50 protein-coding genes, 2 tRNA genes and 2 pseudogenes (2 of these 54 only partly in view) are annotated in these 57,671 nt (G+C 72.4%); 39 read left to right on the top strand and 15 right to left on the bottom strand.

Annotated elements, in window-relative coordinates; all coding sequences use genetic code 11:
• The 4 genes in view from ASG94_RS05625 to ASG94_RS05610 are tightly spaced (at most 5 nt apart) and all read right to left on the bottom strand, a layout consistent with a single transcriptional unit that may run on beyond the window.
• On the bottom strand, positions 1-247 hold the start of the coding sequence (locus ASG94_RS05625; RefSeq protein WP_162260788.1) for an ABC transporter permease. 446 nt of this gene lie to the left of the window's left edge; 247 of the gene's 693 nt are visible here — the first part of the coding sequence; it begins with the start codon at positions 245-247; its stop codon lies beyond the left edge, outside the window.
• A gap of 5 nt (positions 248-252) precedes the next feature.
• On the bottom strand, positions 253-1,167 hold the full coding sequence (locus tag ASG94_RS05620) for an ABC transporter ATP-binding protein (protein WP_056925362.1): 915 nt from the start codon (positions 1,165-1,167) through the stop codon (positions 253-255).
• The gene (locus ASG94_RS05615) at positions 1,164-2,042 is read right to left on the bottom strand and encodes a hypothetical protein (RefSeq protein WP_056925361.1); all 879 of its coding nucleotides are present in this window, start codon (positions 2,040-2,042) and stop codon (positions 1,164-1,166) included. The genes ASG94_RS05620 and ASG94_RS05615 overlap by 4 nt, the downstream gene beginning before the upstream one ends.
• On the bottom strand, positions 2,035-2,994 hold the full coding sequence (locus ASG94_RS05610; RefSeq protein WP_235537138.1) for an ABC transporter ATP-binding protein: 960 nt from the start codon (positions 2,992-2,994) through the stop codon (positions 2,035-2,037). The genes ASG94_RS05615 and ASG94_RS05610 overlap by 8 nt, the downstream gene beginning before the upstream one ends.
• A gap of 120 nt (positions 2,995-3,114) precedes the next feature.
• Here ASG94_RS05610 and ASG94_RS05605 point away from each other — a divergent pair.
• The 16 genes and pseudogenes from ASG94_RS05605 to ASG94_RS05530 all read left to right on the top strand — a co-directional run bounded on the left by ASG94_RS05605 (position 3,115) and on the right by ASG94_RS05530 (position 21,133).
• Positions 3,115-3,193 (top strand) — tRNA-Gln (locus tag ASG94_RS05605).
• Positions 3,194-3,303: 110 nt separating this feature from the next.
• Positions 3,304-4,617 (top strand): hypothetical protein, encoded by a 1,314-nt coding sequence (locus ASG94_RS05600; RefSeq protein ID WP_156411433.1) that lies wholly within the window; start codon positions 3,304-3,306, stop codon positions 4,615-4,617.
• Between the two features lie 146 nt (positions 4,618-4,763).
• A complete protein-coding gene (locus tag ASG94_RS05595) occupies positions 4,764-6,032 on the top strand; it encodes a hypothetical protein (RefSeq protein WP_056925358.1) in 1,269 nt (422 codons plus the stop codon).
• Positions 6,033-6,103: 71 nt separating this feature from the next.
• Positions 6,104-7,597, top strand: coding sequence for a bifunctional UDP-N-acetylglucosamine diphosphorylase/glucosamine-1-phosphate N-acetyltransferase GlmU (glmU, locus tag ASG94_RS05590; protein ID WP_056925357.1), 1,494 nt, complete (start codon positions 6,104-6,106; stop codon positions 7,595-7,597).
• Positions 7,598-7,634: 37 nt separating this feature from the next.
• A complete protein-coding gene (locus tag ASG94_RS05585; protein ID WP_056925356.1) occupies positions 7,635-8,615 on the top strand; it encodes a ribose-phosphate diphosphokinase in 981 nt (326 codons plus the stop codon).
• Between the two features lie 194 nt (positions 8,616-8,809).
• Positions 8,810-9,790 carry an ABC transporter ATP-binding protein gene (locus ASG94_RS05580; protein ID WP_235537137.1) on the top strand — a complete coding sequence of 327 codons (981 nt, stop codon included), beginning with the start codon at positions 8,810-8,812 and terminating at the stop codon, positions 9,788-9,790.
• Positions 9,787-10,557, top strand: a complete 771-nt coding sequence (locus ASG94_RS05575; RefSeq protein ID WP_056925355.1) for an ABC transporter permease — start codon at positions 9,787-9,789, stop codon at positions 10,555-10,557. The genes ASG94_RS05580 and ASG94_RS05575 overlap by 4 nt, the downstream gene beginning before the upstream one ends.
• Positions 10,558-10,567: 10 nt before the next feature.
• Positions 10,568-11,353 carry an ABC transporter permease gene (locus tag ASG94_RS05570; protein ID WP_156411432.1) on the top strand — a complete coding sequence of 262 codons (786 nt, stop codon included), beginning with the start codon at positions 10,568-10,570 and terminating at the stop codon, positions 11,351-11,353.
• A gap of 199 nt (positions 11,354-11,552) precedes the next feature.
• Positions 11,553-12,254 carry a 50S ribosomal protein L25/general stress protein Ctc gene (locus tag ASG94_RS05565; RefSeq protein ID WP_056925353.1) on the top strand — a complete coding sequence of 234 codons (702 nt, stop codon included), beginning with the start codon at positions 11,553-11,555 and terminating at the stop codon, positions 12,252-12,254.
• A gap of 173 nt (positions 12,255-12,427) precedes the next feature.
• Positions 12,428-13,018, top strand: a complete 591-nt coding sequence (gene pth, locus ASG94_RS05560; RefSeq protein WP_056925352.1) for an aminoacyl-tRNA hydrolase — start codon at positions 12,428-12,430, stop codon at positions 13,016-13,018.
• Positions 13,019-13,103: 85 nt separating this feature from the next.
• A pseudogene (locus ASG94_RS22635) lies at positions 13,104-15,237 on the top strand (malectin domain-containing carbohydrate-binding protein); the annotation flags it as partial.
• 653 nt (positions 15,238-15,890) lie between these two features.
• Positions 15,891-18,038 (top strand): malectin domain-containing carbohydrate-binding protein, encoded by a 2,148-nt coding sequence (locus tag ASG94_RS05550; RefSeq protein WP_156411431.1) that lies wholly within the window; start codon positions 15,891-15,893, stop codon positions 18,036-18,038.
• Complete coding sequence (locus tag ASG94_RS05545; RefSeq protein ID WP_056925349.1) at positions 17,950-18,159, top strand: hypothetical protein; 210 nt, start codon at positions 17,950-17,952, stop codon at positions 18,157-18,159. The genes ASG94_RS05550 and ASG94_RS05545 overlap by 89 nt, the downstream gene beginning before the upstream one ends.
• 368 nt (positions 18,160-18,527) lie before the next feature.
• Positions 18,528-18,890 (top strand): annotated as a pseudogene (locus ASG94_RS21620) (PKD domain-containing protein); the annotation flags it as partial.
• 101 nt (positions 18,891-18,991) lie between these two features.
• The gene (locus ASG94_RS21615) at positions 18,992-19,912 is read left to right on the top strand and encodes a sulfotransferase domain-containing protein (RefSeq protein ID WP_056925347.1); all 921 of its coding nucleotides are present in this window, start codon (positions 18,992-18,994) and stop codon (positions 19,910-19,912) included.
• Positions 19,913-19,972: 60 nt separating this feature from the next.
• On the top strand, positions 19,973-21,133 hold the full coding sequence (locus tag ASG94_RS05530; protein WP_056925346.1) for a glycosyltransferase: 1,161 nt from the start codon (positions 19,973-19,975) through the stop codon (positions 21,131-21,133).
• Between the two features lie 77 nt (positions 21,134-21,210).
• Here the strand turns inward: ASG94_RS05530 and ASG94_RS05525 are convergent, their stop codons facing one another.
• The 3 genes from ASG94_RS05525 to ASG94_RS05515 all read right to left on the bottom strand — a co-directional run bounded on the left by ASG94_RS05525 (position 21,211) and on the right by ASG94_RS05515 (position 24,651).
• Positions 21,211-22,356 (bottom strand): glycosyltransferase family 4 protein, encoded by a 1,146-nt coding sequence (locus tag ASG94_RS05525; protein WP_056925345.1) that lies wholly within the window; start codon positions 22,354-22,356, stop codon positions 21,211-21,213.
• Between the two features lie 34 nt (positions 22,357-22,390).
• Positions 22,391-23,344, bottom strand: coding sequence for a sulfotransferase family protein (locus ASG94_RS05520; RefSeq protein ID WP_056925344.1), 954 nt, complete (start codon positions 23,342-23,344; stop codon positions 22,391-22,393).
• 137 nt (positions 23,345-23,481) lie between these two features.
• Entirely contained in the window at positions 23,482-24,651 is a 1,170-nt protein-coding gene (locus ASG94_RS05515; protein ID WP_056925343.1) for a hypothetical protein, read from the bottom strand.
• Positions 24,652-24,879: 228 nt separating this feature from the next.
• On the opposite strand from ASG94_RS05515, the gene ASG94_RS05510 reads away from it, so the two are divergent.
• Together ASG94_RS05510 and ASG94_RS05505 are read left to right on the top strand one after the other, a co-directional pair.
• Positions 24,880-25,761: a hypothetical protein gene (locus ASG94_RS05510; RefSeq protein WP_056925342.1), complete on the top strand. Its 882-nt coding sequence runs from the start codon at positions 24,880-24,882 to the stop codon at positions 25,759-25,761.
• A 4-nt stretch (positions 25,762-25,765) separates the two neighbouring features.
• Positions 25,766-26,353 carry an arsenate reductase/protein-tyrosine-phosphatase family protein gene (locus ASG94_RS05505; RefSeq protein WP_056925341.1) on the top strand — a complete coding sequence of 196 codons (588 nt, stop codon included), beginning with the start codon at positions 25,766-25,768 and terminating at the stop codon, positions 26,351-26,353.
• Between the two features lie 10 nt (positions 26,354-26,363).
• On the opposite strand, the gene ASG94_RS05500 is transcribed toward ASG94_RS05505, so the two are convergent.
• A complete protein-coding gene (locus tag ASG94_RS05500) occupies positions 26,364-28,139 on the bottom strand; it encodes a tyrosine-protein kinase family protein (RefSeq protein ID WP_268788563.1) in 1,776 nt (591 codons plus the stop codon).
• A 47-nt stretch (positions 28,140-28,186) separates the two neighbouring features.
• On the opposite strand from ASG94_RS05500, the gene ASG94_RS05495 reads away from it, so the two are divergent.
• The 3 genes from ASG94_RS05495 to ASG94_RS05485 are packed head-to-tail and all read left to right on the top strand — an operon-like array spanning position 28,187 to position 32,129.
• Positions 28,187-29,539, top strand: a complete 1,353-nt coding sequence (locus ASG94_RS05495) for a lipopolysaccharide biosynthesis protein (RefSeq protein WP_156411429.1) — start codon at positions 28,187-28,189, stop codon at positions 29,537-29,539.
• An 8-nt stretch (positions 29,540-29,547) separates the two neighbouring features.
• On the top strand, positions 29,548-30,939 hold the full coding sequence (locus tag ASG94_RS05490; protein ID WP_056925338.1) for an O-antigen polysaccharide polymerase Wzy: 1,392 nt from the start codon (positions 29,548-29,550) through the stop codon (positions 30,937-30,939).
• Between the two features lie 50 nt (positions 30,940-30,989).
• Entirely contained in the window at positions 30,990-32,129 is a 1,140-nt protein-coding gene (locus tag ASG94_RS05485; RefSeq protein WP_156411428.1) for a delta-60 repeat domain-containing protein, read from the top strand.
• Between the two features lie 131 nt (positions 32,130-32,260).
• On the opposite strand, the gene ASG94_RS21960 is transcribed toward ASG94_RS05485, so the two are convergent.
• From ASG94_RS21960 to ASG94_RS05465, 4 genes are all read right to left on the bottom strand, one after another.
• Positions 32,261-34,162, bottom strand: coding sequence for a PKD domain-containing protein (locus tag ASG94_RS21960; protein WP_162260787.1), 1,902 nt, complete (start codon positions 34,160-34,162; stop codon positions 32,261-32,263).
• Positions 34,163-34,228: 66 nt separating this feature from the next.
• Positions 34,229-35,668, bottom strand: coding sequence for a sugar transferase (locus ASG94_RS05475; RefSeq protein ID WP_056925336.1), 1,440 nt, complete (start codon positions 35,666-35,668; stop codon positions 34,229-34,231).
• Positions 35,669-35,707: 39 nt separating this feature from the next.
• Positions 35,708-36,454 carry a response regulator transcription factor gene (locus ASG94_RS05470; RefSeq protein ID WP_082623949.1) on the bottom strand — a complete coding sequence of 249 codons (747 nt, stop codon included), beginning with the start codon at positions 36,452-36,454 and terminating at the stop codon, positions 35,708-35,710.
• A gap of 1 nt (position 36,455) precedes the next feature.
• A complete protein-coding gene (locus tag ASG94_RS05465; protein ID WP_056925335.1) occupies positions 36,456-37,850 on the bottom strand; it encodes a sensor histidine kinase in 1,395 nt (464 codons plus the stop codon).
• A gap of 409 nt (positions 37,851-38,259) precedes the next feature.
• Here ASG94_RS05465 and ASG94_RS05460 point away from each other — a divergent pair, with 409 nt between their 5' ends.
• The 3 genes from ASG94_RS05460 (at position 38,260) to ASG94_RS05450 (ending at position 40,296) form a co-directional block, all read left to right on the top strand.
• Entirely contained in the window at positions 38,260-38,976 is a 717-nt protein-coding gene (locus ASG94_RS05460) for a helix-turn-helix transcriptional regulator (RefSeq protein WP_056925334.1), read from the top strand.
• 42 nt (positions 38,977-39,018) lie between these two features.
• Positions 39,019-39,807, top strand: coding sequence for a 3'(2'),5'-bisphosphate nucleotidase CysQ (locus ASG94_RS05455; protein ID WP_235537136.1), 789 nt, complete (start codon positions 39,019-39,021; stop codon positions 39,805-39,807).
• A 78-nt stretch (positions 39,808-39,885) separates the two neighbouring features.
• A complete protein-coding gene (locus ASG94_RS05450) occupies positions 39,886-40,296 on the top strand; it encodes a VOC family protein (protein ID WP_056925333.1) in 411 nt (136 codons plus the stop codon).
• A 118-nt stretch (positions 40,297-40,414) separates the two neighbouring features.
• Here the strand turns inward: ASG94_RS05450 and ASG94_RS05445 are convergent, their stop codons facing one another.
• Entirely contained in the window at positions 40,415-41,095 is a 681-nt protein-coding gene (locus ASG94_RS05445) for a hypothetical protein (protein WP_056925332.1), read from the bottom strand.
• A gap of 226 nt (positions 41,096-41,321) precedes the next feature.
• On the opposite strand from ASG94_RS05445, the gene mfd reads away from it, so the two are divergent.
• The 13 genes from mfd to ASG94_RS05380 all read left to right on the top strand — a co-directional run bounded on the left by mfd (position 41,322) and on the right by ASG94_RS05380 (position 54,063).
• The gene (gene mfd / locus ASG94_RS05440) at positions 41,322-44,858 is read left to right on the top strand and encodes a transcription-repair coupling factor (RefSeq protein WP_056925331.1); all 3,537 of its coding nucleotides are present in this window, start codon (positions 41,322-41,324) and stop codon (positions 44,856-44,858) included.
• A 47-nt stretch (positions 44,859-44,905) separates the two neighbouring features.
• A complete protein-coding gene (locus ASG94_RS05435) occupies positions 44,906-45,601 on the top strand; it encodes a hypothetical protein (protein WP_056925330.1) in 696 nt (231 codons plus the stop codon).
• A gap of 7 nt (positions 45,602-45,608) precedes the next feature.
• Positions 45,609-46,271, top strand: coding sequence for a MazG family protein (locus ASG94_RS05430; protein ID WP_235537135.1), 663 nt, complete (start codon positions 45,609-45,611; stop codon positions 46,269-46,271).
• Between the two features lie 80 nt (positions 46,272-46,351).
• Positions 46,352-47,629 carry a phosphopyruvate hydratase gene (gene eno, locus ASG94_RS05425; RefSeq protein ID WP_056925329.1) on the top strand — a complete coding sequence of 426 codons (1,278 nt, stop codon included), beginning with the start codon at positions 46,352-46,354 and terminating at the stop codon, positions 47,627-47,629.
• A gap of 19 nt (positions 47,630-47,648) precedes the next feature.
• On the top strand, positions 47,649-48,251 hold the full coding sequence (locus ASG94_RS05420; protein ID WP_056925328.1) for an FtsB family cell division protein: 603 nt from the start codon (positions 47,649-47,651) through the stop codon (positions 48,249-48,251).
• Complete coding sequence (locus ASG94_RS05415) at positions 48,248-48,781, top strand: DUF501 domain-containing protein (protein WP_056925327.1); 534 nt, start codon at positions 48,248-48,250, stop codon at positions 48,779-48,781. The genes ASG94_RS05420 and ASG94_RS05415 overlap by 4 nt, the downstream gene beginning before the upstream one ends.
• Complete coding sequence (locus ASG94_RS05410; RefSeq protein WP_056925326.1) at positions 48,774-49,694, top strand: Ppx/GppA phosphatase family protein; 921 nt, start codon at positions 48,774-48,776, stop codon at positions 49,692-49,694. Before ASG94_RS05415 ends, ASG94_RS05410 begins: the two co-directional genes overlap by 8 nt.
• Before the next feature lie 9 nt (positions 49,695-49,703).
• A complete protein-coding gene (locus tag ASG94_RS05405) occupies positions 49,704-50,558 on the top strand; it encodes a uracil-DNA glycosylase (RefSeq protein ID WP_082623946.1) in 855 nt (284 codons plus the stop codon).
• The gene (locus ASG94_RS05400; protein ID WP_056925325.1) at positions 50,555-51,073 is read left to right on the top strand and encodes a glycine cleavage system protein R; all 519 of its coding nucleotides are present in this window, start codon (positions 50,555-50,557) and stop codon (positions 51,071-51,073) included. Before ASG94_RS05405 ends, ASG94_RS05400 begins: the two co-directional genes overlap by 4 nt.
• On the top strand, positions 51,070-51,627 hold the full coding sequence (locus tag ASG94_RS05395) for a peptide deformylase (protein WP_056925324.1): 558 nt from the start codon (positions 51,070-51,072) through the stop codon (positions 51,625-51,627). The genes ASG94_RS05400 and ASG94_RS05395 overlap by 4 nt, the downstream gene beginning before the upstream one ends.
• A 66-nt stretch (positions 51,628-51,693) precedes the next feature.
• Positions 51,694-51,767: transfer RNA gene (locus ASG94_RS05390), tRNA-Leu, on the top strand.
• A 26-nt stretch (positions 51,768-51,793) separates the two neighbouring features.
• The gene (locus ASG94_RS05385; RefSeq protein WP_056925323.1) at positions 51,794-53,056 is read left to right on the top strand and encodes a calcium-binding protein; all 1,263 of its coding nucleotides are present in this window, start codon (positions 51,794-51,796) and stop codon (positions 53,054-53,056) included.
• A 107-nt stretch (positions 53,057-53,163) separates the two neighbouring features.
• Positions 53,164-54,063: a Bax inhibitor-1/YccA family protein gene (locus ASG94_RS05380; RefSeq protein ID WP_056925322.1), complete on the top strand. Its 900-nt coding sequence runs from the start codon at positions 53,164-53,166 to the stop codon at positions 54,061-54,063.
• A gap of 19 nt (positions 54,064-54,082) precedes the next feature.
• On the opposite strand, the gene ASG94_RS05375 is transcribed toward ASG94_RS05380, so the two are convergent.
• Positions 54,083-55,165, bottom strand: coding sequence for an SGNH/GDSL hydrolase family protein (locus ASG94_RS05375; RefSeq protein ID WP_082623945.1), 1,083 nt, complete (start codon positions 55,163-55,165; stop codon positions 54,083-54,085).
• A gap of 40 nt (positions 55,166-55,205) precedes the next feature.
• On the opposite strand from ASG94_RS05375, the gene ASG94_RS05370 reads away from it, so the two are divergent.
• Positions 55,206-56,612: a cystathionine beta-synthase gene (locus tag ASG94_RS05370; RefSeq protein ID WP_056925321.1), complete on the top strand. Its 1,407-nt coding sequence runs from the start codon at positions 55,206-55,208 to the stop codon at positions 56,610-56,612.
• Between the two features lie 5 nt (positions 56,613-56,617).
• Positions 56,618-57,064 (top strand): hypothetical protein, encoded by a 447-nt coding sequence (locus ASG94_RS05365; RefSeq protein ID WP_056925320.1) that lies wholly within the window; start codon positions 56,618-56,620, stop codon positions 57,062-57,064.
• On the opposite strand, the gene ASG94_RS05360 is transcribed toward ASG94_RS05365, so the two are convergent.
• A protein-coding gene (locus ASG94_RS05360) for an ABC transporter substrate-binding protein (protein ID WP_056925319.1) crosses the window boundary here: on the bottom strand, positions 57,051-57,671 show its 3' portion. The gene runs 264 nt beyond the window's last position; the window shows 621 of its 885 coding nt (coding positions 265-885); the start codon falls outside the window, past its right edge — the gene reads right to left on this strand; it ends in the stop codon at positions 57,051-57,053. The two genes, ASG94_RS05365 and ASG94_RS05360, sit on opposite strands and share 14 nt — an antisense overlap.

Below are 57,671 nucleotides of genomic sequence, written 5' to 3'. Positions count from 1 at the left end.
TGGAGAGCAGGTAGACGATCGACCCGTCGTCGACCTCGGGCCCGAGGACCGACGAGGCGGCGAGCACGGCCACCAGCGGCAGCACGACGGGGTAGCCCAGTCCCGGGAGGAGCGGCCACGCCGCGTCGCCGTCGGTGAGGGCCGTGATGGTGACGGTGAGCGCGACGAGCAGCACCGGGAAGGCCAGCAGCAGCCAGAAGCGCCGGCGGCCGAGCAGGGCCTGCGCGGCGAGCTTGGTGATGGTCACGTTGATCATCGGGCCACCAGGTAGGCGAAGACGCTCTCCAGCGACTCGTCGCTGGGGGAGAGGTCGTAGAGGCTGAGCCCGGCCGTGCGGGCCCACTGCGGCAGGCCGACGGCGAAGCTGCCGAGGTCGTCGACCTCGACGTCGAGGCCGCCGTCGGGACGCAGGCGTACGGCGCGCACCGAGGCCTGTGCGATGAGGAGGGCGGCGAGGGCCCGGTCGTCGCTGGAGGTGACGGCGTACTGCACGGGCCGGTCGGTCATCAGGCGCCGGATCGCGCCGAAGTCGCCGGACGCGGCGTGCCGCCCGGAGACGACGACCTCGATGTGCCGGGCGAGGCGCTCGACCTCCTCGAGGATGTGGGAGCTGAACAAGACGGTGCGCCCCTCGTCGCCGAGGCGGTGCAGCAGGTCCATGAGGTGCATCCGCTGGCGCGGGTCGACGCCGTTGAAGGGCTCGTCGAGCAGCAGCACCGCCGGGTCGTGGACCAGCGCGGCGGCGATCTTGATCCGCTGGCGCATGCCCTTGGAGTAGGTGTCGAGCCGTCGCGCGGCGGGCTCGACCATGTCGACGACCCCCAGGATGCGCTCGGTGGCGGCGGCCGCGTCGGGCAGCCGGTGCAGGTCGGCGTTGGCCCGGACGAACTGGCGGCCGGTGAGGTAGCCGAAGCTGAGCTCGCGCTCGGGTACGAGGCCGATGCGCCGGTAGGCCTCGGTGTGGCGCCAGACGGGCTCGCCGTCGAGGGTGACGGTGCCGGCGGACGGGGCCAGGAAGCCGGTCATCATCGCCATCAGGGTGGTCTTGCCGGCGCCGTTGGGGCCGAGCAGGCCGGTCACGCCGGGCGCGATGGTCAGCGAGACGTCGTTGACCGCGACCACGTTGCCGAACCAGCGGGAGACCGAGTCGAGGACCAGCGTGCTCACTGCGAACCCACCTTGAGGAAGCGCGCCACGATCGCGGCGAGACCGGCGGCCGCGACCAGGACGGCGACGGCGAGGTAGACCACGACCCAGCCGCCCGCGGGCGGGGTGAAGACCGTGACGCCGGCCTCCCAGGCGGAGGCGAGGCCGTTGGTCAGCGACCAGGGGGAGGCGAGGCCGGCGACGACGCCGACCTGGTCGGCGTCCTCCTCGGAGGTGATGGCCTGGACGGCGGTGACGACGCCCGGCACGACGACGAGCGCCACGATCGAGCCGACCACCGCGAAGCCGCGGCGCAGCGACACCGAGGAGATGAACCCGGTGATGCCGGCCAGCATGCTCGCGACCAGCAGGAGCAGCGCCAGCGCCTTGAGGAGGTCGGTGGTCTGCTCGCCGACGTCGAGCCCGGCCAGCAACCCCCCGGTGTACAGGACGAGCAGAGGCAGCACCGAGAAGACGAGGAGCGCGGTGGCGAGCGAGGCCCAACGGGTGAGGGCGATGACGTACGCCGGGAGGGGGCGCGCGAGGTACAGCACGATGGAGCGGTGGCGCAGGTCGCGGGAGAACAGCACCGGCGCCTGCGCGGCGGCGAAGAGGCTGATCAGCAGCTGGACCTGGTTGGTGTAGCCGGCGTAGGTGAGCGGCAGCTCCGAGAGGCCCACGATGGTCACCACGCCGACCACGATCGCGGCGGGCAGGGTGCAGAGCGCGAGCAGCAGGAAGGGCAGGATCTTGGACTTGCCCGACCGGCCGAGGCCGAAGGCGTGCCGCAGGCCGGTGACGTAGAGCGTGCGGGCGATGGTCGCGACGCCCTCGCGCGGGCCGTCGTAGTGGCGGTAGCCCAGGTCGTGGATGACCCCGGCGCGCTGCTCAGCCACGGGAACCTCCTGCTGCCGCCGCCGGGGCGTCGTCGAGGAACACGTCCTCGAGGTGGCGCCGGTCGGGCTGCAGGCGCATCAGGCCCAGGCCCAGGTCGGCGGCGGTGTCACGGACGAGGTCGTGCACCGAGAGCCCGTCCGGTGCCGGCTCCACGGCGATCGCGGTCCCGCGGGGGCGGCAGGTGAGCCCGGCCGCCGCCAGCGCCTCGCCGAAGCGGTCGCGCTCGGTGGTGCCGCCGACGACCTCGACCAGGAGGCTGCCGGTGCGCTCGAGGAAGTCGCCGGTGGCGCTGGAGCGCAGGAGGTGGCCGGCGTCCAGCACCACGACGTGGTCGCTGACCTGCTCGAGCTCTCCGAGCAGGTGCGAGGTGACCAGGACGGCGATGCCGAAGTCGCTGCCGATGCGGCGCACGAGGCGGAGCATGTCGGCGCGCGCGGCCGGGTCGAGGCCGTTGGTCGGCTCATCGAGGAACACGAGGCGAGGGTCGTGGACGAGGCCCTGGGCGAGCTTGGCGCGCTGCTTCATGCCGGTGGAGTAGCCCCCCATGGGCCGGTAGCGCTCCTCCTCCAGGCCCACGTGGCGCAGCACGTCGGCCGACCGCTCCCGCGCGGCGGACGCCCCCAGCCCGGACATCCGCGCCATGTGGACGACGAACTCGCTGGCGCTCACGTCGGGCGGCAGGCAGTCGTGCTCGGGCATGTAGCCCACGAACCGGCGGATCTCCTCGCCCTCGGTGGCGATGTCGTGGCCCAGCACCCGGGCGCTGCCGGACGTCGGCTCGAGCAGGCCCAGCAGGATCTTGATCAGGGTCGACTTGCCGGCCCCGTTGGCCCCGACCAAGCCGGTCACGCCCCCGCCCACCTCGATGTCCAGGTCGGTGAGGGCGTGCACCTGCCCGTAGTGCTTGGTGAGCCCCCTGGTCTCGATGACCTGCTCGCTGTCCCCCGTCACCGGACCCACGCTAGCGGTGCGTGCGGACATCGCCCATCGGGAATGTCCCTGATCGCTGTGGAGGTCCGGTGGAGGTCCGGTGAGGGTCGCCGTGGCCGGGCCCTAGGCTTGGGCCCTCATTCCCCGGTTGGTCTGCCGGCAGGGCCCGCCTGACTTTGAATCAGGACTAGCGACGTAGGTTCGACTCCTACCCGGGGAGCTGGCTTTCCGGCCCCGGGTCGGCCTCGCTCGCCTAGGGTGGCGGTGGTCCACCCCTCGGTGCGCACGCCGCGTCCCGGTGGTGGTCACTCGTGTCCCGAGAGGATCGCCGTGGCTGTGCACAGACTCCCGTCCCCGTCGCGTGCGCTGCTGCTGCTCGTCGTCACCTCGCTCGTATCGGTGCTGTACGTCGCGCCGTCGCAGGCCACCGGCCGCGGCCCGGCCGGGACGAGCACGACGCCCGCCGGACCCGCGGCGCCGGCGGACCGCGTCCGCCCGGACCTCTTCGGCATCCACGTCACGATCGATCCGGCGGCCGCGACCGCGTGGCCCCCCTTCGACGTGGGGGCCGTCCGGGTCACGCACTCGTGGCGGTCCGTCGAGCGCACGCCCGGTGTCTACGACTGGGCCGCCCTCGACGCCAAGGTGGCCACGGTCCGGGCGCACGGCGCGCAGCCGATGGTCATCCTCGGGGGGACGCCGAGCTTCCACGCCGCGGCCGGGTTCGCCCCCGCCCCCGCCTCGCCGCCGCGGCTGGCGGCGTACCAGGCCTTCGTCCGTGCCGCGATCACGCGCTACGGCGACCGTGCCGACTACCAGGTGTGGAACGAGGGCAACATCCCGCTCTTCTTCACCGGGTCGCCGGCGTACCTGGCCGCCATGACCAGGATCGTGGGCCGGGCCGCCCACGACCTGGCCCCCACGGCCACCGTGGTCGCCCCGTCGTTCGTCGTGCGCGGGTCCGCCTGGCTGCGGGCGTGGTACCGCGAGTACTGGTCGCAGGAGGTCGGGAGGTACCCGGTCGGCCGCTTCGTCGACGCCGCCAGCATCAGCGCCTACCCCATGGAGACCGAGGACCCGGAGGACGCCCTCGCCCTCACGCAGTGGGCCCGGCACGTCCTGGACAAGCTGGACTTCGAGGGGCCCCTGTGGGCATCCGAGGTCAACTACGGCGCCAGTGGGGGAGCGCCGACCACCGCCCCCATCACGATGGAGCGCCAGGTCGCCTTCGTCGTGCGCACCTTCGTGCTCCATGCGACGTCGGGGGCCGACCGCGTCTACTGGTTCCGCTGGGAGCCGCACATCACCCTCAACACGTCCCTCAGCGACGGGACCGGGGCCCCGACCCCCGCCGGTACCGCCTACGGCACCGTCGAGGACTGGCTGCTCGGGACCCGGCCGACGGGGTGCACGGTGTCGAAGGGCGTCAGCGCCTGCGGGTTCCGCGTCGACCGGCGGACCCGGCGCCACGTCTACTGGACGCGCTCCGGCCGCACCCGGGTCGTGCGGGCCCCCACCGGGTCCCGAACCATGACCGACCCGGCCGGCACCACGAGCCGCGTACGCCGCGGCGACAAGGTCCGCGTCGGCCTGACCCCGGTCATGGTCGAGACCCGCGCGCGCCGGGGTCCCGTGTCCCGCTGACCCGTCGAGCGGCCGGACGCGGGACGCGTCGCCGACGTTCTCGCACCACGTCAGGCGTGCTCGCCTAGGGTTGTGGCCGGACCACCCCTCGCGGCGGACGTCGCGTTCCGGGCCGTGGTCGCCGCTTCCGTCTCGAGAGGATCCCCGTGGCCCAGCCCGGACACCGCAGTCTCCGTCGTGCCCTGCTGCTGCTCGTCTCCACGGCGCTGAGCGCCGCGCTGGCCTCCGCGCTGTGCGTGGCACCGTCGCAGGCCGCGGACCGGATCCCACGTGAGTTCTTCGGCATGGACGTCGCCATCACCTCGCAGGGCGAGACCTCGTGGCCCGCCCTCGACGTGGGTGCCGTCCGGGTCGCGCTGTCGTGGCGATCGGTCGAGCAGTCGATCGGCGCCTACACCTGGAACGACCTCGACGCGAAGGTCGCCACGGCCGAGTCGCACGACGCGCAGCCGCTCCTGGTCCTGGAGGGGACCCCGGGCTTCCACGCCACCGGCAAGGCTCCCCACTACGGCTCGGCACCGCGGCTCAAGGCCTACCGCAGCTTCGTCCGTGCGCTGGTCGCCCGCTACGGGGACCGTGCCGACTACCAGGTGTGGAACGAGGGCAACGTCCCGATCTTCTTCGACGGGACCCCCGCCAACCTGGCGGCCATGAGCAGGGTCCTGGGCCGGGCGACACGCGACCTCGCCCCCTCGGCCCAGGTGCTGGCGCCGTCGTTCGTCATCCGTGGCTCCGGCACCCTGCGGGAGGTCTACCGCGCCTACTGGTCGCAGAAGATCGGGAGGTTCTCGGTCGGGCGCTTCGTCGACGCCGCCGCCATCAGCGCCTACCCCATGGAGCCGGAGGACCCGGAGGACGCCCTCGTCCTCACCCAGTGGGCCCAGCGCGTGCTGGACAAGAAGGGGTTCCAGGGCCCCTTGTGGGCCTCGGAGATCAACTACGGCGCCAGCGGCCTCCAGCCCACCATCGCGCCGATCCCGATGAGGCGTCAGGTCGCCTACGTGGTGCGCACCTACGCGCTGCACGCGAGCGCGGGCGCCGACCGGGTCTACTGGTGGCGCTGGCTGCCCCACATCACCGTCAACACGACCCTCAACAACGGCAAGGGCGGCCTGACCCGGGCCGGCAAGGCCTACCGGTCGGTCGAGGACTGGCTCGTGGGCACCCGGCCGACGGGGTGCAAGGTCGCCAAGGGCGTGCGCACCTGCGGGTTCCGCCTGGACAAGCAGACCACGCGCTACGTCTCCTGGACCCGCTCGGGCCAGACCCGCGTGGTCGTCGCCCCCGCCGGGTCCCGGACGAAGACCAAGCCCTCGGGAGCCACGTCGCGCGTACGCCGCGGCGACAGGGTCAGGGTCGGCCTCACCCCGGTCATGATCGAGACGCGGTCGCGCCGGGACTCGCGGTCCCGCTGACCCACCCGTACGGGTCCGGGGCAGAACCCGCGCCGGGGCACCGGCCGGGCGTCGCTGGCAGACTGCGACCCATGGACAACCTCACCGTGATCGTCCTCGCCGCCGGCGGGGGCACCCGCATGAAGTCCAAGACGATGAAGGTGCTGCACCCCATCGGCGGACGCAGCATGATCGGGCACGTGCTCCGGGCCGTGCAGGCCGTCGAGCCGGAGCGCATCGTGGCCGTGGTCGGCCACCAGCGAGAGCAGGTCGGGCCGCACATCCACGAGCTGGTGCCCGACGCGGTCCTCGCTGTCCAGGAGACCCAGGACGGCACGGGCCACGCCGTGCGCATCGCGATGGAGGCGCTGGGGGAGAGCGGCGCCACCGCGGGCACGGTCATCGTCGCGGCGGGGGACACCCCGCTGCTGCGCGGCGAGAGCCTGCAGGCCTTCGCCCACGAGCACGAGGCCGCCCAGAGAGCGGTGAGCATCCTGTCCGGCGTGGTGCCCGACCCATTCGGCTACGGCCGGATCGTGCGCAACGACGAGGGCGACGTCGAGGCCATCGTGGAGGAGAAGGACGCGACCGCCGAGCAGCGCGAGATCGCCGAGATCAGCTCCGGGATCCTGGCCTTCGACGCGGAGTTCCTCGCGGACGCGCTCGGCCGGATCACCAACGACAACCACAAGGGCGAGTACTACCTCACCGACACCGTCCAGCTCGCCCGCGACGCCGGCCTGACCGTCGGCGCGCACCGGATCGAGGACGTCCGGCAGACCGAGGGGGCCAACGACCGCGCCCAGCTCGCCGAGCTCGGCCGCGAGCTCAACCGGCGCATCGTGACGCAGTGGATGCGTGACGGCGTCACCGTCATGGACCCGGCGACCACGTGGATCGACGCCGACGTCCGGCTCGCCCAGGACGTCACGCTGCTGCCCGGCACCCAGCTGCTCGGTGCCACGGTCGTCGCCGAGGACGCGGTCGTCGGACCGGACACGACGCTGAAGGACTGCGAGGTCGGCGCGGGCGCACGCGTCGTACGCACGCACGGCGAGCTAGCGGTCGTCGGCGACCGGGCCACCGTGGGCCCCTTCGCCTACCTGCGACCCGGCACGCAGCTCGGCACCGAGGGCAAGGTCGGGACGTTCGTCGAGACCAAGAACGCCCGGATCGGCGACGGCGCCAAGGTGCCGCACCTGTCCTACGTCGGCGACGCCGAGATCGGCGAGGGCACCAACATCGGCGCCGGCACGATCTTCGCCAACTACGACGGCGTCGCCAAGCACCGCACCGTCGTCGGCAGGCAGGCCCGGACGGGCTCCAACAACACCTTCATCGCCCCGGTCACCATCGGCGACGGGGCGGGCACGGCGGGCGGCACCGTCGTACGCCGCGACGTCCCGCCGGGCGCCCTCGCGGTCAGCAGCGGCCCGCAGCGCAACCTCGAGGGGTGGGCCCAGTCCCGGCGTCCCGGGACCGCGCAGGCGCAGGCCGCGGCGCAGGCGAACGAGGGATCCGTCACAGGTGAACGGCAGGTGGACCCCGGGGTTGGGCCGGACGGCCTCGGTGAGTCACAATCCTGAGGTCGACGCCCCACCCCCGATCGAGGAGTCGCAGCCGGTGACCGGACTGAAGAAGACGACCGAGAAGAACCTGATGGTCTTCAGCGGTCGGGCCCACCCGACGCTGGCCGCCGAGGTGGCGGACACGCTCGACACGGCGCTGGTGCCGCAGTCGGCGTACGCGTTCGCCAACGGCGAGCTCTACGTCCGCTACGAGGAGTCCGTCCGCGGGTGCGACGCCTTCGTGATCCAGAGCCACACGGCTCCGATCAACGAGTGGATCATGGAGCACCTGATCATGGTCGACGCCCTCAAGCGGGCCTCGGCCAAGCGGATCACCGTGGTGATGCCGTTCTACGGCTACGGCCGCCAGGACAAGAAGCACCGCGGCCGCGAGCCCATCTCCGCGCGGCTGGTCGCCGACCTCTTCAAGACCGCCGGCGCCGACCGCCTCATCACCGTCGACCTCCACGCCGACCAGATCCAGGGCTTCTTCGACGGCCCCGTCGACCACCTGATGGCGCTGCCGATCCTCACCGACTACGTCCGCGACAAGTACGGCGACCAGCCGCTCGCCGTCGTCTCGCCCGACGCCGGCCGGATCAAGGTCGCCGAGCGCTGGTCGGCCCGGCTCGGCGGCGTGCCCCTGGCCTTCATCCACAAGACCCGGCGCACCGACGTGGCCAACGAGGTCGTCGCCAACCGGGTCGTCGGTGACGTCAAGGGCAAGATCTGCGTCCTGACCGACGACATGATCGACACCGCCGGCACGATCGTGAAGGCCGCCGAGGCGTGCATCGAGGAGGGGGCCGCGGGCGTCATCATCGCCGCCACCCACGCGATCCTCTCCGACCCCGCCGTGGACCGCCTCAAGAACTGCTCGGCCGCCGAGATCGTGGTCACCAACACGCTCCCGGTCGCCGCCGACAAGCAGTTCGACAAGCTGACCACGCTCTCGATCGCGCCGCTCATCTCGCGGGCGATCAAGGAGGTCTTCGAGGACGGCTCGGTCACCTCCATGTTCGACGGTCACGCGTAGGAGCCCTGCGAGGAACGAGCAGGGGTCCTACGTGCGGGAGATTGAGCAGCCCCGCGACTGAGCCTGCGAAGTCACGACGGGCGTGTCGAAATCCGCGTATCAGGCACGCCCATGACGACGCTGATCGACGGCGCTTATCGACGACGGCGCCGAAATCCGCGTCAGGGTGGCTTGACGCGCGTAGCCTCCCGCGGGTGCCCCTGACCGAGAGACCCGCCGTCGAGGCGCGCGACCTGCGCCGCACGTTCCGCACCAAGCAAGGCGTCCTGCGCCCCACGCGCAAGACCGTCGAGGCGGTCAAGGGCGTCAGCTTCGAGATCGCGCCGGGCGAGCTGTTCGGCCTGCTCGGGCCCAACGGTGCCGGCAAGACCACCACGATCAAGATGCTCATCACGCTGCTCATCCCCACCTCGGGCAGCGCGTCGGTGCTCGGCCACGACGTCGTCGCCGACGTCCGGGAGGTACGCCGTCGCATCGGCTACGTCTTCGGCGGCGACCGCGGCCTCTACGAGCGCCTGTCCGGGCTGGACAACCTGCGCTACTTCTCCGAGCTGTACGGCGTCCCGCCCCGCGAGCAGAAGGCCCGGATCGGCTCGCTGCTCGAGCTCGTCGGCCTGACCGGGCGCGAGGGCGAGCGGGTCGAGGGCTACTCCCGCGGCATGCGCCAGCGCCTGCACATCGCGCGCGGCCTGCTGCACGACCCGGACGTGTTCTTCCTCGACGAGCCCTCCATCGGCATCGACCCGGTCGGCGCCCGCGAGCTCCGCGCGACCATCGCCGGGCTGCGCGAGCAGGGCAAGACGGTGCTGCTCACCACCCACTACATGTTCGAGGCCGACGAGCTGTGCGACCGGATCGCGGTCATCCGCTCCGGCGAGATCGTGGCCGAGGGCACGCCGGGCGAGCTCAAGGGCCTGGTGAGCGCCGGACGCGTCCTCGAGGTCGAGACGTACGGCGTCGCCGACGGCGTCGTCGAGACGTCCCGGACACTGGGGGGCGTGCGCTCCGTGGTGGTCGAGGACCGGGGTCAGGTCCAGGTGCTGGTCGTCTCCTGCGAGCCCGGCGCCGAGGTCACCCAGGCGGTGCTCGGCCAGCTGGGGGACACCCGGGTCGGTCGGGTCAGTCACCGCGACCCGACCCTCGAGGACGCCTACGTCGAGCTGGTGACGAGGTGAATCGGCTCCGGCAACAGGTCGTCTGCTTCTGGCTGCAGCTCAAGATCCTGCTGTTCTCGCCGTTCGAGGGCTTCCTGGCCGTCGTCTTCCCGCTGATGTTCGCCACCGCGGCGCTGCTGGTCTACCAGGTCAACGGCGACCCGGCCGCGATGCTGTACGCCGGCATCGGCGCCGCCGCCATGGGCATCTGGACGTCCCAGACGGTGAGCGCGACGACGCTGGTGCAGCGCGAGCGCCGGGCCGGGACCCTGGAGCTGGTCGTCGCCGCGCCGACGCCGTTCTCCCTGGTGCTGCTGCCGATCACCTTCGCGATGGCCACCATCGGCCTCTACAGCGTCGTCGCCACGATCCTGTGGGACCGGTGGCTCTTCGACATCGCGCTGCACGTCGCCAACTGGCCGCTGTTCGTGCTGAGCATCCTGATGGCCACGGTCACCATCGCGCTCTTCGGCTTCCTGCTCTCGGTCACCGCGGTCCGGTACCGGACATCGTGGGCGCTCGGGGCCGCGCTGGAGTACCCCGGTTGGCTGCTGTGCGGCTTCGTCGTCCCCCTCGACCTGCTGCCCGCGGTCCTGCGACCCCTCTCGTGGGCCCTCGCCCCGACCTGGGCGGTCGAGGGGATGCGGGCCGCCGCTGCGGGGGAGAGCCCGTGGTCCGACCTGGCCATCTGTGGCGCGGTCGGCCTCGTCTACGCGGCGCTGGCCGCTTGGCTCGGCGTACGCCTCATCACCGCGGCCCGCCGCGACGCGACCCTGGCCCTGACGTGAGGTGGCGATCGTGACCAGCGCCCGGATCTTCTTCATCGGCGGGCTGATGAGCTACCGCGCGCTCTTCGGCTGGATGAACCCGTGGATCTTCGTCCCCTCGCTGCTCGTCTCGCCGGTCTGCCAGATCCTGCTGTTCGCCTACATCGGGCGCAGCGCCGGCGTCGGCACCGACGAGTTCTACGTCATCGGCAACGCGCTCAACTACGCCGCCATCCCGTGCATGTTCGCGATGACCTTCACCATCGGCGGCGAGCGGTTCGGACAGACGCTGGGGCTGGTGCTGGCCACGCCCGCCCGGCGGATCCCGCTCTTCCTGGGCCGCTCCATGCCCGTCATCGCCAACGGGTGGTTCGTCGCGATGTTCGGCGTCGTGGTCGGGTCGCTGCTCCTCGACGTGGACATCCCCGCCAGCGCGTGGCCGCTGATGGCGCTGGTCGTCGCCGTCGGCTCGCTGGCCTCCACCGGCCTCGGCCTCGTGATGGGCGCGATCAACCTCGTCTACCGCGACGGCGCGACGATGGGCAACGTCCTCTTCCTGGTGCTGCTGATCTTCACGGGCACCAACGTCGCCCTGGACGACCTGCCCGACTGGATGGCCGCCGTCGGGCGGTGCCTGCCGCTGACCCACGCCATCGAGGCGACCCGCATGCTGGCCGACGGCGCGACGTGGGGAGCGGTCCGGGGGCTGGTCGGCACCGAGCTGGTGATCGGGCTGGTCTACCTCGCCGTGGGGCTCGGGGCGATCCGGCTCTTCGAGCGGCTGAGCAGGACGGGCGCGACGCTCGACCGCATCTGAGGGGGCGCCGACCGGCACCGGTGATGGCGATTCGACCTGCGGACCACGTCGGCCGTAAGCTTGGGAAGTTGCCTCGGCGAGGGAGCTCGACTCCGTGATCGACAGGGCAGCGTGGTGATCATCGCCGCGCGCCGACTGTCGGTTGCGCGGCGTTCGTGCTTCTCCGGGGCCCCCCATTCCACGTACTGAGGAGAGAAGCATGGCTGCCGAGAAGATCACCGCCGAGACCCGCACCGAGTTCGGCAAGGGTGCGGCCCGCCGCATCCGCCGCGACGACAAGATCCCCGCCGTCATCTACGGCCACGGCAACGACCCCGTCCACGTGACCCTGCCGGGCCACCAGACGATGATGGCGCTCAAGCACGGCGGCTCCAACGCGCTGCTCGAGCTCGAGGTCGAGGGCAGCGAGCAGCTCGCCCTGGCCAAGGAGGTCCAGGTCGACCCGATCCGCCGCGTCATCGAGCACATCGACTTCGTCGCCGTCCGCCGTGGCGAGAAGGTCACCGTCGACGTCCCGATCCACGTGGTCGGCGACGCCGCTCCTGACACCCTGGTCGTCACCGAGAACGCGGTGATCTCCGTCGAGGCCGAGGCCACTCACATCCCCGAGTTCTTCGAGGTCTCCGTCGAGGGCGCCCCGATCGGCACCCAGATCCACGCGAGCGACATCACCCTCCCCTCGGGCACCACGCTGCTCGCCGACGAGGAGCTGCTCATCGTCAACGTGACCCAGCAGATCTCCGCCGAGGCCCTCGAGGCCGAGCTCGCCGAGGCCGAGGCCGAGGTCGGCATCGAGCACGACGCGTCCGACGAGGAGATCGCCGAGGCCCAGACCGAGGCCGCGGCCGAGGACGACGCCCGCGAGTCCGGCGACGCCCCGGCGGGCGACTCCGCCGAGTGACCTCGTTGCTCCACAGGCTGCGCCGCACCGGGCTCCCCGGTGCGGCGTTCGCCATTTCTGGGGCGCTAGCGGGGCGCTGGCGCTCGGGCTGGCTGCCGGGTTGGCGCTCGGGACGGCGGAGGCCGGGCGGATCCCGCGTACGGCGACCGGAGCCCGGCTGGGAGGATGCGCACATGAGCGACGACGTCTGGCTGGTGGTCGGCCTCGGGAACCCGGGACCGACGTACGCCGGTCACCGCCACAACGTGGGCTACCTCGTCACCGACGAGCTCGCCGACCGGATGGGCTCGTCGTTCCGCGCCCACAAGAGCGGGCGGGCCGACGTGGTCGAGGGCCGACTGGCCCCGCCCGGCACCCCGGGTCCCCGCGTCGTGCTCGCGCGGCCGCGCTGCTACATGAACGAGACCGGCGGACCCGTCAAGGCGCTGGCGACGTTCTACAAGGTTCCCGCCGAGCGGGTCGTCGCGATCCACGACGAGCTGGACATCGCCTTCGGCACGCTGCGCACCAAGCTCGGCGGCGGGGACAACGGGCACAACGGGTTGCGCTCGATGCGCTCGAGCCTCGGCACCGGCGACTTCTACCGGGTGCGCTGCGGGATCGGGCGACCGCCCGGACGGCAGGACGTCGCCGACTTCGTGCTCTCCAACTACTCGGCCGCCGAGCGCAAGGACCTGCCCTTCCAGGTGATGGACGCCGCCGACGCCGTCGAGTCCCTGGTGACCGACGGCCTCGAGAAGACGCAGCAGCGCTTCAACTCCTGAGCGCTCCGCCGCGTCCTCATCGTGCCGACGCGGTGCCCCTCGACGGGCCAGGGCCCTCCCACCCGCCCCGGAATTCCGTGGCCGGATGTCATCAACCTTGGGCAGGCAGTGGACCGGGGTGCCGACGCAGACTGAGTGCGCTGCGGGCGACACCGATCCTGGTGTGGGTCTTGGCGCGAGGTGCGGAGCACCTCACTCCACCGGATGCCGAGGCATCCTCAAGGTCAGGGAGCTCGAGATGAAGTGGTCGGCACGCGTGGTTGCAGGTCTGGGGGTGGCTGTCCTGCTCTCACCCATGGCTCCCGCCCAGGCGGGGGTCCAGCACGACCGGGTGGTGTCGACCACGCCGGCCGACTGGACCCCGATCGTGGAGGACGGCGAGGCGGTCTACGGGACCGCCACGGTGGGTTCCACGACGGTGGTCGGAGGGAGCTTCACGTCGGTCCATGCCCGCGGCGGACCCTCGCTGCCGCGCACCAACATCTTCGCGTTCAACTCCAGCGGTGCGGTGAGCACGACGTTCGTGCCGACCATCACCAACCGCGTGTGGGACGTGATCCCGGCCGGTGACGGCGTGAGCGTGTTCGTGGGTGGTCAGTTCACCAGCGTGAGCGGTGTGGCGCGGACCAACCGGATCGCGCGGATCAACATCAACACCGGTCAGGTGATGACGACCTTCCGCTCGCCGGGCTTCGACGGCAAGGTGATGGACCTGCACCTGGCCAACGGCCGTCTCTACGCCGGCGGCTACTTCACCACCGTGGGCGGCGTGCCGCGCGCGGGCCTGGTGGCGCTGAACCCGACCACCGGGGCCGACACCGGCCAGGTGGACATCACGTTCGCCGACGTGTTCCGCGAGACCACCACCGCCTCGATCCCCTCGGGCTACAGCGGGGTCGGCGTGGAGCGGTTCGCGATGACCCCCGACGGGTCGCGGTTGATCGCGATCGGCAACTTCCGCACGGTGGGCGGCCAGAGCCGTGACCAGGTGGCGATGATCGACACCAGCGGGGCGACCGCCACGGTGACCGACTGGTCCACGACGCGCTTCTCGATGGCCTGCCACCCGAACTTCCCGACGTACACGCTGGGGATCGACACCTCGCCCGACGGGAAGTACTTCGTGATCGGCACCGGGGGTGCCTTCAACGGCGGCGCGACCTCCGGGACGCTGTGCGACTCGGTCTCGCGCTGGGAGGTGGCCAGCGGGCCCAACCAGCAGCCGACCTGGGTCGACTACATGGGCGGCGACTCGACCACGGCCGTGGGCATCACCGGGGCTGCGGTGTACGTCGGCGGTCACTTCCGCTGGGCCAACAACCCGTACGCGGCCGACACGGTCGGTCCCGGCACGGTCAAGCGGGCGGGGATGGCGGCGTTCGATCCGCGCAACGGCCTGCCGTTGAGCTTCAACGCGGGCAAGCTGCCGTTGCGCTGGGGTGTGAGTCGGTTCGAGTCGACCTCGCAGGGCCTGTGGGTCGCGCACGACGGTGACACCCTGGGCGGTCAACCGGCCGGACGCATCGGGCTGATGCCCGTGAGCGGCGGCAAGGTGCTGCCGGCCGACAACACCGGCGCGCTGCCGGGCAACGCCTACATCGTGGGCCGGCGCAACGTGCCGAGCGGTCCGAGCCCGGTGGTCTACCGCGTCAACGCGGGCGGCCCGACCATCGCGGCCTCCGACGGGTACGCAGACTGGGCCGGCGACGAGGCGTACGACTCGCCGTACCGCACCAGCGGCAGCAACGCGGCCGGCTGGAGCCAGGCGTTCACCCGGACCGCGGCGGTGCCGGCGGAGACCCCCACGGAGATCTTCAGCTCCGAGCGGTGGGACCCCGACGGCAGCCCGGACCTGCAGTGGAACTTCCCGGTCGACGCCGGTGTCCCGCTGAAGGTACGGCTCTACTTCGCCAACGGCTACTCGGGCACCGGCTCGGTGGGCCAGCGGATCTTCGACGTGAGCCTGGAGGGGCAGACGGTGCTCGACGACTACGACATCGTCGCCGACACCCTCGAGTCCTCCCGCGGGACGATGAAGGAGTTCACCGTCACCAGTGACGGCAACGTCGACATCGACCTCTCCCACGTGAGGGAGAACCCGCTCATCAACGGCATCGAGATCATCCGCACCGACGTGGCACCGCCGGCCGACAACAGCACCGACGACGTGTTCCGCAACCCGCTGACCGAGACCGCGGCGAGCACCTCGACGCAGATCGNNCCTCACGGCGTTCTCCTCCGAGCTCGCCGGGATCCGGGGCATGTGGTTCGACAAGGTGACGGGCCGGATGTACTTCACGATCCGTGGCCAGAACCAGCTCTACTACCGCTACTTCACCCCGGAGAGCCTGACCGTGGGAGCGGTGCGGTTCACCGCCCCCAACACCGGGGCGGGGATCGACTGGAGCACGGTGGCCGGCGGATTCCTGGCCAACGGCAAGCTCTACTACAGCAGCACCGACGGTGCGTTGAGGTCCGTGCAGTGGCAGGACGGTGCCGTCCCCGGCACCACCACGCAGGTCAGCGGCCCCGGCGTCGACGCACTCACGTGGGGTACCGGCTCGCTGTTCCTGCAGGCTCCCTAGGGGCCGGCACCACCGAGCCACAGCAGGTGCGCCACCCCGAGGGTGGCGCACCTGCTGCGTGCGCGCCTGCACGAGGGCGAGCCCGATACCGGGAGCGGATATCCCCCACCTTGGGCAGGCAGTGGCCCGTGGTGTCGACGCAGACTGAGTGCGCCGCGGGCGCCGGATCGGGTGCGTGGCCGGGGAGATGGGGCGGTCGCACGCCCCTGGGATCGGACGCAGCTGCGTCCCACTAGGTCAGGGAGCTCGTCATGAAGTGGTCGTCAAGAGTGGTTGCAGGGTTGGGGGTGGCTGTCCTGCTCTCACCCATGGCTCCCGCCCAGGCGGGGGTCCAGCACGACCGGGTGGTGTCGACCGTCCCGGCGAACTGGACCCCGATCGTGGAGGACGGCGGTGGAGTCTTCGGGACCGCCACCGTCGGGAGCACCACGGTCATCGGTGGGAGCTTCACCCGGGTCCGGGCTCGCAACGGCACCGTCTACACCCGCAACAACATCGCGGCCTTCAACTCCAGCGGTGCGGTGAGCACGACGTTCGTCCCCGGCATCAACACTCGGGTGTGGGACGTGATCCCGGCCGGTGACGGCGTCAGCGTGTTCGTGGGCGGTCAGTTCACCAGCGTGGCCGGCGCGCCGCAGACCAACCGGATCGCGCGGATCAACGTCAACACCGGTCAGGTGATGACGACGTTCCGCTCGCCGGGCTTCGACGGCAAGGTGATGGACCTGCACCTGGCCAACGGCCGGTTGTACGCCGGCGGCTACTTCACCACCGTGGGCGGCGTGCCGCGTGCGGGCCTGGTCGCGCTGAACCCGACGACCGGGGCCGACACCGGCCAGGTCAACATCACGTTCGCCGACGTGTTCCGCGAGACCACCACCGCCTCGATCCCGTCGGGCTACAGCGGGGTGGGTGTGGAGCGGTTCGCGATGACGCCGGACGGGTCGCGGTTGATCGCGATCGGCAACTTCCGCACCGTGGGCGGCCAGAGCCGGGTGCAGGTCGCGATGATCGACACCAGCGGGGCGACCGCCACGGTGACCGACTGGTCCACGACGCGCTTCTCCGGCAGCTGCAGCCAGAACTTCCCGACGTACACGCTCGGGATCGACACCTCGCCCGACGGCCAGTACTTCGTGATCGGCACCGGGGGCGCCTTCAACGGCGGTGCCATCTCGGGCACCCTGTGCGACTCGGTGTCGCGCTGGGAGGTCGCCCGCAGCGGTCCCGGCCAGCAGCCGACCTGGGTCGACTACATGGGCGGCGACACCACGACCGCGGTCGGCGTCACCGGCGCAGCGGTGTACGTCGGCGGTCACTTCCGCTGGGCCAACAACCCGTACGCGGCCGACACGGTCGGTCCCGGCACGGTCAAGCGCTCCGGCATGGCCGCCCTGGACGTCCGCAACGGCCTGCCGCTGAGCTTCAACGCGGGCAAGCTGCCGTTGCGCTGGGGTGTGATGCGGTTCGACTCGACCCCGCAGGGGCTGTGGGTCGCGCACGACGGTGACACCCTGGGTGGTCAGGCGGCCGGGCGGATCGGGCTGATGCCCGTGAGCGGTGGCAAGCTCCTGCCGCCCGACAACACCGGCTCCCTGCCGGGCAACGCCTACATCGTGGGCCGGCGCAACGTGCCCACCGGGCCGAGCCCGGTGGTCTACCGCGTCAACGCGGGCGGCCCGACGATCCCGTCGTTCGACGGCTACGCCGACTGGGTGGGCGACCAGTCCAGCACGTCGCCGTACCGCACCAGCGGCAGCAACGCCTCGAGCTGGACCCAGGCGTTCACCCGGACCGCAGCGGTGCCGACCGAGACCCCCACGGAGATCTTCAGCTCCGAGCGCTGGGACCCCAACGGCGACCCGGAGATGCAGTGGAACTTCCCGGTCGACGCCGGTGTCCCGCTCAAGGTGCGGCTCTACTTCGCCAACGGGTGCACCTGCACCCAGAGTGTCGGTGCGCGGAAGTTCGACGTGAGCCTCGAGGGCCAGACGGTGCTCGACGACTACGACATCGTCGCCGACACCGGCGCCAGCTCGCGGGGCACGATGAAGGAGTTCCCCGTCACCAGTGACGGCAACGTCGACATCGACCTGTCCCACGTGAKGGAGAACCCGCTCATCAACGGCATCGAGATCATCCGCACCGACGTGGCACCGCCGGCCGACAACAGCACCGACGACGTGTTCCGCAACCCGCTGACCGATCATCCGCACCGACGTGGCACCGCCGGCCGACAACAGCACCGACGACGTGTTCCGCAACCCGCTGACCGAGACCGCGGCGAGCACCTCGACGCAGATCGCCAACGGCGGSGTCGACTGGAGCAGCGCACGGGGCACGTTCATGGCCGACGGGCGCCTCTACACCGGCTGGGCCGACGGGACCTTCACGTGGCGTCCGTTCAACGGCACCACGTTCGGCACCGCGCGTGACATCGACCTCCACGACCTCACGGCGTTCTCCTCCGAGCTCGCCGGGATCCGGGGCATGTGGTTCGACAAGGTGACGGGCCGGATGTACTTCACGATCCGTGGCCAGAACCAGCTCTACTAAGTCTGAGGTGGCCGTCGCTTCCCCCGGTGTCTGCGACGTGGCACCGCCGGCCGACAACAGCACCGACGACGTGTTCCGCAACCCGCTGACCGAGACCGCGGCGAGCACCTCGACGCAGATCGCCAACGGCGGCGTCGACTGGAGCAGCGCACGGGGCACCTTCATGGTCGACGGGCGCCTCTACACCGGGTGGGCCGACGGGACCTTCACGTGGCGTCCGTTCAACGGCACCACGTTCGGCACCGCACGCGCCATCAACCTCAACGGGCTCACGGCGTTCTCCTCCGAGCTCGCCGGGATCCGGGGCATGTGGTTCGACAAGGTGACGGGCCGGATGTACTTCACGATCCGTGGCCAGAACCAGCTCNCTCACGGCGTTCTCCTCCGAGCTCGCCGGGATCCGGGGCATGTGGTTCGACAAGGTGACGGGCCGGATGTACTTCACGATCCGTGGCCAGAACCAGCTCTACTACCGCTACTTCACCCCGGAGAGCAACGTCGTGGGAGCGGTGCGGTTCACCGCCCCCAACACCGGGTCGGGCATCGACTGGAGCACGGTGGCCGGCGGGTTCCTGGCCAACGGCAAGCTCTACTACAGCAGCACCGACGGTGCGTTGAGGTCCGTGCAGTGGCAGGACGGTGCCGTGCCCGGCACCACCACGCAGGTCAGCGGACCCGGCATCGACAGCCTGACCTGGGGCAGCGGCTCGCTGTTCCTCCAGGCGTCCTAGCAGCAACTCCGTCCGTGGTGCGGCGCCGCCGAGCGATCGGCGACGCCGCACCGCGGCGGTCGACCCGTCCGTGCACCCAGGCACCACCTCGAAGGACTGTCATGACCCAGACCGCCCAGCCCGTTCGCGGCGTGGAGATGCCCCGCACCGTCCAGCTGCTCCGGCGCACGACGCCCCGGACCGCCCAGCTGGCGGTGCGGTCGGCGGCCCGCAGGTACGGCGCGCAGACCTCCTCGCGCCGGCCGTTGCCCGACTACCTCATCATCGGGGCCAAGAAGGGAGGGACGTCCTCCCTGACCAACTGGTTGATCCAGCACCCGGACAACCTGCGGATGTTCCCGTCGTTCCAGCCGCTGAAGAGCGCCCACTTCTTCGACATCAGCTTCCACGAGGGAGTCGACTGGTACCGCGGGCACTTCCCGACCGAGCGCGCCCGCCGGCAGCACCCGGGCGCGGTCGTGGGGGAGGCGAGCCCCTACTACATGTTCCACCCGGCAGCCTCCGCCCGGGCGCGCTCGGTGGTGCCCGACGCCAAGGTCATCGCCGTGCTGCGCAACCCGGTGAGTCGCGCCTACTCCAACTACTGGGACCGGGTCTCGGCCGGCACCGAGACGCTGCCGACCTTCGAGGCGGCGATCGAGGCCGAGGAGTCGAGGCTCGCCGACGTCGACCACGACCGGTTGCGCGACGACCCGTCCTACTACTCCCTCGAGCACGACCAGTTCACCTACCTGGCCCGGGGCCGCTACCTCGAGCACCTCAGCACGTGGCTCGACACCTGGCCCGCCGAGCAGCTGCTCGTGCTGCGGGCCGAGGACATGTACGCCGACCCCGGTGCCGTGTTCGCCGAGGTGCAGACGTTCCTGGGCATCAGGCAGTGCCCGGACATCGACCTCAAGACCTACAACGAGCGCTCCAAGCCGCCGATCGACCCGCGGACCAAGGAGCGGCTCGCGGAGTACTACCGCCCGTACAACGAGGCCCTCTCCGAGCGCCTCGGGCGCGACATGCGCTGGGGCTGACATGGACTCAGGGCCGGGGGGCTGCTGCGTCGGACGATCGATCAGGCAGGGAGGGCGACCATGGTGGTGAGCATCGCGCACGACTACTGCACGCAGCGAGGTGGTGCGGAGCGGGTCGCGCTGACCCTGCTCCAGGCCTTCCCGGAGGCGGAGCTGATCACGTCGCTGCACGACGGCGAGCACACGTTCGCGGGCTTCGGTGACTACACCGTGCGCACGTCGCACCTGCAGCGGTACTCCGCGTTCCGGCGCGACCCCCGCCACGCCTTCCCGTTCCTGGCCTCGGCCTGGGACCGGATGCACGCCCCCGAGGCCTCGGCCGTCGTCTGCAGCAGCTCGGGATGGGCCCACGGGGTCCACGTGCCGCCCGGCGTCCGCAAGGTCGTCTACTGCCACAACCCCGCCCGCTGGCTCTACCAGTCCGAGGACTACCTGCGGGACCGGTCGCGCCCCGTCGCGGCGGTCGCCCGCACGCTGGCCCCGGGCCTGCGTCGCTGGGACGCGCGCGCCGCCGGGACGGCCGACGTCTACGTCGCCAACTCCAGTGCCGTGGCCGCACGTATCAAGGACGTCTACGGCATCGACGCCACGGTGGTGAACCCTCCGAGCGCGCTCGACCCGGCCGGACTCCTGGAGCCGGTCGAGCACATCGAGCCGGGGTTCCTGCTCAGCGTCGGGCGCGGACGTGGCTACAAGCACATCGACGTGGTGGCCGAGGCCGTCAGCCGCTACGGCAAGGCCCACCTGGTCGTCGTCGGCGGGTACGACGGGGTCGAGCTGCTGCCGCACGTCACCCGCCTCACCGACGTGTCCGACGACCAGCTGCGCTGGTTGTACGCGAACGCCGCGGCGGTCGTCAGCCTCTCCCACGAGGACTTCGGGCTGACGCCGGTGGAGGGCTTCGGCTTCGGTACCCCTGCCGTGCTACTGCGGGGCGGCGGCTTCCTGGACTCCATGGTCGAGGGAGTCACCGGTGTCTTCGCCGAGGCGCCCACGGGAGATGCCTTCATCGAGGCGCTGGAGCGCCTGCCCGGCTCCTACGACACCGAGGCCATCCTGCGCCACGCGGGCAACTACACGACCGCGACGTTCCAGCAGACCATCCGCGACCTCGCGGTCGGCACGCCCACGCCCACGGTGGCACCGGCCGGGGTGCGGGTGCCGCGCCCGCGCACCGAGGCGCAGGTGCCGACGACCCCGCGGCCGCAGCCCCAGCCCTGAGGCGCCGCCGTCGCCCCTGGGGCGCCCGGGGGCGCCCGGGGGCGCAGGGCGTCCCGGGGCGCGCGACGGCGGGACGCTCAGGGGGTGTCGGTGACGTGCGCGAGCACGGTGCGTGCCTGCTCGAGCCACGAGAAGCGGGCCGCCTGCTCGAGGCCGGCCGCCTGCAGGCGGTCCCACTCGGAGGCATCCTCCGTGGCGCGGCGCACCTGGGCGACCATGGACGTCACGTCGTGGGGGTCGCAGTAGAGGACGGCGTCGCCGCAGCGCTCGCGCAGGCTCGGGATGTCGGCCGAGACCACCGGACAGCCGTAGCGCATGGCCTCCACCGGCGGGAGCGGTGAGGCCTCGTAGTGCGAGGGGAAGAGGAAGACGCTCGCGCGGCGGTACTCCGCCTCGATGAGCTCGGGGTCGTTGACCTGGCCCAGGAAGTGCACCCGGTGGGCGAGCTCCGCGGGGATGGTCATGCCCGCCTCCTCGAAGCTCGCACCGGTGGCACCGACGAAGACGACGTCGAGGTCGGTGGTGCGGACCAGCTCGACGGCGGCGCGGGCGAGCCCGGGCGCGTTCTTGCGGCGGGTGAGCGAGCCGACGTACAGGCAGCGACGGTCGCGCACCGTGCGGGACGGCACCTCGGCGACGCCCGCCTCCCGGGAGCGACGTTCCTCACTGGGTCGGGCCATGGCGGCGCCCTCGCCGCCACCGTTCTGCACGGCGACGAGGCGCTCGGTCCCCACGAGGCGGGGATGGTGGCGGAGGATGGAGTCCCGCTCGCTCAGCGAGACCGTGAAGACGGTCCGCGACCTCGCGAGCGCGAGGGGGACCAGCACGCCGTACGCAAGGCGGAACGCCCTGCTGTAGGCGTCGGGGAAGTAGCGGTAGGACAGGTCGTGGACCATCGTGTGGACCGGCGTCCGCCCGGTGGCCAGCAACGCCAGGGGGGCGAGGTTGCCCAGGCACAGCAGCGGCCCGGAGTCCACCAGGCGCGGCAGCTCCAGCTGCTCCCAGGCGTGCCCGGACCAGCGTCCCGCCCGACGCAGCTCGACCGCCTTGTAGTCCGGCTGGGTGACCAGCCGGCCCTTCCTGGGCGCCCACACGACGACCTCGAGGCCCGGCAGGCTGCCGTCGGCCAGCATCACGTCGATGGCCCGGACGAGCTCGATGGCGACCTTCTGCACGCCGGTCACGTCCTGCAGGAGGAACCGGCCGTCGATGTTCAGGCGCATCGCGAAACCGGGTCCGTGACGTCTCGTCGCCTGCTCATGCCGTCCGCGCCCCGCGGGGAGCCTGCAACCAGGCCGGCACACCCACCGAAGGGCCCAGGAGGTCGCGCAGGCGCGCCAGATCCTCCTCGAAGAGCGGGGCCACGGCATCGACCACCCGGTCCGGGACCTCCTGGCGGGTGATGAGCCGCGACCGCACGGCCTCGCGGAACCGCCAGCTCGTGAGCGCGCGGGCACTGCGGCGCACCGCGGGTCGACCCGACGCCCACCAGAGTCCCTGCTGGAGACGGTGGAAGCGCGGTGTCCCGGAGATGTTGACGCGCGCCGCGTCCTCGCCCAGGCCCGGGACGGCGGGAAGGCCGAGGAACTGCACGACCTCGCGCAACGTGCCGGCGAAGTCCGCCTCGAGGTCGTCGTGGAACCAGACGCCGAGGTGTCCCGGTCGCAGCTGGGTCGTGAAGTCGGCGACCGCGTCGGCGTACAGGCTCATCTGCGAGTAGTGCCACAGGTGGTGCCAGTTGTCGGCCCGGCGCCGGGGTTCGTCGTCGAGGGCGGCGAGGAAGTCCTCCTCGGGCTCGCGCCCCTGCGCCCGGAGGTACTGGAAGCTCGAGTAGGCCCTGGCCACCGGCTCGCGCAGCAACAGGACGACGCGCACGTCGGGGTTGATCCGCAGCAGCTCGGGCAGCGCGGTGCGGTGGTAGTAGAGCGTGGACACCGAACCCTCCCCCCGCGCCGTGTGGGCGGGATCGTCGGAGAAGAGGTCGAGGTAGTCCCGCTCGTCGGTGACGGCCGTGCGGTTGATGGACTCGTCGTCGCCGGGGCCGCGGAAGTCCGGACGGGAGCCGTGCATCGCGAGGTAGTGCGGCTCCTTGGGCGTGGTGACGAAGGCGTGGGGGTGCGCGCGGAGGGCCTCGACGAGACCGGTGGTCCCGGCACGGCCGGCGCCGGCGACCACGAAGGTGGGAACGGTGGTGCCCGTGCGTCGATCCATGCGTCGGTCGCCCCCGCCCCAGTGCTGCCCATCGTCCACCGCCGAGCGACGGTGCTACCTCCGAGCGTCCCGGGCTGGTCCGGTGGGGTCATGCCCACAATTGGTGAAGTGATGCCCTGAGCGTGGGCGGACCGCGGTCAGGAGGTGGCCGGCAGTCGTGCCGTCTCGCGTCGCAGGAGGTCCAGGCCCCAGCCTGCGCGGGGGGTCGCGGCCTGCGTGGTGCCCTGGCGGTCCAGGACGTAGCGCAGGTTGACCTCGAGCAGGTACGCCGCCAGCACCAGGTCCCGGGCGGGCGCGTCGAGACCGACGTGACTGGCCAGGACGTCGTCCGACCGGGAGCGCCACTCGGCCTGCGCAGCGGGGCCGGTGCCCGACGAGACGCGGAGGCCCTGCGCCAGGTGGTGCACGAGGTCGAAGCCCACTGGCACGTCCTCGGCGAAGTGCTCCCAGTCCCACAGCAGCACCCGACGCCCCGACCACGCCATGTTCCACGCGGTCCAGTCGCCGTGCCAGGGTCCGAGGGGGACCGGGACGGAGGTGACCGCCAGCGTGCGGGCCAGGGCCTGCAGCTCGACGCGCAGCTGCATGTCGGCGACCTCGTCGAGGCGGGCGCCCACGCTCGTCCACCAGGCGCTGTCGGCGAGCAGGGTGGTGCGGGGGCCGCCGGAGCGGGCGAGCTCGAGCATGGCCTCGACGGGCAGCGCCGCGGGGTCGGCGGCGGCGGGTCCGGGCACGAGGGGGGTCACGAGCAGGACGTCCAGGCCCCGCCACTCGCGCCGCGCGATCACCTCGGAGTGCTCGACGAGCCGCAGCCCCAGACCGGCCACGTGGGCCAGGTTGGCACCCTCGGCGCGGACCGAGGCGAGACCGTGCGCGTCGATGCCGACCTTGCCGAAGGCCACGGTGGTCCCCTCGCGGTCGAGGACGCGGACGACCACGTTGCGGGCGTGGGCCCAGCTGCCCAGCCTGATCGCGACGTCGGCGTCGGGTTCGAACGTCTCCTCCAGCAGCGCCACCAGGGAGTTGTCGTGCCCGGACGTGACGCGGAGGCGACGCACCGGCACCCGCCGCGCGAGTCCTGCGCGGTGCGCTGCGACCAGACCTCGCACGGCCGCCCGTCGCCGGCTGCTCTCCTGACCGACGAGGGCCTCGCCGGTGGCCGGCGCGTCCACCGGCAGCAGCCACCGGGGCCCGGCGGTGCGGGGGAGGACGGCGTAGTCGCGCTCGTCGGGGCCGGGGCGGCGCGAACGGGTGACCTCGATCCGTCGTGCGGTGGGCCAGACCACCCGCGCGGTCTCGAGCAGCACCGGCGGGACGGACGCACCGCTCGGGCCAGCCCCTGGCAGGGTCCCTGCCCATCGACGTACGCGTCTCGACGCTGCAGACATCCCGCACCCCCTGGTGGTCGCCGTTGTCCGTGCACGGGACCCACGGGCAGACTAGGTTATCGGTGGCCGCGCAGGCGGGCCGGCGATCCGGCCGAGCGCACGAACTCGTCGGCCGAGTGCGGTGCTGGACGTGAGGAGGGGGCCGACGTGTCGTGGCGCAGCTGGGGGCTGGCGGTCGTCGTCGTGGGTGCGCTCGCGGGGTGCCAGCGCGGCCAGGCTCCGGCCCACCCGCTCGAGCCGGCCGTGTCGTCGACCTCGACCACCTCCGCACCGTCCGCGGCGCCCGAGACCCCGGGCCAGGCGGCGGGACCCCTGACCATCGCGGACCCGCGCATCACCGAGTCCAGCGGCCTGGCGCTCAGCCACGTGCACGACGGCGTCCTCTACACCCACAACGACCGGGGAGACACGGCTGCGCTGTTCGCGGTGGACAGCAACGGAACGCGTGCGGTCCTGCGCCTGGATGCCCCCGCCCTGGACTGGGAGGACATGGCCGCGTCCCCGGACGGCCGGCTGTGGGTCGCCGACACGGGTGACAACGACGAGGTGCGCGAGAGCGTGACGATCGAGGTGGTCGAGGAGCCGGAGGTGCTGGTCAGCGCCAGCCTGGTGACGACGAGCTACGAGCTGGTCTACCCCGACGGTCCTCACGACGCCGAGGCCCTGCTGGTCGACCCCCGGGACCTACGGGTCTACCTGGTGACCAAGGAGCCCGACGGAGGGACGATCTACGCCGCCCCGGCGCAGCTGGACCCCGACCGGCCCAACCGGCTGCGAGCCGTCGCGACCGCACCTCCCAACATCTCGGCCGGCGACTTCGCGTCGGACGGCGGGACCTTCGCGCTGCGCAACCAGGGCAAGGTGTTCTTCTACGGGGAGATCGGCGGCGCGCCCACGATGGTGACGCCGCCGTCTCAGCCGCAGGGGGAGTCGCTCACCTTCGACGCCGACGGGACCCACGTGCTCCTGGGCAGCGAGGGCGCCAACAGCGAGGTCATCCAGGTCGCCGTGCCGGGCGCGGGGCGCTGACCGGGTGGACCCACGCCATCCGGGTCGTCACAGGTCCCTGGTCGTCCTGTGCCGGGCCAACCTGATCCGCAGCCCCCTTGCCGCCGCGCTCCTGCGCCGCGAGCTGCTGTCCCTGGGCCGCACCGACCTCGGCGTCACCTCGGCGGGTCTGGAGGTCACCCCCGGGGCCTGGCCGGGAGCGGAGGCGATCGAGGTGGCGCAGGAACGCGGCGTCGACCTGCACCGCCACCGCCCCGTCGCCGTCACCGGCGACCTGCTCGACCAGGCGGGGATGGTCCTCACGATGACCGAGAACCAGCGGGCGGCGACGGGCCGGTTGTCGAGGTCGGCCATCCCCAAGACCTTCACCATCGTCGAGCTCGCCCGGCTCCTCTCGACCGAGGTGGCACCACCGATCGAGACGTGGGGGGAGACCGCGCGCCGGGCCCACCGGCTGCGCCCGCTCATCCCGCCGGCGCTCGAGCGCGAGGACGTGCCGGACCCCGTGGGGCACACGGTGTACTACCACCAGGTCGTGGCCGACACCCTGGTCGGACTCGTCAGCGAGATCGCCGGCCACGTGGTCCCGATCGCCGCCCGCGGCCAGGGCTGAGCGGCGTTCGTCAGGCCACGTCGTCGCCGGGCTCGGCCACCGCGGTCTTCCTGCTGTCCCCATGTCCGGCGGGCGCCACGGGTGGTGTGTCCCGGTGGCCCGTCGGAGCCGAGCCATGGTGGGTGTCCCCGGACGGGGGAGGGGTGCCGGCGGACGGGACGGGGTCGCCGGCCTGGTCCTTCCCGGCACGGGTCGGCGCGGAGTCGGGCGCCGCATCCGTGCCCGTGACCGCGCGCTCGCGCGAGGTGTAGGAGTACGTCGCCCGGGCGGAGTCGCCCACCCCGTTGTAGACGATGCCCACCGACTCGACCGAGACCTGGCGCAGCGTCTCGCGCACGGCGACGAGCTGACGACGGCGCGAGACCCGCTCGCGGGTCACCACGACCACCATGTCGGCGAGGGCTGCGAGCTCGAGGGTGTCGGCGCCGGTCAGGACCGGCGGGCTGTCGACCACGATCATGTCCGCCTTCGCCGCGAGCTCCTCCAGGACGAGGTGCATCTGCCCGGACGCGAGCAGGGCGGCGGGGTTGGGCGGCAGGGTGCCGGCCGGCAGCAGCGTGAGGTTGTCGACGCCGATGTCGATGAGGTACGAGGAGGGGTCCTCCTCGCTCACCAGCAGGTCCGAGAGGCCGGGCGGATCGCCGAGGCCGAACCGAGGTGCGACCGAGGCCCGGCGGAAGTCGGCGTCGATGAGCACGACGTTGAGGCCCAGCCGGGCGGCAGAGACGGCGAGGTTGCAGCTGGTGACCGTCTTGCCCTCGCTCTCCTGCCCGGACGTCAGCAGCACGATCGGCGCGGACTCCTGCGCCCCGGTGGCCACCATGAAGCGGACGTTGACGCCCAGTCGCTGGTACTCCTCGCTGGCCGGGGAGTGCGGGTCCACCAGGGTGACGAGGCGGTCGCGGTGGGAGCGCTCGGACCACTGCGGCACCCGGGCCAGCACGACGGCGTCCAAGGCCTGGCGCACGGCCTCCTCGTCGTGCACCACGTCGTCCAGGCGGTCGCGCAGCAGCGCGGCACCGACGCCGAGGACCAGGCCGACGAGGGCGCCGAGGATCAGGTTGAGCACGATCTGGGGGGAGACGGGGTTGTCCGCCGGCTCGGCCGAGTGCAGCAGCTCGCCGCCCGCCGCCGCCGTGGTGAGGGAGTCGGTGAGCGCGTCGATCTGGGCCGCCACCTGGGCGGACGAGGCGATGAGGGTGCGCCGCTCGCCCTGGAGGGCCTGGCCGCCGGGGTTCTTCTCGAGCAGGGCGTTGACCTCGCTGAGACGGCTCTCGATGTCCGCCTGCTCCTGGGCGAGGCGGTCCCGCGCCTGTTCGTAGCGCCCGACCGAGTCCTGCTCGCGGAACTGGAGGTACGACGTCGCCACGATGTTGGCGGTCCGCGCGGCCCGGTCGGGCGAGGAGTCCTGGGCGGTGACGCGCAGGATGCGACTGGTCCCGACCGCCTGCACGCTCACCAGCTCCGACAGGTCGGGCGGGGACGCGAGGGAGAAGCGCTCCTGGACCAGCCGGGAGACCGGCAGCGAGGTCACCACCTGGACCTGCGTGGCCACCTCGTCCGCGTCGATCTTGGTGCCGCTGGACGCACTGATGTCAGCACCCGAGGGCTCGATCAGCACGTCGGCGGTCGCGATGTACAGGGGAGTGGCAGCCAGCGAGTAGGCGCAGCTGACGGCAACAGCGGCGAGGAGCACGAGCAGCGCCATGCGCCACCGGCGTCGAAGCACGCGGACGGACTCGCGGAGACCCTGTCGGTCCGGCGATACGGCTTCTTCTTCGATCATCAGCGAACAGCCCCCAGCGGATCCCCTTTTCGTGCAGTGTAGGCGTCGTGAGCACATCGGGGGTCGGAACGTCCGTTCGGGGCGCGATGATCTGGTTCTCGGCGTCCTACGCCGGCGCCATCCTGGGCTTCCTCGGGGTCACCGCCGTGGCGGGTCGGTGGCTCGGTCCCGCGGACTTCGGCTCCTTCGTGGCGGCACTGGCCGCCGCGGGCCTGCTGGGCCAGATCGGTCTCATGGGCTCCCACCGGTCCGGCCTGCGGGAGGTCGCCCGGCTGCGTGACAAGGACGAGCCGGAGGCCATGGCGGTGCTGCGCAACGGTGTGAGGGCCGTGTCGCTGACGACGCTGCCCGCCGCCGGGCTCGTCGGTGGCGTGGCGGCCGCGGTCCTGGTCGACGGCGACGAGGTGTGGCAACGATTCGCGCTGGGCGTCGTGCTGGCCGCCCTGGTCGTGGTCACGGGCCAGCAGCAGCTGTGGGCCAACTACGTGCGGGGGCTGGGCCACGTCCGGTTCGCCAGCCTCCTCGAGGGTCGCTCGGGTGGGGCGTTCGTCGCCGCACTCCAGGCGGGGAGCGTGCTCGCGGTGTGGCTGCTCGCCCCCGCGACGGGTCTGGTGGGGGCGCTGGCGGCTGTGTGCGCGGGCTACCTGGTCCCCCTGCTGATCGCGCGCTCCGTCGTACGCCGCCGCTGGCGCGGTCTCGGCGGACCTCGCCCGCGGTTGTGGCGCGACCTGCGGATGACCGTGCGTCGCGACTGGCGCTTCCTGAGCGGCCAGGTCGCGACGTACCTCAACGTCAGCATCGAGATCTGGATCGCGAGCCTGCTGCTCTCGAGCGTCGACACCTCCATGTACACCGCGGGACAGCGGCTCGCGCTGCTCCTGGTGCTGCCCCTGACCGCGCTGCAGGTGGTCTTCGCGCCCGTCATCGCCCGAGCCGGGCGGCAGGCGCACGACGACGGGTCCCTCGAGCGCCTCCTGCGCACCGGGGCCACGGTCGCGACCGGGATGACCCTGCTGCTGGCGCTGCCGTTCGTCGTGGCCCCCGGACTGGTGGTCGACCTCGTCTACGGCCCGGGGTTCCGCGCCGCGGTGCCGGTGCTGCTGCTGGTGTCGATCGGCTCGTTCGGCAACGTCGCGACGGGCATGGCCGGCACCGCGCTGTCCATGCTCGGGCGCGAGGGCGTCTCGGCCCGGGTCCAGTGGGCCGGTGCCGTGCTCCGCGTGGCCATCGGTGTGCCGGCCGCCCTGGCGTTCGGGCTGATGGGTCTCACCGTCTCGGCCTTGACCGTCTCGGTTTTCGTGTTCACCCTGATGTGGTGGCGCACGCGTCGTAACCTCGGCCTGTCGACCCACGCGACCCTGCGTCCTGAGCTCTCCCTCCTGGCCAGGACATCCGGCTAGGAGGCCTCGTGGAGCTGACCCTGTCGGTCGTGCTGGCCGCGATGGTGTTCTTCAGCCTGCTCATCACGTGCGCCGTGATCCTCGGTCGTGGTCCCAGCGACGTCGTGCTCCTGTTCGTGCTGGTCTTCTGCCTCTTCTACGGCTTCCGGCCGCTGATCTTCGTGCTCGGCCTCGACGGACCGCATCCGACCGACCTGTTCTTCCTCGGGACGCTGCCCTCCCTGCTCACCCGCACCCTCCTCGGCCTCAGCCTCTTCCTGGCCATGGCCATGCTGGGCATCGCGGCGGTGACGCGTTCGGGTGCGCGCGGATGGGCGCCCTTCTTCGCCGAGAAGGAGACGGACCTGCGTCGGGCGCTTGCGGTGACGTTCGTGCTGACCGCCGTCGGCGCCCTCGTCTCGGCGTACCTGATGGCCCGCTACGGCGGGGTCGGCGGCGTGATCGTCGCCGGCAAGTACGACAAGGCCCTGGCCGGGTTGTACTGGCTGCGCTCGGTCTCGGCCGTCGGGGCGGTGCTGGCGGTCACGACCTTCATCGACCTGCGACGGCAGGGCTGCACGTCACGCACGCTGACCTACCTCCCGCTCGTCTGCGCGTTCGCGAACGCGTTCTTCGTGTTCATGTGGGGCAGCCGGGGTGTGCTGGTCGTGGTCGCCGCCACGCTCGTGCTCGGCGTCCAGCGGCACCGCCGGCACCAACGGCGGGTACGCCGCGAGCGGGTGCTGGTCCGCCTGCTCGTGGCCTGCGCGCTGGTGATCGTCGCGGCGAGCGGGATGCGGATGGTCCGCGACACGCTGTCGCACGGAGAGGTCCAGGCCAACTACGCCGCCTCGAGCGCGTGGCGCCAGGCGTCGGTCGGCACCAACTCGATCTACTTCGACGCCGCCATGCTGTCCTTCCGCGACTGGCCCTCCACGCAGAGGTTCCGCGGCGGGGAGGACTTCTACGAGGGCATCCTGGGAGCGGTTCCCCGGATGATCTGGCCCGGCAAGCCCACGGGCATCCCTCCCGGCAAGTGGTTCCGCCAGGTGTACGAGCCCCGCAAGCTCAACGGGTGGCCGATGGGCGCCGGCGCCTTGTGGTACCTGAACTTCGGGTGGCTGGGCCTGCCCCTGGGCGGCCTCATCTCCGGCCTGGTCATCGGGATGGTGGCGGCCGCCCAGCGCCGCCGGCCCAGGAGCGGCTTCAACACGGGTGTGGCGGTCATCGCCGCGGTCTTCGTGTTCCCGCTGGGCTGGGACAACCAGGTGCCGATGAAGTTCATCATCTGGCTGGGGCCGATGTGGCTGCTCGCGCGCTACCTCGCGCCGCGGGGCGGCGGCCCGCGGCGGCGACTGCGCAGCCTGCCCGACGCGGATGTCACCAAATCGTGGGATGCCCGGCCGATGAGTCGCACCTAGCGTTTCAGACGGGCGCACGGTGCGGCCCATCCGAGCCGAAGGCGACACTCATGACCGTTCAGCAACTCACTCGGCTGGGCCGACGGGGAGCGGTGGCCCTGGCCACCCTGGGCCTGGTGGTCCTGCCCCAGGCGGCGCAGGCCAGCGTCTCCCTGACCCCGGACGTCACGCCCCGGGTCAACGGGCCGGTGTACGCCATCGCCCAGGTCGGCGACCTCACCATCATCGGCGGCGAGTTCACCACCGTCGGCGGCAAGCCGCGCAACAACGCCGCGGCCATCCGTGCCGACGGCACCCTGGACCCCAACTTCAACCCGTCCCCGGACGGCATCGTCCGGGCGCTGGCCGGCTCGGCCGACGGCACCACGGTCTACCTCGGCGGGCGCTTCGACAACGCCGGGGGAGCGGTGCGCGCCAACCTCGCGGCCGTGGACACCGCCACGGGCACCGCCCTGCCGGGCTGGCAGGCCGACACCACGGGCGCCTCGCCGGGTCTGTGGGCCCTCGCCAGCCAGGGTGACCGTCTCTACGTCGGCGGCACCTTCAGCGGCATCGACGGCACCGTCCGTGCCTCCATGGTCGCCCTGGACGCCGCGGGCGACGTCGTCTCCAACTTCCGCCCCCGCGCCAATGCCGGCATCAAGGCGATCCGGGTGTCCCCGGACGGCGCCACCGTCTTCGCAGGAGGCCAGTTCAGCAAGCTCGGCGGGCTCGACCGGCCCTTCGGCGTGGGGGCGGTCTCGGCCAGCACCGGTGACGCGACCGCGTTCAACCCCGTCGAGGGCAGCGACCGCGCGATCACCGTCGGACTGTCGCCGGACGGCACCCGCTTCTACTTCTCCACCCCGGACAACCGTCTCTTCTCCTACGACACGGCCGGCACCAGCACCCTGGTGTGGATCCGCAAGACCAGCGGTGACACCCAGGCGATCTACCCCTCACCCACGGGCGAGGTCTACATCGGTGGACACTTCTCCCAGATCACGACCTTCAAGATCAAGAGGATGTTCCTCGCCTCGCTCAACGCGAGCGACGGCACGGTGACGCCGTGGGCCCCGGACCCCAGCGGCGGTGACATGGGCGTGTGGGCCATCACCCCGACCCAAGGCTCGCTGTCGGTGGGCGGCACCTTCACGACGGTGAGCGGAGTCGAGCGGGTCCGGTTCGCCCGGTTCCCCGGCACCCCGTAGACGGCCGGGCCACCTGCTGCCCTGCTCCGGCTGACCTCCACCTCGTCCTCCCCATAAGGACGGGGTGGAGGTCCGTCCGCGTCAGCGTGTCGGTCGCGACGACTCGTCCGAGGCGGACGGAAGCTCGCAGATCAGCCGGTGGGCCCTGCCCAGACCTCGTCGAACGATGCTCGGACCGGAGCGTTCGTGGAGTTCGTGCCCAGCTCGGCACGAAGCCCGACGCCGCCGGCCGTCTGGAGCCCGGGGGTGTCGTCGGTGGCCGAGAGGAGCCACTGCGCGGGTTCGGGGGTCCCGACCTCCCAGACCTTCGTCCGGACGGTGGTGGGGGACACGCCGGTCACCTGCGTGCGGACGTGGAACGTGTCGCCAGGCTGGTGGGCGAGACCGGGCGCGGTGATGCTGGCCAGCTTGGTCTGCGAGCCGACCAGGCGGACGAGGGTCACGACCACGCTCGCGTTGGGAACGAAGCGGACGGCCGAGAAGTAGCCGTCCCCGTTGCCCGTGCGACGCGGCTGCACACGGATGGTCGTGCCGGTGCCCGTGGGCGGCTTGTCCTGTCCGACCACCACCCGCATGTCCGTGTCCGTGCTGCTGGTCGCGGCCAGGTGCGCGTTGGGCGCAGCGCCGGCGGACGGCATCCGGATGTAGCCCGTTCCGCCGCTCACGCTGAAGTTCGCGGCACTCGACATCGTCCAGCCTCCGCCCAGGTCCGCCGCGCCCCACTGGCCGGTCAGGTTCCTCTCGAACGCGTCCGTGGCGAACGGCTCCGGGTCGCCCGACGGCTCCTGCACCCCCAGCGTCGTCGACGTGGTGCTCGACGCCCCCTCGGCGTCGACGACGGTCAGGGCCACGGTGTAGGCGCCGCCCGACGCGTAGTCGTGGGTGACGACGGCCCCGGAGCCGGTGGCTCCGTCGCCGAAGTCCCAGCTGTACGACGCCACCGTGCCGTCGGGGTCGCTGGAGCCGGACCCGTCGAGGGACACCCTCAGGTCCTGGACGGACGAGGTGAACGCCGCCGAGGGCGCGAGGTTGCCCCTCGCCAGCGTGAAGGAGTCGCCGAAGGTGGCGGAGTCGACGGGGGTGAACCGTGCCTCGAGCCGATCGGCGGTCAGACCGACGTCCAGGTAGCCGTGCGCCGGATCCCTGTCGGACCCGGAGGTGGTGGCGAAGTACGGGAGCTCGGCGTCGTCGGTGTTGACCGGACGCAGGGCGACCCCTCCCGTGCCCACGGTGGCGAACACGGTCCCGGCGCCCTTGACCATCGTGTCGTCCGGATCAGCGATGCAGGCAGGTGTGAACGTGCCCGGGACGAGGCGCAGGCACCCGGGAGACGTCGCCAGCTGGCGAGTCCTGGCGTACTGGTGCTCGTGGCCGGTGAGGACGAGGTCGACCCTCTTCTCGACCAGGAGGTTCATGATGTCCGCGCCCGGGTCACAGGCGTACTCGCCCACGGACAGGCACGGTTTGTGCATGCCGACCACCACCCACGGGATCCCCGCGGCACGCGCCGAGTCGATCGCCGCGGTGGTCCAGGCGTGGTGGGTGGTGCCGGCGTCGTACGACCATGCCCCGTCGGGGAACTCGATGCCGGGGGAGATCAGGATGTAGCGCACCAAGGGTGCAGCGGCCGGGACGTCCACGTAGTACTGACGACCGTAGGTGCCGACGGCCCCCGGGAGCTGGTTCGGCAGGCAGGCGGAGAAGTCGTTGATGTTGCCGTTCTGACCGTTGCTCTCGTGGTTGCCGGCAACCAGCTCGAACGGGTAGCCCGACCCCACGGACGAGGTCACCAGGTCGCACCACGTCTGCTCGGTGCCCGTCGGGGCGTAGGAGAGGTCTCCCAGCGCCAGCGACAGGTTGGTCCCGGGCTGACGCATCCCGGCGAGGACGCTCCGGGCGGCAGTGGAGGACGAGAAGTCACCGGCCGCGGTGAAGTGCACCGCCGGCTCGTCGGTCGCGCTGAAGGTCGGCACGCCGGCGACGAGCGTCACGACGGCGACCCCAGCGATCATGGCCCCACGGGGCACTCTCATGCTGGGACGCTACTCCCGGATCGTGGCTCGTGCCCTCGCCTCCGTGGGCGATCTTCACGCGCGTGATCAGTAGGCGCCGCGGTGGCTCAGCACCGCGCCGACGGTGCGTACCAGGATCTCCAGGTCGAGTCGCAGGGACCAGTTGTCGACGTACCGGACGTCGAGGCGCACCGACTCGGCCCAGCTGAGGTCCGAGCGGCCGGAGACCTGCCACAGTCCGGTGAGACCGGGCTTGACGGCGAGGCGGCGACGGGGGTCGACGGTGTACTGGTCGACCTCCTGCGCGAGGGCGGGCCGCGGCCCGACCAGGGACATCTGCCCGAGGAGGACGTTGACGAGCTGGGGGAGCTCGTCGACGGAGTAGCGGCGCAGGACGGCGCCGACCCGGGTCACGCGGGGGTCGGCCTTCATCTTGAAGAGCACGCCGTCCGACTCGTTGCGCTCGCTGAGCGCCGCCTTGACGTGCTCGGCCTCGGTGGTCATCGTGCGGAACTTGAGCATGGTGAAGCACTGGCCGTCCCGGCCGATCCGCTGCTGGCGGAAGATCGCCGGCCCGGCCGAGTCGCGGCGCACGAGGACGGCGACGGCGAACAGGGCGGGCAGCAGCACCAGGAGGGCCAGCGCCGCGACGATTCGGTCGAACAGGGCCTTGACCAGGCGGCGTGCGCCCCGGGACGGAGAGGGGCGGACGTGGATGAGGTCCAGTCCCGCTCCTTGGGTCACCGACATGCGCGCGGGGGCCACGTCGAGCAGCCCGGTCCCGACGTAGACGTCGATGCCGGACTCCGCCGCACCCCACAGGAGCCGCCGGAGCTCGACCGTGGTGAGGTCCGGGCCGGGGATCGCCAGCAGGGCCGAGGCGCCCGAACGACGGGCGACCGCCACCGCATCGGCGACGCCGACCGTCATGGGGATCTCGCCGCGGTGGGCCAGGGGAGCCTCCGACACGCAGAGCGCCGCGACCTCGTGGCGCGGGCTCGTCATCAGCTCGAGCGCGGCCGTCTCGACGTCGAGGGGGTGACCGACGAGGGCCACACGGGTGGGGTTGCGATCGGGACGCCGCAGCAGCGAGGTCACCAGCGCGCTGGCGGTGACGGCGGCGGTGGCGGGCACCAGCACGGACGGGTCGGCGAGCGTCCCCACCCAGGGCTGCAGCACCCAGCTGCCCAGTCCCAGGACCGCCCCGCTGCGCAGGACGCCGGCCGAACGTGTCGACGCGGTCTCACCGAGCGGACGGCGGTGGTAGCGGCCGTTGGACGCGAGCAGGGCCGGCCAGGCCAGGACGAGCACGACCATCACGACCGGCTCGATCGGCACGCCGACCGCGAGGGTGAGGAGGGAGGCGACCCCGGCGGCGAGAAGGTCCCCGACGGGGCGCACCCAGCGGCGGGAGCGGCGGATGCCGGCGCGGACGGCGCCGACGACCTGGTCTGCAGCGACGGTCGCGGGGGGCTTGCCGACGTCTCCGACCAGGTCGCCGACCAGGGGCGTGGTGACCTGTGTCATCCGTCCCCCTTCCGACCACGCGTGTGCAGTAGGACGAGCCTAGGAACGCGGGTCGGTGCGCGCATGCCGCATATGCGGCATATCCATGCGGGGGCCCGGGCCGTGCGACTGCCAGCCGGCCTTGTGGGCCAGGCCCACGGCCGCCAGCTGGGAGGAGACCTCCAGCTTGGCGAGGATGGACTTGACCTGGGTGCGCACCGTCGCCTCGGAGACGACGCTGGTCGTCGCGATCTCGCGCACCGTGTGACCGTCCATGAGCTGGGCCAGCACCTGTCGCTCCCGTGGCGTGAGGGTCTCCAGCCGACGGCGCTTGTCCTGGTTCTCCACGGCGTCGGCACCCCAGGCGCTGAGCAGCCCCTCGAGCTCCTCGGCGGACATCACCGGCAACCCCTGGTGCAGACGGCGGACGGTGGCCAGGGTGTCCTGCAGCGGCCCGGACTTGGACAGCACCTTGCGGGCGCCGGAGCGTACGCAGCCACCCCACCGGGCCCGGTCCACCGAGGAGGTCACGACCACCACGTTGGCCCCGGCGCGGGAGAGCGGGGCGATGAGGGCGGCCCCGTCGCCGAACCGGCCCAGGTCGAGGTCCAGGAGCACGATGCGCGGGTTGGTGCGCAGGGCCGTCGAGCGCAGGGTGGCCAGCGAGCCGCCCTCGTCCGGCAGCGGCAGCCGTCGTACGTCGTAGCCCTCCAGCGAGAGGGCCACCTCCAGCGACTCGGCGAAGAGCGTGTGGTCCTCGATGATGAGCACCCGGCTGCGTGACTTGGCGAGGGGTCCCTCGGACATCTCAGTCACCCTTCCGCGCGGCGGGCAGCTTGATGACGAAGGTGGCACCCGTGCCCGAGCGCACCGTCGCGCCCGGCTCGTGCGGGTCGGCCAGGGTGAGCGAGCCACCCTGCTCCGACAGCAGCCGGCGACCGACGTTGAGACCGATCCCCTGGCCGGCCGAGGTGTCCCCGCGCACTCCCCACTCGAAGATGCCGTCGCGCACCTCCGGCGGGATGCCGGGTCCGCCGTCGGCGATGCGGATCGCGACGTCGTCGTCGTCGCGGGTCACCTCGATGCGGCTCTCGGTGTCCGCCGCGTGCGTGGCGGCGTTCTCGAGGAGGATGTTGATGACCTCGGCGATGTCGTCGCGGCGCCCACGCACGACCTGACCGGTGGGCTGCCAGATGATGCGGCGGCCGCGTGCCCGGTGCAGCTCGAGCAGCGGGTCGATGGTGGCGTCGAGGTCGACAGGCTCGGGCACGGTGGGCTGCCGGTTGTCGAGCAGCCGCTCGAGGCGCGACATCTCCATGCGCATGTTCTCGTCGAGACGCCGCCGGGTCGTTGCTGCCACCTTGCCGTCGTGGAGCAGGCGGGAGGCGTTGCTGATGCCGGCCACGGTGCTGCGGATCTCGTGCAGGCGCTCCTTGCCGTCGCGGCCGACGGCCTCGGCGGCCTCGAGCCGGTCGTTGAGGTCGGTGGTGGTGCGCTCCTGCAGGGAGATGACGTCGCGCATCATGGCGAAGGAGACGCCGATGAACAGGCAGGCGCCGACCAGGTGGGCGACCGCCACCCCGCTCTCGACCCACGGTCCGTGGATCACCGGCGTCTGTGCCAGGTTGGCCGCGCCGAGCATGAGGAGGAGCGTGAGGACGCGGGGCGTGGTCCAGCCGCCCGGGACGGGGTGGCGCAGCACGACCACCACGACGAGGACGTGCACCGACGTGATCACGGCGGCCAGCGTGTCGACGGTCAGCGGCGGGAGACCGAGGGGCGCGAGCCCGGCGGTCGCCAGGCGGCCGAGTCCGACCAGGATGCCGAGCACGAGCCCGAGCGCGAGCGGCTCGGGAGCGCGGGTCGCCCGGGTGCCGGCGACCACGAGCCCCAGGACCACGAGCGCGGAGACCGCGTTGGCGATCGTCTGCCAGCCGGGACGCGCGAGGACCTCGGCGTCGACCACCCCCGCTCGGGGCACGGCCAGCCACTGGACGCACCCGAAGATCGCGGCAGCGGCCCACCACCCGTGGGTCACGGTCGGCGCCATGCGCCACGTCACGTAGAAGAGGATCGAGGCGGCGAGGGCCACGATCGTCGCCGCCGTCCCCACCAGCAGCGCGGGTGGGACGACCCACTCGTCGCGCGTCGTGCTGATCATCACTGCCGCCGCGGTGGCCGCAGCCGCCGACGCGATGTACATAGGGCCGCCCAGCCTCTGACGGCTCAACCAAGGCACAGTCACCTGATTCGAACCTTCCCCCGAGATCATGCTGCCGGGGAGACGCACGGATGGACCCCCCAGGCCTGTCCGTGCGGGCGTTCGTGGATGTGTGGTCCGACCCGATCGATCAGCCCCCCGGCCCCCGGATCACGTTCGAACCACCATGGTGTTGCGAGACACACGCTAGGGCCGCGACGCGCTGACGTACAGGAAAATTTTCTGGGCCCTACCCCAATTGTGGTATGGAACCGACGCAGGGGCGTCCCCAATTCTGCGCAGATCCATGATGGTTGCGCCGACGGGGGAGAATGAGGAAGGCACTGTGGGCACTCCACGCCGGCGTCACACCCATGGTGCGCCGACGTCCATCGAGCTGGGAGGACGACGCATGTCGCAACCCCATCCCCCGTCCCGGGGCGCCTCGCGCCGCGGGCACCCCACCATCCACGTGGCTGCCCGGCTGGCCCTGCTGGGCCAGACCGTGCAGGCCGCCCTGCACGGACGTGGGCTGGCGGCGCTGTGCCTCAGGCTGCCCGAGGAGGGCGTGCCGTGGGCCACCTCGCTGGTGCGCCCCGACGACCTGGTGCTGCTGCTCGACGACGTGGACGGACCCGGGGACCTCCGCCGGGCCCGGGAGAGGGTCGCCTCCTGCCCGGCGCGCTGCATCGTGCTCACCTCGGCCCCGACGGGGATGATCTGGGTGGCCCTCATGTCGAGCGGCGCGGAGGCCGTGCTGTCCTCCCAGGTCTCCCTCGACGACCTGGTCGAGACCATCGAGCACGTCCTGGCCGGCGACGACGTCGTGGACCCGCAGAGCCGCGCGTCGATGATCCAGGAGTGGGAGGAGGTCACCAGCCAGTTCGAGGAGATGGCCGGCCGGCTGTCGCGGCTCTCGCCGCGGGAGCTCGACGTCCTGGAGCGGGTCTCGCGGGGCGAGTCCGTGACCGAGATCGCCACCTCCCTGGGCGTGGCCGTCACGACGGTGCGCAGCCACGTCAAGTCCGCACGCAACAAGCTGGGGGTCAGCTCCCAGCTCGCGGCGGCGGCCATCTTGCGCAGGCGCCCCGACATCGAGGGCGTCGCCCCCGCGGGCCGGGCGCACTGATCCCCGACCGGCGTACGTCCTCGGCCTCGCTAGGCTGCCCCGGTGACTGAGACGACCCCGGGCACCGACCCGAGCCAGCTGGATGACCACGCCTTCGCCGCCTGGGCGGCCGAGCAGGCCGGCGCCGTCCTCCTCGAGGTGCGCGCCGGGGCCGACGAGCGCGGCCTCGAGGGCCGGGCGCTCAAGGACGCCGGCGACGCCGCGGCCCAGGACGTGCTGGCGCGGGTGCTGGGTCAGCACCGTCCGGACGACGCGGTGCTGAGCGAGGAGGCGGCCGACGACAAGGCTCGCCTCCGGGCGCGTCGGGTCTGGATCATCGACCCGCTCGACGGCACCCGGGAGTTCTCCGAGCCGCCGCGCGACGACTGGGCCGTGCACGTCGCACTCTGGGAGGACGGCGAGCTGGTCGCCGGCGCGGTCGCCCAACCGGCGCTGGGCGAGACCTTCAGCACCGGTACGCCGCGCGCGGTCCCGGCGCGCACCGCCGAGCGGCCCCGCATCGCGGTGAGCCGCACCCGGCCGCCGGCCTTCGTCGAGGCGCTCGCCGCCGAGATCGACGCCGAGCTGGTGCCGATGGGCTCGGCCGGCGTCAAGGTGATGAGCGTCGTGCGCGACCTCGCCGACGCCTACGTCCACGCCGGTGGGCAGTACCAGTGGGACAACGCCGCCCCGGTCGTGGTCGCGCGCGCCGCCGGCCTGCACTGCTCGCGCGTCGACGGCTCGCCCCTGGTCTACAACGAGGACGACACGTCGTTGCCCGACCTGATCGTGTGCCGTCCCGAGCTGGCCGAGCAGATCATCGCGTTCGTCCGCTCGCACGGGACCGACTGACCAGCTACCGGCGCCCGCCGGGCCGGCACGGGTGGAAAACCGGTGGGCGAAGTCGGCGCGGCCTGCCACGGTGGGCCCATGACCTCCCTCATCGCCCACACCACGGTCGACTGCCGCAACGCCTACGAGCTCTCCGAGTGGTGGAAGGCCCTGCTGGGCTACGCCGACATCGAGGGCGACCCCAACCTGCCCGGCCACGAGGAGTGCATGATCCGCGACCTCGAGTCCGGTCATCGCATCCTGTTCATCGAGGTGCCCGATGCCGAGCTCCCGACCAAGCGGATCCACTTCGACCTCCGCCCGCGCGAGGGCACCCGGGACGAGGAGGTCGAGCGGGTGGTGGCGATGGGCGCGCGCCAGGTGGGCGACCAGCGCGGCCGATACGGTCCGGGCACCGGCTGGGTCGTGCTGGCCGACCCGGAGGGCAATGAGTTCTGCATCCTCAGGTCGCTCGACGAGGTCCACGCGGGACCCGTGGCCGAGGAATGAGGACGAGCCTCCCCTGAACGCGACTCGGCCCCGGAGCGGTGCTCCGGGGCCGAGTGCGCTGTGGTGGGTCGTGCAGGGTCCGGGTCGCCCTGCGGGCTGCCCGTCGAGTCGTGCAGCGTCAGTAGCGGATCGTGTAGAAGCCCGCGGACAGCGTGGTGATCTTGCTGGTGCCCTTGATGATCACGCGGAAGTAGACCTTCTGGCCGCGACGGCCGGTGGGGAGCTTGACCCGGAAGGCGCTCTTCTTGTTGGTCTTGACCGTGCGGTACTTCTTGTACCGCTTGCCGACCTTGCGCTCGATGACGACCTTCTTGTTCTTGTACGACGGCTTGATCTTGCCGACGATGCTCGTCCCGGGCGTCTTGGCCCTGAGCTTGTAGGTCACACCGATGTTGAGGACGGCGGACTCGCTCGGGGCGTAGGTGTCCTCGTACGTGCTGGTCGCCGTGTAGCCGGAGTAGACGACCTTGTAGGCCACGTTGGAGGTGGGCTTCAGGTCGGGGAGGCTCAGGTAGCCGCTGGCGTCGACGGTGGCGACGGGCGTCCACGTCGGGTTGGACGGGGTGTACTGGTAGAGCGTCGCGGTGCCCTCGTAGGCGCTGCTGCCGTCGGAGGCGACCACGGCGCCCTGCAGGACGACGTCGCCGCCGTACTCGACCGGGTTGTCGCCGTAGGCGAGCTCCAGCGTCGTGGTGGTCGTGAGGTTGTCGGTGGCCTCGGCCGGCGCGCTGAGCGCCACCGGCGCGAGCCCGAGGAGGCCGGCCGTGGTCAGGCCGGCGATGAGTCGAGTGAAGCGCATGTGCCCCGTTCCCCTTTCGGTGGACGCCGTCGGCGCCCTGATGTCAGACGCGGGCCGGTCGCGGCCCGCTGGCCGCGACCTACCCGGCCGCGTGCCGCCGCAAACCCATCCGGACCGGTGGACTTCACGCGGCTTTCGTAGACTGACCGCCGACCCCCGTCCTCGGCTGGACGGGGGCTCGACGGCGTGCCCGCAGGGGCGTCGCCGACCCCGATGAGAGGACGCGATGAGCGCGCTGACCCGTGTGGCCGACGACCTGCTGGCCGGACCGGTGCTGGCCGAGGCGATGGCCGACGCCCGCGACGTCGCAGCCCTCGACCTCACCGGTCCCGCCGCGGTGCGCCCCTTCGTGATCCGCGGTCTCGTCGAGGCCGGCCGGATCGTGCTGGCGGTGACCGCCACCGCGCGCGAGGCCGAGGACCTCGTCGAGGAGCTGGTGGACCTCGTCGACCCGGCCCGCATCGCCTACTACCCGAGCTGGGAGACGCTGCCGCACGAGCGGCTGAGCCCGCGCAGCGACACCGTGGGGCGGCGGCTCGCGGTCCTGCGTCGGCTGCGCCATCCCGGCACCGACGCCACCAACGGCCCGCTGTCGGTGGTCGTCGCCCCCATCCGCTCGCTGCTCCAGCCCCAGGTCCGCGGCCTGGCCGACCTCGAGCCGGTCGAGCTCGTGCCCGGCCAGACCGTCGGGCTCGAGGACGTCGTCCGCGGCCTCGCGGACGCGGCGTACACCCGCGTCGACATGGTGGAGAAGCGCGGCGAGTGCGCCGTGCGCGGCGGCATCGTCGACGTCTTCCCCCCGACCGAGGAGCACCCGCTGCGGGTGGAGTTCTGGGGCGACGACGTGGAGGAGATCCGCGCCTTCTCGGTCGCCGACCAGCGCACGATGGGCACCGTGGAGCGGCTGTGGGCGCCGCCGTGCCGCGAGCTGCTGCTCACCGACGAGGTACGCCGCCGCGCGGCCGAGCTGGGTCGCGCGCACCCGCAGCTGCTGGAGCTGACCGACAAGATCGCTGCCGGGATCGCGGTGGAGGGCATGGAGTCCCTGGCCCCGGCCCTGGTCGACGAGATGGAGCTGCTGGTCGACCTCGTCCCCGAGGACACCACGGTGCTGGTGCTCGACCCCGAGCGCGCGCGGACCCGTGCCCACGACCTGGTGGCGACCAGCGAGGAGTTCCTCGGTGCCAGCTGGGCCGCCGCGGCCGGAGGCGGCCAGTCGCCGATCGACCTGTCGACGGCGTCCTACCGCGAGGTCGCCGACGTGCGCGAGCACTCCCTCGACCGCCGCCTGGCCTGGTGGACCGTGAGCCCGTTCGGCATCGAGACCGACGACGTCCCCGGCGTGGACCTCGACGTGGTGGTCGGCGCGGTGTCCTCGCGGGCCCTCACCGCCCAGCCGGCCGAGGCCTACCGCGGCGACCTCGAGCGTGCGATCGCCGACGTCCGTGGCTGGTTGGCCGACGGCTTCCGCGTCACCGTCGTCCACCCCGGCCACGGCCCGGCCGAGCGGATGGTGGAGGTGCTGGGCGAGCACGACGTGCCGGCCGGTCTCGACGCCGAGGGCGAGGGCGTCGTCACCGTCACCACCGGCTGCCTGACCCAGGGCGTCGTCGACCCCGCCGTGCGGCTCGCGCTCATCACCGGCGAGGACCTCAGCGGGCAGAAGGCGTCCACGCGCGACATGCGCAAGATGCCGGCCCGGCGCAAGAAGCAGATCGACCCCCTCGAGCTCAAGGCCGGCGACTACGTCGTCCACGAGCAGCACGGCGTCGGCCGGTTCGTCGAGATGATGCAGCGCGAGATGGCGGGCGCGACCCGCGAGTACCTCGTCCTGGAGTACGGCGCGTCCAAGCGCGGCGCGCCGCCGGACCGGCTCTTCGTGCCGGCCGACACCCTCGACCAGGTCACCCGCTACGTCGGCGGGGAGCAGCCCAGCCTCGACCGGCTCGGCGGCGGCGACTGGACCAAGCGCAAGAACCGCGCCCGCAAGGCGGTCCGCGAGATCGCGGCCGAGCTCATCAAGCTCTACGCCGCCCGCCAGGCCACCCAGGGCCACGCCTTCGGCCCGGACACGCCGTGGCAGCGCGAGCTCGAGGACGCCTTCCCCTTCAACGAGACCCCCGACCAGCTGAGCACGGTCGACGAGGTCAAGGCCGACATGCGGCGCACGGTCCCGATGGACCGCCTCGTCTGCGGTGACGTCGGCTACGGCAAGACCGAGATCGCTGTCCGCGCCGCCTTCAAGGCCGTGCAGGACGGCAAGCAGGTGGCCGTGCTGGTGCCGACCACGCTGCTCGTCACCCAGCACCTCAGCACCTTCACCGAGCGGATGAGCGGCTTCCCGGTGGTGCTCAAGGGGCTCTCGCGCTTCCAGACCGACAAGGAGGCTCGCGAGGTCATCGACCAGCTCGCCACCGGCGAGGTGGACGTCGTGGTGGGCACCCACCGGCTGCTCAACCCCGACATCCGGATGAAGGACCTCGGGCTGATCATCGTCGACGAGGAGCAGCGCTTCGGTGTCGAGCACAAGGAGCAGATGAAGCGGCTGCGCACCTCGGTCGACGTGCTCTCCATGAGCGCCACCCCGATCCCGCGCACGCTCGAGATGGCGGTCACCGGCATCCGGGAGATGTCGACGATCACCACCCCGCCCGAGGAGCGGCACCCGGTGCTGACCTACGTGGGCGCCTACGAGGACCGCCAGGTGGTCGCCGCCGTCCGCCGCGAGCTGCTGCGCGAGGGCCAGGTCTTCTTCATCCACAACCGGGTCAACTCGATCGAGAAGGCCGCCGCCCGCATCCGCGAGCTCGTGCCCGAGGCCCGGGTCGCCACGGCGCACGGCCAGATGGGCGAGCACCAGCTCGAGCAGGTGATGCTCGACTTCTGGGAGAAGCGCTTCGACGTGCTGGTCTGCACGACCATCGTGGAGTCGGGCCTCGACGTGTCCAACGCCAACACGATGATCATCGAGCGGGCCGACACCCTCGGCCTGTCCCAGCTGCACCAGCTGCGCGGACGCGTCGGCCGCTCCCGCGAGCGCGCCTACGCCTACTTCCTCTACCCGGCCGAGAAGCCGCTCACCGAGACCGCCCACGAGCGGCTGGCCACCCTCGCCCAGCACTCCGACCTCGGCGGTGGCATGGCGATCGCGATGAAGGACCTCGAGATCCGCGGCGCGGGCAACCTGCTCGGCGGCGAGCAGTCCGGCCACATCGCCGACGTCGGCTTCGACCTCTACGTGCGCCTGGTGGGGGAGGCGGTCGCGGACTTCAAGGGCGACGCCGAGCCCGAGGTCAACGAGGTGCGCATCGAGCTGCCCGTCGACGCCCACCTGCCGCACGACTACATCCCCTCCGAGCGGTTGCGCCTCGAGATCTACAAGCGCCTCGCCGAGGTGCGCTCCGACGAGGACGTCGACGGCCTGCGTGAGGAGCTCGTCGACCGGTACGGCGAGCCGCCGGCCGTGGTGGAGTCGCTGCTGATCGTGGCCCGCTTCCGCGCCCGGGCCCGGCGCGCCGGCGTCGGGGAGGTGACGATCGCGGGCAAGAACGTCCGGTTCGCACCCGTCGACCTGCCCGAGTCGCGCGTCGTACGCCTCAACCGGATCTACCCGAAGTCGATCGTCAAGGCCCCGGTGAGCACGATCCTGGTGCCGCGCCCGCAGACCGCTGTCATCGGGGGCAAGCCGATCACGGGCATCGCCCTGCTTGAATGGGCCCGTGGTGTGATCGACACCATCATCGACCCGCCCGGGGCCTCGTAGGTCGCGGGCCGGTCCAGTCCAGGAGTTCCAGTGTCGAGGAGTGTCGCGTGAGCAGGACCCGAGCGAAGACCGCCCTGCGGACGGCGGGGGCCGTGGCCCTCTCCGGCCTGGTGCTGAGCGGCTGCGGCAGCAGCGCCCGGCCCGGCGTGGCCATCGAGGTCGGCGACGAGACGATCTCCACGAGCACCGTCGACAGCGCGTCGGGGCACCTGTGCACCGCGCTCGGCGACGAGTTCAGCGCCAACGGCACGGTGGTGCCGATGGGCTTCATCCGCCAGGGCGTGGTCCAGCTGATGACGCTGTCGTCGACCGCGCGCCAGATCGCGGACGAGTACGGCGTGGAGCCGGGCGCGGCGTACGAGCGCGAGGTCGCCTCGCGCACCCGCACCGCGGCGGCCTTCCCCGAGGAGGTGCGCGACGACTACGTCGAGGTGATGAGCGCCAACGCGCTGGCCAACGACGTCCTCGAGCAGGTCGGTCGCGCCGAGCTGGCCGAGCAGGGCTTCGCGGAGCCCAGCGTGGAGCAGGTCACCCAGGCCGGCACCGACATCTTCACCTCGTGGCCCGACGCCCACGGCGTCACGGTGGACCCGCGCTACGGCGTGGAGCTGGTCGACGGCACCCTCACCCCGGTCGACACCAACCTGTCGGTGGCCGTCGGCGAGGACGCGAAGGCCGGCCTGGCGACCGAGCCCGACGTCACCTACGCCAACACGCTGCCCGAGAACCACCGCTGCGGCTGATCTCGTGGTGTCGCAGCCCGCGTCGGGCGAGCCGCTGGTCGAGTTCGTGGGGGTGATGCGCCGGCTGCGGGCCGAATGCCCGTGGAAGGCCGCCCAGACCCATGCCTCCCTGGCGCGCTACCTCCTCGAGGAGACCCACGAGACCCTCGAGGCGATCGACGCGGGGGCGGCGTCCGGCGACTGGGACCACCTGCGCGAGGAGCTCGGCGACCTGCTGCTCCAGGTCTACTTCCACGCCGCCATCGCCGAGGAGCGGGGGGAGTGGAGCATCGACGACGTCGCCGCCGACATCGTCGCCAAGCTGCGCCGGCGCAACCCCCACGTCTTCGGTGAGGCCACTGGCGAGGTCCTCACCCCCGAGCAGGTCAACGCCGAGTGGGAGGCACGCAAGGCGGTCGAGAAGCCGCAGCGCACCGCGGTCACCGACGGCCTGCCCCCGGGCCTGCCCGCCCTGCTGTACGCCGACAAGGTGCTCGACCGACTCTCCCGCGCCGGACGCCAGGAGGAGCAGCCACCTCCCATGACGTCCGAGGAGCTGGGGGAGCGGCTGCTGGAGCTGGTGGCGGCCGGACGCGCGGCGGGCGTCGACCCCGAGCAGGCGCTGCGCGTCGCCGTACGCCGTCGGACCGATGCGCCAGCCGATCGGCCGGGGGCCGACGACCCCGCCTGAACGGCCCGGGCGGCACCGTCACGTGCGGGTCTAGGCTGAGGTCGCACTCGACCCCACCCACGACTTCCCAGGAGCAACCTGTGGCATCCATCGCAGCTGTCGGCGCCCGCGAGATCCTCGACTCGCGAGGCAACCCCACCGTCGAGGTGGAGGTCCTCCTCGAGGACGGCGCGTTCGGACGCGCCGCCGTGCCCAGCGGCGCCTCGACCGGTGCCTTCGAGGCCGTCGAGCTGCGCGACGGCGGCAAGCGGTACGTCGGCAAGGGCGTGCAGAAGGCCGTCAAGGGCGTTGTGGAGGACATCGCCGGGGTGATCGTGGGCCTCGAGGCCGACGACCAGCGCCTCGTCGACCAGGCCATGCTCGACCTCGACGGCACGCCCAACAAGGCCAAGCTCGGCGCCAACGCGATCCTCGGTGCCTCGCTGGCCACCGCGCGGGCGGCGTCGGAGTCGGCCGGCCTGCCGCTGTTCCGCTACGTCGGCGGCCCCAACGCCCACCTGCTCCCGGTGCCGATGATGAACATCCTCAACGGCGGCTCCCACGCCGACTCCAACGTCGACATCCAGGAGTTCATGATCGCCCCGATCGGCGCGGCGACCTTCGCCGAGGCGCTGCAGCAGGGTGCCGAGGTCTACCACGCGCTCAAGGCGGTGCTGAAGAAGAAGGGCCTGGCCACCGGGCTCGGCGACGAGGGCGGCTTCGCCCCCGACCTGTCGTCCAACCGCGCGGCTCTGGACCTGATCGCCGAGGCCGTGAAGTCGGCCGGGCTCAAGCTCGGCAAGGACATCGCGCTGGCGCTCGACGTGGCGGCCAGCGAGTTCCACGACCGCAAGAAGTACGCCTTCGAGGGCAAGAAGAAGTCGGCCGAGGAGATGACGGCCTACTACGCCGAGCTCGTCGCGGCGTACCCGATCGTCTCGATCGAGGACCCGCTCGACGAGGACGACTGGTCCGGCTGGCAGACCCTCACCGCCCAGCTCGGCGACCGGACCCAGATCGTCGGCGACGACCTGTTCGTCACCAACGTCGAACGGCTCGGGCGTGGCATCGCCGAGCAGTCGGCCAACGCGCTGCTGGTCAAGGTCAACCAGATCGGCTCGCTCACCGAGACCCTCGACTCCGTCGACCTCGCGCACCGCAACGGCTTCCGCTGCATGATGAGCCACCGCTCGGGCGAGACCGAGGACACGACCATCGCCGACCTCGCCGTCGCCACCAACTGCGGGCAGATCAAGACCGGTGCGCCGGCCCGCTCCGAGCGCGTCGCGAAGTACAACCAGCTGCTCCGCATCGAGGACGAGCTGGGTGACGCGGCTCGCTACGCCGGCGCGGGCGCGTTCCCCCGTTTCAAGGGCTGATCGGGGCAGACTGCTCCCCATGGCTCAGCAGCCCTCCAGCAAGAGGGGCACTCCCCGGGGTGGACCCGGCAGGACCACGGGGCCCGGCTCGCGCACGCAGCGCGGCCGGTCCACCGCGTCCCGGCCGGCCACCCCGGCGGGAGCGCGCCCGGGTGCGCCGTCGCCGCGGCGACCGCGGCTCACCGGTCGCGCCGCCGTGCTGGTGCTCGTGCTCGCCGTGCTGACGGTCTCGTACGCCTCCTCGATGCGGGCCTACCTCCAGCAGCGCTCGCACATCTCCGAGCTCAAGACCGCGATCGCCGAGCGCGAGGCGGCGATCAACGACCTCGAGCGCGAGAAGCAGCGCTGGGAGGACCCGGCGTACGTCAAGGCCCAGGCCCGGGCCCGCTTCGGCTACCTCATGCCGGGGGAGACCGGGTTCCAGGTGCTCGACGAGAACGGCCGGCCGCTGGAGCAGCAGGCCACCCTCAACGACCCCGACGACGTGCTCAAGATCGAGCCGACCCCGTGGTGGTCGCCGGCCTGGGACTCCGTGGAGCTCGCCGGCAACCCGCCCCCGCCCCAGCCCGAGACCCCGTCGGTCATCGACGGCGTCAAGCTCGACAAGTCCGGACAGCAGTGACCTCAGTAGCAGAACCCGTCGACCCCGCCGACGTCGCCGCGGTCGCGGCCCAGCTCGGCCGCGAGCCGCGCGCCATCCACGAGATCGGGCACCGCTGCCCCTGCGGCAACCCCGACGTGGTGACGACCCTGCCTCGGCTGCCGAACGGCACGCCGTTCCCCACCACGTACTACCTCACCTGCCCGCGCGCGGCCTCCCGCATCGGCACCCTCGAGGGCTCCGGCCTGATGAAGGAGATGCAGGACCGGCTCGGCGAGGACCCTGAGCTCGCGGCGGCCTACCGCGCCGCCCACGAGGCCTACGTGGCCGCGCGCGACGCGCTCGCGGCCGGGGCCGACCAGGACGTCCCCGAGATCGCCGGCATCACGGCGGGCGGGATGCCCGACCGGGTCAAGTGCCTGCACGTCCTCGCCGGGCAGTCGCTGGCGCAGGGCCGCGGCGTCAACCCGCTGGGCGACGAGGTCCTCGACCTGCTCGGGGAGTGGTGGGCCACCGGCCCGTGCGTCGAGCGCGCTCGCGCCGATGGGTGAGCTGGTCGGGGCGATCGACTGCGGCACCAACTCGATCAAGCTCCTCATCGGTACGCCGCCCGCGGTCGTCCTGCGCGAGTCGCGCGTGGTGCGCCTCGGGCAGGGGGTCGACACCACCGGGGAGCTGTCGCAGGAGGCGCTGGCCCGGACGTTCGCGGCGATCGACGAGCTCGGCGGGATGCTCCGCGACCTCGGCGTCCCACCCGAGCGGACCCGGTTCTGCGCCACCTCGGCCACCCGCGACGCCCGCAACGCCGCCGTCTTCGTCGAGGGCGTGCGCGCCCGTCTCGGCGTGACCCCGCAGGTGCTGTCCGGCGCCGAGGAGGCGGCCCTGGTCTACGCCGGCGCCGTCGGCCCGCTGACCCCGATGCCCCCGGAGCCGGTGCTGGTCGTCGACATCGGCGGCGGCTCCACCGAGCTGGTCCTGGGCGAGGACGGGCCGCGGGAGTCGACCTCGATGGACATCGGGTCGGTGCGCCTGCACGAGCGGCACCTGCACTCCGACCCGCCGACGGGCGCGCAGGTCGCCGCGTGCGTCGCCGACGTCGAGCGGCACCTCGACGACTCGGGCGTGGACGTCGCGAGCGCCCGCACGGTCATCGGCACCTCGGGGACGATCAAGACCATCGCGTGCGGGGTGCTGGGCCTGGCGGTGTACGACCGGGACGCCTTCGACGGCGCCGAGCTGTCCGTCGCGGACACGTTGGACTTCTGCGACCGGCTGGTCGCGATGCGGGTCGAGCAGCGCCGCGCGCTGCCCTACATGCACCCTGGTCGCGCCGACGTGGTCGGCGCGGGGGCCCTCATCTGGACACGCATCCTGGCCCGGGCCCTGGGGCCGACCTACCGCGTCTCCGAGGCCGACATCCTGCACGGCATCGCGGCCTCCATCGGTACCTCGACCGGGTCCTGAGGCGGCGCCGTGCCCGTCGACCTGCCGCACCCGTCGACCGGCCGGCCCTTCCCCTCCCCGGTCCCGCCGGGCACCGGCTGGCCGGGTGACCCGGCCGCTCCCGACACCCGGGTGGCGCGGTCCGCGAACGGCGTACGACGCCTCGCGTCGACCGACGACCTCGACCTGCTGGACGCCCGGGTCAGCGTCTGCTCGGCCTGCCCGCGGCTGGTGCGGTGGCGCGAGGACGTGGCGCGCGACAAGCGGACCTCCTTCGCCGACCAGCCCTACTGGGGACGGCCCATCCCCGGCTGGGGCGACCCGGAGGCCGGCATCCTCGTCGTGGGGCTGGCGCCGGCGGCCAACGGCGGCAACCGCACCGGACGCGTCTTCACCGGGGACTCGAGCGGCGACTGGCTCTTCGCCAGCCTGCACCGGGTCGGGCTCGCGACGCTGCCGACGAGCACCCACGCCGACGACGGGCAGCAGCTGGTCGGCACCCGGATGGTGGCCACCGTGCGCTGCGCGCCGCCGGACAACAAGCCGACGCCGCAGGAGCGCGACACCTGCGCCCCGTGGCTGCACACCGAGCTGCGGCTGCTGGCGCCCCACGTCCGCGTCGTCGTCGCGCTGGGGGCCTACGGGTGGGCGGGCGCCCTCACCGGGCTGGCGGGCCTGGGGCTCGAGGTGCCCCGGCCGCGGCCCCGGTTCGGCCACGCCGCCGAGGTGCGCATCGGCGACGTCGTCCGGCTCGGCTGCTACCACCCCTCGCAGCACAACACCTTCACCGGACGGCTGACGCCGGACATGCTCGACGACGTGTTCCGGCGGGCACGGACGCTCGCGGCGGACCCGGGTCCGGACCCTGACAGAATGGCGCCGTGACCCTCCACGCCATCACCGTCCTCGGCCACGACCGCCCGGGGATCATCGCCGGCACGACCGACCGCCTCGCCGGGCTGGGCCTCAACCTCGAGGACTCGACGATGACGCTGCTGCGGGGCCACTTCGCCATGACGCTCGTGTGCGCCGGTGACGCGCGGGCGGCCGACATCGAGGAGGCGCTCGCGCCGCTCGCCGCGGACGGCACCCTCACGGTGACGGTCCGCGAGGTCCCCGAGGAGGAGCCGCACGCCGCGGTCGGCAGCCAGTGGGTGCTCACCGTCCACGGTGGCGACCGGCCCGGCATCGTGTCCGCGGTCATCGGCGAGATCGCGGAGGTGGGCGGAAACGTCACCGACCTGACCACGCGCTTGGCCGGCGACCTCTACCTGCTCATCGCCGAGCTCGACCTGCCGGCCTCGGTGGACGCCGACTCCCTCGCGGGGTCGCTGCGGTCGGTGGCCGACCAGCTGGGCGTCGGGGTCACCCTGCGGCCCGCGGAGTCCGACGAGCTGTGAGCGTCCATCCCCACGTGGCGGCCTGGACCGAGGCCGACCTCGACGTCGTCGGGCGCGTGCGCGACGTCGTACGCGCTCCTGCCCGGGTGCTGTCGACCGACGGCGACCGGGTCGACCCCACCGCCCCGGAGACCGTGCAGCTCGCCGCCGACCTGGTCGCGACGATGCGGGTCTCGCCCGGGTGCGTCGGGCTCGCCGCCCCGCAGGTGGGGGAGGGCGTCAAGGTGTTCTGCGTCGACGTCTCCGAGCACCCCAAGACCCGCGACCACCACGGGACCTTCGTGCTGTGCAACGCCGAGGTGGTCGAGTCGAGCCGCAACGAGAAGGCCCGCGAGGGCTGCATGAGCGTGCCCGACCTGACCGGCGACGTGAAGCGACCCAGCCGGGTGGTCGTCCGTGGCCAGCTCCCCGGCACCGGTGAGGAGGTCACCCTCGAGGCCAACGCCTTCGAGGCGCGCGCCCTCCAGCACGAGATCGACCACTGCGACGGCCTGCTCTTCCTCGACCGGGCGGCGGGGGCGCACGCGATCTACGCGCGCAAGACCTACCTGTGACGAGCTGACGTCATACGGTGGGGGCCACCCGGGGGCTCCGTCCGCACGACGTCCCGGCGCTCCACCGCCCCGGTATCCCAATCGGCAGAGGAAGCGGTCTTAAAAACCGCGCAGTCTGGGTTCGAGTCCCAGCCGGGGCACGGGTTCGACACACGGAGGGGGAACCATGGGACACCGAGCAGCGCTGGCGGCACTCGTCCTGGCCGGTGGGGTGCTCGCGGTCGGGCAGCCGGTCGCCGCGGCCGGGCCGACCTGCGACGGACGGACGCCCACCATCGTGGGGACCGAGGGCGCCGACACGCTGACCGGGACGTCCGGCGACGACGTCATCGCCGGACTCGGAGGTCGCGACGTCATCTCCGGGGGCGCCGGTGACGACGTCGTCTGCGGCAACGCCGGGCCCGACGACATCTCCGGCGGCGAGGGCGACGACCGCCTGTACGGCGGCACCAACGGCCGCCTCAACGTGTTCGAGAGCGAGCCGGAGCCCGCCGGCGACGTGGTCGTCCCGGGTCCGGGCGACGACCTGGTCGACCTCGGCGTCAACACCGTGCTGCGGGCCGACGGCTGGAACCCGCCGGACACCCTCGACTACGGCCGGGCCGCCGCGGGCGTCACCGTCGACCTCGTCGCCGGCACCGCGACCGGCGAGGGCACCGACACCGTCGTCGTCGCCCAGCCCCAGCCGAGGATCGGGTACGTCGTCGAGCTGCTGGGCTCGCCGTACTCCGACCACCTCCTCGGCACCGAGTCCGCCGACCAGCTCGTCGGCAACGGCGGCGGCGACCGGATCGAGGCCCGCGGCGGCGACGACCTGGTCCTCAACGCCTGGGACGCGTACTCGCCCGCCCCGGGAGAGCCGGCCGACGACGTCTTCGACGGCGGCGCCGGCGACGACTCCCTCGACTCGACCGGCGGCGCCGACGTGCTGCTCGGGGGACCGGGGCGCGACCACCTGCGCAAGGAGGGCGGCACCACCGCGGCGGACGGCGGCCCGGACGCCGACGTGCTCGAGCTCTACCTCTCGCCCGGGCACCACACGGCGTCCGGCGGCGACGGGACAGACGCGATCTCCGTCTCCGTGGTGAGGAGCGGCGCCGTCCGCAGGCCGGCGTGGGGCGTCTTCGACCACGGGCGCGGCGTGTTCCGGGCGGGTACGCCGGACGGTGGCCGCCTCCGCGTGGCGCTCGACTCGCTGGAGCGGGTGACGATGCCGGTCTCGCCCGGACGCTGGACCTACCTCGGGACACCGGGCGACGACCGGGTGCGCGGCGGCGCGGCGTACACGGCCCGGGGACGCGGGGGAGACGACCGCCTCGACGGCTCGTACGACGACGACGTGCTGCTCGGCGGGGCCGGCCGCGACCGGGTCCGCGGGCACCGCGGGACCGACCGGTGCCGCGGCGAGGTCGTCCACGGCTGCGAGTGAGGCGGACGGCCGTCACCGAGCGGGAACACCAGCGTGTTCTCGCACGTTTGGACGAATGTGCACCTGAGTAAGGTGGGTGCAACCAGACAGGCCTCCAAGGAGAGACCATGAAGAGCAACAACCCGATCTTTGCCCGGTCCGAAGAGTTCAACGGCACCGGCTCCAACGCCTACGGCAACCAGACCTACGCCGGCGGTGGCCAGTCCTACCCCGGCTACGGACAGACGCAGCAGTCCCCGTACGCCACCACCGACCCGTCCCAGTGGGGCACCGGCACGCCGACGACCCCCGAGGTCGACGGCGGGCGGATGACGATCGACTCGGTCGTCCAGAAGACCGCGGTCACTCTGTTCGTCGTCATCGCGACGGCCGCCATGACCTGGTTCTGGACCGGTGACTCGATCACCGAGGGTGGCGCCGTCAACCAGGACGCCATCGGCAAGCTCTACCTCGCCCTGATGGTGGGCTCGTTCGGCGCCTTCGGCCTCTCGATGGTCCTGTCGTTCAAGCGGTCCATCAGCCCGGCCCTGGTGATCGCCTTCGCGGCGCTCGAGGGCGTGGCGCTGGGTGCCTTCTCGAAGTTCATCGGACTGCAGGTCGGCAACACCGACATCGTGCTGCAGGCCGTCATCGGCACCTTCGCCGCCTTCGCGGGCACGCTGGCCGCCTACAAGTTCTTCGACATCCAGGTCGGCAACAAGTTCCGCACCTTCGTCGTCGCGGCCATGTTCGGCATGGTGGCGCTCGGCCTGCTCGAGATGGTGCTCGGCTTCTTCGGCAACCAGATCGGCCTGTTCGGCTTCGGCGCCATGGGCCTGCTGTTCGCCGTCGGCGGCCTGGTGCTCGGCGTGTTCATGCTGATCCTCGACTTCGACTTCGTCGAGAAGGGCGTGGCCGCCGGCCTCCCCGAGCGCGAGTCCTGGCGTGCGGCCTTCGCGCTGACCGTCAGCCTCGTGTGGATCTACACCAACCTGCTCCGGATCCTCGCGATCTTCCAGCAGGACTGATCGTCCGGCCCGTGAGGGCCTAGACCGTCTCCGCCGGCCTCTCGTCCTCGGACGAGGGGCCGGCGTCATGCTGCAGGGCCTCGCGGTGTGCGGCCTCGCCCTCGCTGGTCTCCGGCGTCTCGGTCTCCCCACCGGGCCGGCGACGGCGCCGGCGCAGCTCGACCCAGCGGCCGCGCAGCCCGCGCTGCGAGCCGGACACCTCGGTGCCGTCGAGCTCGGTGCCGGGGGTGTTGACGGCCTGGGCCGCCGCCGTCGCGACCGGCATGACGCCCTCGCCGCGGAAGGGCTCGGGCAGCGCCTCGTCGTCGGGGCCCAGGCCCAGGGCGGCCAGCGCGGACGGGATGAGGACCGCCGCCAGCTGGCGGTAGCCGTTGGCGCTGGGGTGGAACTGGTCGGGGCCGAAGAGCAGCGCGGGGGCGGCGGCGAACTCGGGGCCGAGCACGGAGGCCAGCGACACCGTGCGCCCGCCGGCCTCGACGACGGCGATGGTCTGGGCGGCCGCGAGCCGGCGCGACCACGAGCGGGCGACCTGCTTGAGCGGGGGAGCGATCGGCTTGATCGTGCCGAGGTCCGGGCACGTGCCGACCAGGACCTCGACCCCGGCCTGGCGCAGGCGGCGTACGGCCTCGGACAGGTGGCGCACCGACTGCGACGGCGTGACCGTGTGCGTGACGTCGTTGGCGCCGATGAGGATCACGGCGATGTCGGGACGGGTCCCCAGCGCGGCGTCGACCTGGCTCCCGAGGTCGCTGGACTGCGCGCCGACCACCGCGAGCTCGCGCAGGTGGACCCGGCGGTCGGCCTGCACCGCGACCCCGCTGGCGAGGTGGGCGCCCGGGGTGTCCTCGACCCGCTCGACCCCGTAGCCCGCCGCGCTGGAGTCGCCCAGCAGGGCGATCCTGACGGCCGGACCCGGCCGGCCGCGGCCGTACCAGCCCGTCGCGTCCGGGGGCGGGTCGTCGGTGAGGGTGCCGATGGTCCGGCGGGCGAGGCGGGCCTCGGCCACCAGCACGCCGTACAGCCCGGCGCCGAGCACGGAGAGGCCTCCGCCACCGAAGGCGGCGGCGGAGGCGAGCTTGCGTGCGGCGGCTGCGGTTCCCACGACTTCATGTTACGGGCCGGTAGGTGGCTAGATTGGCCGGGTGAAGTACGCGAATTCCCTGCTCGAGCTCATCGGCAACACCCCGCTGGTGCGCCTCGACCGTTCCCTCGACCTCCCCGACCCCGCAGGCGGCGGCTCCCGATCGGGGCCGCTGGTGCTCGCGAAGGTGGAGTACCTCAACCCCGGCGGGTCCGTGAAGGACCGCATCGCGACGCGCATGATCGAGGCCGCGGAGGCCTCCGGCGCACTGCAGCCCGGCGGCACGATCGTGGAGCCGACCTCCGGCAACACCGGCGTCGGCCTCGCGATGGTGGCCCAGCAGAAGGGCTACCACTGCATCTTCGTGTGCCCGGACAAGGTCAGCGAGGACAAGCGCAACGTGCTCAAGGCGTACGGCGCCGAGGTGGTCGTCTGCCCGACGGCGGTGGCCCCCGAGCACCCGGACTCCTACTACAACGTCTCCGACCGCCTCGCCTCCCAGCCCGGCGCGTGGAAGCCCGACCAGTACTCCAACCCCCACAACCCGCGCTCGCACTACGAGACCACCGGTCCGGAGATCTGGGAGCAGACCGAGGGGCGGATCACCCACTTCGTGGCGGGCGTCGGGACCGGCGGCACCATCAGCGGCATCGGCCGCTACCTCAAGGAGCGCAACCCCGACATCCAGGTGATCGGCGCCGACCCGGCCGGGTCGGTCTACTCCGGGGGCAGCGGACGCCCCTACCTCGTCGAGGGCGTGGGTGAGGACTTCTGGCCCGAGACCTACGACCGGACGGTCGCGGACCGGATCATCGAGGTCTCCGACGCCGACTCCTTCGCCTTCACCCGCCGGCTCGCGCGCGAGGAGGCGATGCTGGTGGGCGGCTCGTCCGGGATGGCGGCGTACGCCGCACGCCAGCTCGCCCACGAGCTCGCGGAGCAGGGACGCGACGACGCGGTGATCGTCGTGCTGCTGCCCGACTCGGGCCGCGGCTACCTCACCAAGGTGTTCAACGACGCCTGGCTGGGCCAGTACGGCTTCGCCACCGAGGGGGACTCCGACCTGCGCACCGTGGGCGAGGTGCTGCGCGGCAAGTCCGGGCGGCTGCCCGACCTGGTGCACACGCACCCCTCGGAGACGATCGCCGAGGCGGTCCACATCCTCCAGGAGTACGGCGTCTCGCAGATGCCCGTCGTGCGCGCCGAGCCGCCGATCGTGGCCGCCGAGGTGGCCGGCTCGGTCTCCGAGCGCGCCCTCCTGGACGCGCTCTTCGCCGGGACGGCCACGCTGACCGACCCGGTCGAGGACCACATGTCGGCCCCGCTGCCGTCGATCGGCGCCACCTCGCCGGCCCGCGAGGCCGTCGCGATGCTGGAGAAGGCCGACGCCGCACTGGTCCACGAGGACGGCAAGCCGGTCGGGGTCATCACCCGGCAGGACCTGCTGGCCTACCTGGCGAAGGGCTGAGGGCGATGAGGTCCACCCGCTTCCACGGCGCCCGTGCGCGCGCCGCCGCCCTGCTCGTGCTCGCCCCCGTGCTGGCGCTCGGCGCCTGCGGCGAGGACGAGCCGGCCGACCCCGAGGCCCCGCTGACCGTCGAGGTGGGCAAGGAGTTCACCTGGAACGGCTTCACCGTGCCGGCCGGCTGGGAGTACGACACGATCACCGAGACGGTCGCGCTCGAGGACCAGACGCACCCGCTGGTGCGCGCCAAGGTCGTCAACGGCGGCGACGAGAAGCGCTCGGCGCTGTTCGAGTTCGTCTTCGTGGCCGACGGCGACGCGCTGGCGACGGTCAAGTGCAACTCCACCGAGGAGCTGGCGCCCGACCAGGAGGGCGACCTGTTCTGCCCGGGCTTCGGCCAGCCGGTGCCGGAGGGCTACGACACCGTCGTCGTCCAGCCGGTCACCCGCTCGTAGCCCCGGTCGCGCCCGACCGCGTCGGCACCGTCGAGAGCACGTCGGCGAGCTCCTCGATGCCGTCGATGAGGCGGGTGCCCGGGCGCGCCCACGACGCGTTGGCGTCGACGGCGTGCACCGGGACGTCGGCGGGCAGCACGCCCGAGGCGACGAGCTCGTCGGCCAGCGCCTGGGCGCCGTCGCGGTCGTAGCCGCAGGGTGCCACCACCACGACGTCGGGCCGGGCGGCGTGGACGTCCTCCCACGTGACCCGCACGCTCTTCTCGCCGGCCGTGCCGAGCACCGGCTCGCCACCGGCGAGGTCGACCATCTCGGGGATCCAGTGACCGGGCGCGAACGGCGGGTCGGTCCACTCGAGCAGCACCACGCGCGGGCGCGGGCGGGTGCCCACGCGTCGTACGACGTCCGCGAGGCGCCGGTGCGTGTCCTGCACGAGGGCGTCGGCCTCGACCTCACGCCCGGTGGCCCGGCCGAGGACGCGGAACGACTCCAGCACCTCGGCCAGCGTGTGGGGGTCGATGGTCAGCACGTCGGCGGTGCAGCCGAGGTGGGCCAGCGCGTCGTCCACGACCGCGACGTCGACCGCGCACACCGCGCACAGGTCCTG

It is taken from the genome of Nocardioides sp. Soil805 (assembly GCF_001429625.1).
In the GTDB taxonomy this organism is placed as follows: Bacteria; Actinomycetota; Actinomycetes; order Propionibacteriales; family Nocardioidaceae; genus Nocardioides.
Note: the sequence above shows the minus strand (reverse complement) of the source record. Positions and strands in the feature narration are given on the sequence as shown.

Excerpts from the sequence above, each read along its gene's own strand:
- glmU (WP_056925357.1), top strand. The coding sequence starts at position 6,104 with ATGGACAACCTCACCGTGATCGTCCTCGCCGCCGGCGGGGGCACCCGC.
- ASG94_RS05565 (WP_056925353.1), top strand. The coding sequence starts at position 11,553 with ATGGCTGCCGAGAAGATCACCGCCGAGACCCGCACCGAGTTCGGCAAG.
- pth (WP_056925352.1), top strand. The coding sequence starts at position 12,428 with ATGAGCGACGACGTCTGGCTGGTGGTCGGCCTCGGGAACCCGGGACCG.
- ASG94_RS05545 (WP_056925349.1), top strand. The coding sequence starts at position 17,950 with ATGGCCGACGGGCGCCTCTACACCGGCTGGGCCGACGGGACCTTCACG.
- ASG94_RS21615 (WP_056925347.1), top strand. The coding sequence starts at position 18,992 with ATGACCCAGACCGCCCAGCCCGTTCGCGGCGTGGAGATGCCCCGCACC.
- ASG94_RS05530 (WP_056925346.1), top strand. The coding sequence starts at position 19,973 with ATGGTGGTGAGCATCGCGCACGACTACTGCACGCAGCGAGGTGGTGCG.
- ASG94_RS05525 (WP_056925345.1), bottom strand. The coding sequence starts at position 22,356 with ATGCGCCTGAACATCGACGGCCGGTTCCTCCTGCAGGACGTGACCGGC.
- ASG94_RS05520 (WP_056925344.1), bottom strand. The coding sequence starts at position 23,344 with ATGGATCGACGCACGGGCACCACCGTTCCCACCTTCGTGGTCGCCGGC.
- ASG94_RS05500 (WP_268788563.1), bottom strand. The coding sequence starts at position 28,139 with ATGATCGAAGAAGAAGCCGTATCGCCGGACCGACAGGGTCTCCGCGAG.
- ASG94_RS05485 (WP_156411428.1), top strand. The coding sequence starts at position 30,990 with ATGACCGTTCAGCAACTCACTCGGCTGGGCCGACGGGGAGCGGTGGCC.
- ASG94_RS21960 (WP_162260787.1), bottom strand. The coding sequence starts at position 34,162 with ATGAGAGTGCCCCGTGGGGCCATGATCGCTGGGGTCGCCGTCGTGACG.
- ASG94_RS05475 (WP_056925336.1), bottom strand. The coding sequence starts at position 35,668 with ATGACACAGGTCACCACGCCCCTGGTCGGCGACCTGGTCGGAGACGTC.
- ASG94_RS05470 (WP_082623949.1), bottom strand. The coding sequence starts at position 36,454 with ATGTCCGAGGGACCCCTCGCCAAGTCACGCAGCCGGGTGCTCATCATC.
- ASG94_RS05465 (WP_056925335.1), bottom strand. The coding sequence starts at position 37,850 with ATGTACATCGCGTCGGCGGCTGCGGCCACCGCGGCGGCAGTGATGATC.
- ASG94_RS05460 (WP_056925334.1), top strand. The coding sequence starts at position 38,260 with ATGTCGCAACCCCATCCCCCGTCCCGGGGCGCCTCGCGCCGCGGGCAC.
- ASG94_RS05450 (WP_056925333.1), top strand. The coding sequence starts at position 39,886 with ATGACCTCCCTCATCGCCCACACCACGGTCGACTGCCGCAACGCCTAC.
- ASG94_RS05445 (WP_056925332.1), bottom strand. The coding sequence starts at position 41,095 with ATGCGCTTCACTCGACTCATCGCCGGCCTGACCACGGCCGGCCTCCTC.
- mfd (WP_056925331.1), top strand. The coding sequence starts at position 41,322 with ATGAGCGCGCTGACCCGTGTGGCCGACGACCTGCTGGCCGGACCGGTG.
- ASG94_RS05420 (WP_056925328.1), top strand. The coding sequence starts at position 47,649 with ATGGCTCAGCAGCCCTCCAGCAAGAGGGGCACTCCCCGGGGTGGACCC.
- ASG94_RS05410 (WP_056925326.1), top strand. The coding sequence starts at position 48,774 with ATGGGTGAGCTGGTCGGGGCGATCGACTGCGGCACCAACTCGATCAAG.
- ASG94_RS05385 (WP_056925323.1), top strand. The coding sequence starts at position 51,794 with ATGGGACACCGAGCAGCGCTGGCGGCACTCGTCCTGGCCGGTGGGGTG.
- ASG94_RS05380 (WP_056925322.1), top strand. The coding sequence starts at position 53,164 with ATGAAGAGCAACAACCCGATCTTTGCCCGGTCCGAAGAGTTCAACGGC.
- ASG94_RS05365 (WP_056925320.1), top strand. The coding sequence starts at position 56,618 with ATGAGGTCCACCCGCTTCCACGGCGCCCGTGCGCGCGCCGCCGCCCTG.